This is a genomic window from Enterobacter cloacae complex sp. P14RS (genome assembly GCF_014895895.1).
GTDB classification, from domain to species: domain Bacteria; phylum Pseudomonadota; class Gammaproteobacteria; order Enterobacterales; family Enterobacteriaceae; genus Enterobacter; species Enterobacter bugandensis.
In genome coordinates, this window is sequence record NZ_JADBQM010000021.1 from 341,362 (window position 1) to 399,032 (window position 57,671).

Below are 57,671 nucleotides of genomic sequence, written 5' to 3' on the forward strand. Positions count from 1 at the left end.
AAGATCGTCATGCTCGACGGCAAGCACGTTATCGAAAGCGTAGTGGACCTGAAGGATAAAAAAATCCTGCGCTGGGAGCCGGTGAACGACGCGCACGGCATGGTGCTGCTGGATGATTTCACCGCGGTTCAGCAGATCATTAACGAGAGCTCGGAGTTTGCCGAGGTGCTTAAAAAACACGGCATCACCGACCCGAAAAAAGTGATCACCACGCCGCTTACCGTCGGCTACTTCGACGGTAAAGACGGCCTGAAGCAGGAAGACCGCCTGCTTAAGGTGGTGAGCTATCTGGACGTCGGCGACGGCAACTACTGGGCGCACCCGATCGAGAACCTCGTGGCCGTGGTCGATCTTGAGCAGAAAAAAATCCAGAAGATTGAAGAAGGTGCCGTTGTGCCGGTTCCGATGACTCCGCGCCCCTATGATGGCCGCGACCGTGTCGAGACGCCGAAAAAACCGCTCAACATCATTGAGCCGGAAGGCAAGAACTACACCATTACCGGCGACATGGTGCACTGGCAGAACTGGGATTTCCATCTGAGCCTGGATTCCCGCGTCGGCCCGATGATCTCGACCGTCACTTACAACGACAACGGGAAAAAGCGTCAGGTGATGTATCAGGGATCGCTCGGCGGCATGATTGTCCCGTACGGCGATCCGGACGTGGGCTGGTACTTCAAGGCCTATCTCGACTCCGGCGACTACGGCATGGGCACCCTGACCTCGCCGCTGGTGCGCGGTAAAGACGTGCCGTCCAACGCCGTGATGCTCAACGAAACCATCCCGGACTACACCGGCACGCCGATGGAGATCCCGCGCGCGATTGCGATTTTCGAACGCTACGCGGGGCCAGAATATAAACATCAGGAGATGGGCAAGCCGAACGTCAGCGCCGAACGCCGCGAGCTGGTGGTGCGCTGGGTGAGTACCGTGGGCAACTACGATTACATCTTCGACTGGGTGTTCCACGAAAACGGCACCATCGGCATTGACGCCGGTGCAACGGGTATCGAGGCGGTGAAAGGCGTGCAGGCGAAAACCATGCATGATGCCACCGCCAAAGACGACACAAAGTACGGCACGCTGATCGATCATAATATCGTGGGCACCACGCACCAGCACATCTATAACTTCCGTCTTGATATGGACGTGGACGGCATCAACAACAAGCTGGTGGCGATGGATCCGGAAGTGAAGCCGAATACCGCCGGCGGCCCGCGCACCAGCACCATGCAGGTGAACCAGTATGACATTGATACCGAACAGCAGGCGGCGCAGAAGTTTGACCCGGGCACCATCCGGCTGCTGAGCAACACCAGCAAGGAGAACCGCATGGGCAACCCGGTCTCGTACCAGATTATCCCTTACGCGGGCGGTACCCATCCGGTGGCGACAGGCGCGAAATTTGCCCCGGACGAGTGGATTTACCATCGTCTGAGCTTTATGGATAAACAGCTGTGGGTCACGCGTTACCACCCTGACGAGCTGTATCCGGAAGGGAAATTCCCGAACCGCTCCATCCACGACACGGGCCTTGGGCAGTACAGCAAGGATAACGAGTCGCTCAACGATCAGGATGACGTGGTGTGGATGACCACCGGCACCACCCACGTCGCACGCGCGGAAGAGTGGCCGATCATGCCGACGGAATGGGTGCATACCCTGCTTAAACCGTGGAACTTCTTCGACGAGACGCCAACGCTCGGGAAGAAAAAAGACGAAAAATAACCACCCGCCGGGCAATTGCCCGGTTTTTTTTACCCTGACGTTTGATGATCGCCCTCGCTTGCTTATAGTTACTGATATATCACCTGCATGATTTTTCCCCCGGACGGGAAAGGGCTTTATGGAAAAAAGAAAAAAACCGACGCTGGAACGAGCAACCTGGCCGACGCGCCACGCCATGGTTATGCACGGGCTGGCGATGAACCTGCCCTGGCTGGCTTTCGTCAACATCAGCTTCGCCGTGATGATTCTGCTGCGCCATGTTCTGCTTAACGCCAGCGATCCCCTTTATCCCCACTTGCCGCATATGATGAAAATGGTCGACGCTTCGATGCTCGGCATTATTATCCTCTCGGCTGCACTGATCCTTATGGGCTGGCGGCGCATCGCCGGTATCAGCGTAGTGCTGTGTATCTGTAGTGCTATCTGGTCGATATCGTGCTTCTGGTTCATCACCGATTTACTGCTGCCCCACGTCTGGCCGCTGTGCGTTATTTTATTACTCGCTGGGTTAACGGCCCTCTACTTTTACCCTGTAGGGTTGCTCGCCTTCGTGCTCCCGCTCTGGATAACCCTGCCGATTGCAAGCTGGGTACTGAATGATGGCCTTAATCTTCACTTCGTTATCATCTGGAGCGTCTTTTCGCTGATCTTGATCTGCGGGCGCTTCATCCTATTAAGCTGGTTTGACGAGGCCTGGCGACGTAACCAGCAAAACCAGCTGCTGATCTCACGACTGGATGCGCTGGCGCATCAGGATCCGTTAACCACAACCGCCAACCGCCGGAAGATGGAGGTGGTGCTGGAGAACGCGGTTGAGCAGAAGAAACCGTTCTCGCTGATTATGCTGGATATTGACTATTTCAAACGCTACAACGACACCTACGGTCACCAGGCGGGTGACGAATGTCTGACGCGGGTGGCGCGGGTGCTGAAGCAGTCGGTGCGCACACCTGAGGATGTGGTGTCACGCTACGGTGGCGAAGAGTTTCTGGTGATTCTGTTTAATTGCCCTGAAGCCATCGCGGAAAAGGTCGCCCTGCGTATTAAGGACGGCCTGCGCGCGGAGTCCATACCGCACGGCTCCTCAACCGTCAGTGACCACGTCACCGTGAGCATGGGCATTGCGAGCATGGCGGAGGGATTAGCCGGCACCGAGATCATTGCCCGCGCCGACGCGGCGCTGTACCGGGCGAAAGAGGCCGGGCGGGATCGGGTATGCCGCTGAGAACGACGGCTATTCCTTATGCCGCTCGGCGATCCACTTACGGTATTGCCCGGGCGACATTCCTGTCACGCCAGAGAATGCGCGTCTGAATGCCTTATCGTCAGCGTAACCGCAAGCCTCGGCAATCTGCCCTATCACGTTTCCCGGCTGCTCCAGGAGCCGCATCGCCTTTTCAATACGCATGCGCGTCAAAAAGTTTTTAGGGCTTTCATTCATCTCTTCCGCCATTTTTCGATGCAGGGTACGGGTGGTCATATTCAGCGCCCGCGCAAGCTGCTCCACGGTAATCGCCGGATTTTCATACCGGACGATGTGCTCCGCTTTCATAATCATCGGGTGTACTGAGTTTAAAAAACCAGCCGGCGCGTAAACCTGCTGAGACAACGGCTGGCTGTCAGCCACGGCCATATCGGCCGTCAGGCGCGCCAGCTTCTGCCCCGCGTGCAGACGAATGATGTGCAGCGCCACGTCAACCCACGAGAGCGGGCCTCCGGAAGTGATAATCCGCGCGTCCTGCACCAGCGCCTTCCCCCAAACCGGTTTGCTGAGTGGATAACGCTGGCGGAAAGTGTGGTAAAGCCACCAGGTCGTCGTGCATGTCCGGCCATTTAGCACCCCCGCTTCGGCGAGAACCAGCCCGCCGGCACAGGCTCCCGCCAGCAACGCCCCCTGACTATGCTGGCCCCGCAGCCATTCGCCAGCCTCGTGGACCGCCGCTGGCGAGACCGGGCGCTTTTGCTCGTCAAGCTTCATCCCGCTGACAATCACGAGATCGAAGGTTCCGCCGGTTGTAAAACTCCCGTCGGCGTCAATCAGCCGGCCCTGTGCGTCCGGAACCGGCGTCCCCTCCGCGGTGATGATGGCCGCTTCAAAAGCAGAAATGCCCTCGCCGTCCGGCTGCTGGGCAATCACCTCGTTGGCCAGCCAGAACATATCGCAGAGCCCAGCCACGGCGGATTTCATGCTGCCGGGTAACGCTAAAATGCCAATTTTCATGATTCAGGTCTGAGCAGAATGTCTGATTTCGTATGATAACCGTCATTTCGGACACTACAAGCGTCATTACACCTCTCGTTACACTGTGCCTCACCGTCCCTCAGGAAATTACGTCACGCCTATGAAACCGACACGCTTGCCCGTTCTTCTTACTTTGCTGTGCCTGGCCGCATCGCAGCCAGTGCAGGCGCGGATTAATAACATCATCCTCGTGCACGGAGCCTTTACCGATGGTTCCGTCTGGCAGGCGGTAATCGGCCGCTTGCAGTCCCGGGGCTACCACGTCACGGCAGTGCAGAACCCCCTGACTTCGCTGGCAGATGACGTCGCCGCCACGGAGCGCGTCATCGATCGCCAACAAGGGGATGTCGTCCTTGTCGGGCACTCCTGGGCCGGCGCGGCGATCGCCCGAGCGGGCAATAACCCGAAGGTGAAGAAGCTGGTTTTCCTTTCCGCCCTTGCCCCCGATAGCGGAGAATCGGTCGCCTCTCTTCTGACCCGTCTTAACGCGCCGATGGCGGACATGCGCCCGGATAAGCAGGGATTCATCTGGCTGGACGATCCCGTGGCTTATCAGCGCGTTATGGCCAATGACCTGCCTCTCAGACGCGTAAAAGTACTTACGGCGACCCAGCAGCCTATCGCGGCGAGCGCCTTTAGCGAGAAGATTGAGCACGCCGCCTGGCGTGAAAAACCCTCATGGTATTTGCTGACCGAAGACGATCGCGCCCTCTCTCCCGGCGTCCAGCAGCAGCTTGCCGGTGCCATGAACGCCACCGTCATGCGGATAAAGAGTAGCCATATGTCGATGATTTCCCACCCGGACGCCGTCAGCCAGCTTATCGAACAAGCAACCCAGCCCAACGTAAAGGAAACCAAAAAATGAAGATCCTGCATATAGATTCAAGCATTAACGGCGAGTTCTCACTTTCACGTCAGCTGACGGCAGAGGTGGTTCGCCAGCTCGCGTCAGACAAGGTGGTCTATCGCGACGTCGTCAAGGCGCCCGTTGCCCATCTCACCGGCGCCGTTGCCGCCGGCTTCCGGACGCTGCGGATAGCCACGGACGCGACGGCGCAAGACGTCCGCGAACGCCAGCTGTCCGGGGAGCTGGTGAACGAATTTCTCGACAGCGACATTATCGTAATAGGCGCGCCTATGTATAACTTCTCCGTTTCAACGCAGCTTAAAGCCTGGTTAGATCGGTTGGCCCAGCCGGGAAAAACATTCAGCTATACCCCAACGGGCCCGGTGGGACATGCGACCGGCAAGAGGATTATCGTCGTTTCTACTCGCGGCGGGATCTATCACGGTACGCCAATCGCAGACATGGATTTTCAGGAGCGATACCTGCAGAAGTTTTTTGGCTTTCTGGGCATCGACAGAGTGGAATTCGTGCGTGCTGAAGGGGCGACGCGCGGTGAGGAGATCCGCGCTAAAGGCGTTGCGCAGGCGTTTGACGCAATTCCGTCCGTCATCGCCGCCTCGCTGAAATAGTCATCGGGTGAAAGCATGCCGGGTAAGCGTGGCCGCCACCCGGCTTTTTTTAGTACCGCACGCAAACCGACTTGGTTTCGCACCAGCCGTCCAGCCAGTCCGGGCCAAAATCACGTCCTGTACCGGACTGCTTCATCCCGCCGAACGGCAGGTTGGCGTCAATCAGCGTATGGCTGTTCACCCACACGGTGCCCGCCTGCAGCCGATCGGTGTACTCCAGCGCCTTGCTGATATTCTGCGTCCAGACGCTGGCCGTCAGGCCATATTCGGTGTCGTTCGCCAGCTGGAGCGCCTCTTCTCCGTCGGATACTCGCACCAGGTTGACCACCGGACCAAACACCTCTTCTCGGGTTAACCGCAGCGCGGCATCCGGGTTCACCACCAGCGTAGGCGACACGTAATAGCCTTTGCCCTCCGGACCGCGGTTACCGACGATCAGCTCCGCATTGCGCGACGTCGCCTCGTCGAGGAAGGTCTGCACCTTATCGCAGTGGGCGCGCGACACCAGCGGGTTGATAAACGCCTCCGGCGACATGCCCGGCCCGACGCTCAGGGATTTCACCGCCTGTTCGAACCCGCTCACCAGCGTGTCAAAAAGCGGCGCTTCAATGTAGATGCGCGAGCTCGCCGCGCACACCTGCCCCTGGTTCAGGAAGCTGCCGGTCATCAGTCCTTCGATCACCCACGCCGGGTCCGCATCCTTGAGTACAATTGCCGGGTTTTTCCCGCCCAGCTCCAGGGTAACTCCGGTTAGCGTGTCCGCCGCCGCGCGGGCAATTTGCTTACCCGTTGCCGTCGAGCCGGTAAAGCTCACCTTTGCAATATGCGGGTGTGAGGTTAGCGCCGCGCCACACACTGCGCCGCTCCCTGTTACTACGTTGAACACCCCGTCCGGGATGCCCGCTTCGCTGGCCAGCTCCGCCACGCGCAGCAGGGTTAGCGGCGTGGTTTCAGACGGCTTAATGACGATAGAGCAGCCCGCGGCCAGCGCTGGCATCACTTTCCACATCCCGATCATCAGCGGGAAGTTCCAGGGCACAATCCCGGCCACCACACCAACCGGGTCCTTACGCGTCCACGCCTGGTAGCGCGCACCCTGCGGCAGCGGGATGGAAAGATCGAGGGTTTTGCCCGCAATTTTGGTGGTCAGCCCGGCGGTATAGCGCATCCAGTTGAGGGTGCAGCCCACTTCAAAAGCCCGGGAGATGTTAATTGATTTGCCCTGCTCCAGCGTTTCAAGCTGGGCCAGCTCCTCGCCGTGCTGTTCGACCAGATCGGCGAAATGGAGCAGGATCCGCTCGCGCTCCGCCGGTAATTTTCCGGCCCAGCTGCGGGCGACAAACGCGCGCCAGCCGGACATAACGGCCCGGTCAACGTCATCGACGCTGGCATCGGCGGTCGAGGCAATCACCTCGCCCGTGGCCGGGTTGTAGACGTTCAGCCGTTTTTCGCTGTCCGACTCGGCCTGACGCCCTTCAATCCACAGGCCGTGGTGTCGGTCTAAAAACTGCTGCACGGCAGGCTGAATAGCCACCGGTGATTCAGACATAGGATACTCCTTCGTTATTCTTCGCAGGGTGTTCATCCAGTCTATGTGGGGTTTTGCATTCTCGCTTTTGTCTCTGTGACATTCGCTTTGCCACCTGTGACAGGTGCCGCAAATCGCGATAATCGCCGCTTATATCGCTGTTACCGGTGAGTGTTCTTTCCTATAGTCAGCCTCATAGCTCTGACAGAATGCAACACAAATGCAACAATGCGAAAACGTTGACGGTGCAGCGAGAGAAACGATGGCGTGTGCAAGCGAGCAGGAACAGTATCAGCAGTGGCTGGCGCAGATTAACCAGGTTTGCGGGCGTTTTAACGCCCAGCCCACCGAAGGCAAATTCTTCGGCGAGCTGGAAACCAGCTATGCGCGCAGCCTGAAGCTCAGTACCGTCACCGCCGGCGGCGTCAACCTGTTCCGCTCCCGACGGGAGATCGCACAGAGTAATGATGCCTGGTTCTACACCGTCTTCCAGCTTGAAGGCAGTGCGGAAATTGAGCAGGACGAGCGTCGCGCGGTACTCAAAACCGGGGATATCACGCTGATTGACGCCTCTCGTCCCTGCTCGATCAACTGGCAGGAAAAGTCCCGCCAGATTTCGCTGCTGGTTCCCCGTCAGATTATCGAGCAGCAGTGCCGCTTTCAGGAGATAAGCTGCGCGCTCGCCCTTTCCCGCACCTTACCCACGGTACAGCTGAGCCATCGCCTGCTGATGGAAAGTATGAACAACCCCGACCTGAGTGACCGGGAGAGTGAAGCGGCGCTTGAGGCGATGGTCTGCCTGCTGCGCCCCGCGTTTCAGCAGCGCGACGTGATTCAGCCGCGCAAGGAGCGCCAGTTTCAGCACGTTGTGGCGCTGATTGACAACCATATTCAGTCTGAATCGCTGCGTCCGGAATGGATTGCCGCCGAGAGCGGAATGTCCGTACGCAGCCTCTACCGCATGTTTGCCGAGAAGGGGCTGGTGGTGGCGCAGTACATTAAAAACCGTCGTCTGGATCTCTGCGCGCAGGAATTGCAGTCAACCGGCGACGATGAAAAGCTGGCGGGCATTGGCTACAGCTGGGGATTCACCGACCATAGCCACTTTTCAACGGCCTTTAAGCAGCGTTTTGGCGTCTCGCCGGGTGAATACCGCAAGCGCTACCGCTAGCTATTTTTTCAGCCACTTACCGTTAATGCCCTTCACGTACTCGCCCGGCTGCGCGCGGGCCACCAGCTTTTGCCCCGCCATTTTCGCCACTTCATCAACCGGCAAATTATTGCTGTCGGCCAGCTTCTGATAGCTCTCCGTGCGCGCTGCGTTAATGCGATTCACCAGCTCCAGCGTTTCGGCATCCTGTTGGATCGGAGCAAGATAGCCGCTCAGGGTTTCCCCCACGCGCCCCTGCGCGCGGGCATCGTTTAAGGTCAGCGCAGCCGCCTGCACGTTTATACTCAGGGCCAGTAAAATCAACGCTAATCGTTTCATGGCATCCTCAGAACAGATCGCTGCGCGATTTCAGCAGGGCTTCAACGTCTTTATCGACCTTGATGTGGATCTCGTGTTCGATTTTGACATTCATATTGATGGTAATTGGCTCCTTTGGCGCAGCGACTTCAATGCGCGGCGTACAGCCGGTCAGTAGCGCGGCAACGGTGAGCGCACCAGCCATCTTTTTCATTGTTGTTCCTCACTTTCCTTGCCAGTCGAACTGCGGAGACCGGGAATCGCCGCGTGTTGCTCAAACCAGGTTTGCAGGTTGTCGCCAAAACGCAGGCTGCGCCACAGGGTAAAGACATTCTCGTCATGGGTGTAGTTCAGATTGACGGAGCTGCTTTTGCCGTCCACGCGGCTGGTCCCCTTGATGGTCGCCTGCATGGTTAATTCACCCAGGTTATCTAAATTGATTCTCGTCCACGACTGCGAAATTTCCATGTAGCGGAGCCAGTTAATCGCTGCGCCCGCGACCATATTATCCTTCACGATGGCGTCTGCCGTATCTTTGTCGATGCGCAGCGTCATTGGCCCCGGGTTGGTCAGCCAGCCATCTTTAATGATCCATTTTTCATTGTCCAGCCAGAACGGCAGCGCCCCGCTCACCGGGCCCGACAGGGTAAACTGCTTAGGGTTGACGGCGCTGATCAGCTCGCTTGAGGAGATATTGTCCACGCGCAGCAGGGCCGGATCGTGCTGCGGCATCCGCAGTTGCTGCATGGTGATCTTCCCGCCGAGCGTTTCCACCTTAACGTTGGTGAGCAGCAGCGGGTTGTCCTCCGTCCAGGGGTAATTCCCCTGCAGGTCCGCGGTAATGTTGCGCGCGGTCACCAGGTTTTCCACTTCGCCAATGCGCAACGTGACCGGGCCGCGCGTGCCCAGTGACCAGGTGCCCTCGCTGAAGCGGAACGGCAGCACAAAATCGACACCGTTGATCTGGTTGTCCGGCATCCAGGCGCTGCCGGATTTCAGCACGCCGTGTCCGCCCGCCTCAAAGCCCTGATCGGGGGCCGCCGAGAAGGCAACCTGTGCATAGAGTTCTCCGTCACGCAGCGTCATTTTCCAGTCCGGCGGAACCAGCGGCTGGAAGACGGTGAGCGACTGTTTCGGCCACCAGGCCTGCCCGCGAAGGCGCACGCCATCCCAGCGTCCGTTCACCTGTACCGGGCCGATGTTGTCCGCATGGAGGTCGCCCTTAAACTGAAAAACAGTCGGGTCGGTACCATCGACGCTGAAGGTCAGGACCGAGGGTGGCAATACGCTGCCGCCGGAGAACCGGGTTTGCCCGGCATTCAGCGACAGCGCGCCGCTGAATGCGGGTTTTTCGGCATCGCGCAGCCAGCGTACAGGCCGATCCAGCACCAGCCGCGGCTTGCTGACCTCCATGGTGCCGTACTGGAGCTTGTCAAAACCGGTGGAGAGCGCCGTCAGCTCAATAAGGTTGTCGCGCCACTCGCCTTTCCCGGCGACATCCCAGCGGGCATGCATCGGCGTAAAGCCGCCTTTTCCCCAGTAGCGCCACTGCCACAGGCCGTTATCAGGTAAAAAGTCGTTGGCCTGACCGTCCAGGTGGAGTTCAAAACCGCCCATCTCGTTTTCATGGGCACGCAGAATAGCCTGCAGACGCCCATCCACGCCCTTCTGGGTGAGCTTCACGCCCGCCAGCGGCCAGCGGATTTCATCAATATCCAGCGAGTCAATGATGCGCCCGCGCGAGCGGAGCAGCGCGCCCGGCTCAAAGGTGAGCTGCGGTTCATACAGGCTGCCGGTCAGCGTGGCGGGCAATTTGGCGTAAAGAATGAGATCGTTTTGCTTCGCCTCGCCGCTCAGATGCAGCGGCATGTTGCTGTTTTCCATGCTGAGCCTGCCGGGCCCAATGTTCAGTACCGCGTTACCTTTACCCGCATCGCCTTGCGTCAACACGTTCAGTCGTCCGGTCAGGGTGGCTTTCTCCAGCCCCTGCTGCCAGTTGTCGGCGCGAAGGGACACGCGCCCGCTCAGCGGCATACCCGAAAGATCCCAGTTCCAGCGCCCGTCGCTGATGTTCAGCTGTTCCGCCGTGATCTGCCACGGCAGGTCGAGAAGCGGATCGGGGTTATCCCGCGCCATCACCACCAGCTGTCCCTGATTGTCTTCCCAGTCGAGATCGGCATCGACCAGAGACGTTAACTGTGGCACGTTAAAGGTCGCGACCGCATGGCCTTTCACCGGCACGCCGTCCGGCACCAGCGGCAAAGTGAACTCGCCCACCAGCTTAATCGGCTGCGCCTGGTCAGGGAGCTGAACATCGAACTGGCTGACCGAGAGAGTCTGGCCGCGAAGCGTGCCTTTGATGCTGACCTGTTCGCCTCGGTAAGCGATCTCCTGGCTGGAGGGCGTCAGTGACGCATTGAGCTCGCCCTGCCACTGCTGCCAGGGCGAGAGCGTCAGACGGTGAATGGTGAGCCAGGTATTGGGCAACACAGCCTGCCACTGGGCCAGCGTTTTGGGGGCGACCGTTGAGGGTGCAGACTGGGGAATTTTGCTCAGGCAGACGGTGTTAAGATCCAGCGCGCCGATGTCCAGTTTCCAGCGGCTCGGATGTGACAGCGTCACGTTATCGATGCGGGCAATTTCGCAGTCTTCCACCAGATAGCGAAGATCGGGGATCACCAGCGCGTGGCGAGTCAGTTTTGGGCTTTCTTCGAAAGCAATGCGCGTCCCGACGGGGAGCCAGATCCCGGCGAGCGTCGGCACCCACTGGGCGAGCGTCATCAGCAGCGTCAGCGGCACCAAAATCAACAGCAGTAAAACCGCAATAGCGGCTTTGTATTTACCCTTCATGGGCAGTTAATATCCTGATTTTTCGAAAGAATTAAGCCGGCAATGCCGAATATTGTCGCATGTTTGGCGGTTGAGTTGAAGTTAACCCCAAGATAAAGGATAGATGCTGTAAAGAGTATGAGAAAACTTTTTGCTATGCGTAACCTACAGAACACATTTTAGATTCAGTGGGTTACGCATTATCTCAGACGTAAAAACGGGAAAACACTGCGTAACTAATACCTGTTCCTGGGCATTGCCAATAGGTAGAGCATGGCGAATATCAACGACCCCCAATACACTGAATCGTACCGCCATGGATCAAAATCGATATGTAAAAAACCGCGAACAAACTCATAGCCGTTGGCAAAAACATTAATCTGGATGGCTGCAATCGCTATCACAAACAGCGTATAGGCAATGAACAATGGATATTTACGGAGCCTATTGACCTTGAGTTTTCCAATCAACAGTAAGAAGAAAACCGCAATAGATGCTATAAAATAGTACAAAACAGGCAACATCGGCGCAGATAAGGATAACTCCACTTGTTGCGACATGCATCATTCTCCCTCTTTTCAGAAACTCACCCGGTTCCTAATATCGTCCCATCACATCCGGAAGGATTGCAGTTTTCATACCCTATTGCCATTCTTTCAAGTAATACCGATATGCGTTTTTCGCACCCGTTACCCACTCCGTTTTGCCCAACCTGATTTGAACCGAGTCGCGCCGAAGATTTCTCGTACTAAGAATATCATGGAGTTAGGGTGTATATATGCTCTAGAATAATTGATAGAACTTATTGAATTCAATAATATTTTAGAAATTGTAAGATAATTTTAATCATGCTAACGTGAATGCAAAATCACTGGAGAAAGTCTTATGAAACTCGCGGTATATAGCACAAAGCAGTACGACAAAAAGTATCTGCAACATGTTAACGAAGCTTACGGGTTTGAGCTTGAATTTTTCGACTTTCTGCTGTCCGAAAAAACCGCCAAAACGGCGCACGGCTGTGAAGGCGTCTGCATTTTTGTTAACGATGACGGCAGTCGTCCGGTGCTGGAAGAGTTGAAAAAGCAGGGAGTGAAGTATATCGCCCTGCGCTGCGCCGGCTTCAACAACGTGGATCTCGACGCGGCAAAAGAGCTGGGTCTGAAGGTGGTTCGCGTCCCGGCGTACTCCCCGGAAGCGGTAGCAGAACATGCGATTGGCATGATGATGTCGCTCAACCGTCGTATTCACCGCGCTTATCAGCGTACGCGTGACGCCAACTTCTCGCTGGAAGGGCTGACCGGCTTTACCATGTACGGCAAAACCGCGGGCGTGATCGGCACCGGTAAAATTGGCGTGGCTGCCCTGCGCATTCTGAAAGGCTTCGGCATGCGTCTGCTGGCATTCGATCCGTACCCGAGCGCCGCAGCGCTGGATCTGGGCGTGGAGTACGTCGACCTGCCGACGCTGTTCTCGCAGTCCGACGTGATCTCCCTGCACTGCCCGCTGACGCCGGAAAACTACCACCTGCTTAACCAGGCGGCGTTTGACCAGATGAAAGACGGCGTGATGATCATCAACACCAGTCGCGGCGGTCTGGTTGACTCTCAGGCTGCTATTGAAGCGCTGAAAACCCAGAAAATTGGCGCGCTGGGGATGGACGTGTATGAGAACGAGCGCGATCTGTTCTTTGAAGACAAGTCCAACGATGTGATCCAGGACGACGTGTTCCGCCGTCTGTCTGCCTGCCATAACGTCCTGTTTACCGGCCACCAGGCGTTTCTGACTGCCGAAGCGCTGATCAGCATTTCGGAAACCACGCTGGGGAATCTTCAGCAGTTAGAAAAGGGTGAACCGTGCCCTAACGAACTGGCTTAAATGCTACGCCGGGTGGGGCTAAGCTTCATCCGGCGCGTTTGTTTCCCAGCTTCGATGAGCAACGCGCCACCAGAGCACGACGGCGGCCAGCGCAATCGCGCTCAGGACACTGAATGCCGTCGCAAACGAGTAACGACCGGCGATCGTCCCGGTTAACGCCGGGCTCATGGCTGCCCCCACTCCCTGCATCAGCATCACCACACTCTGCCCGGCATTAACGTGCCCGCTTCCGCGCAGCAGCACCACAATAAACGACGGTACGACGACACCCAGGATCCCGGCGGCGAGACCGTCGAGAATTTGTACCGGGATCATCATTAACGGCGCGTCGGTCGATGCCGCCAGCGCCGCGCGCACCGGCATAACCAACAGCGCCAGCATAATCAAACGCCAGTAGCCGTAGAGTTCTATTCGGCCTGCAACCCAGATGGCAACGGGGATCATCACCGCCTGCGAGATGATGACGGTGCCTGCCGCGTACAGGCCAGGGTTGATCGAGGCGGGTGCCGCGGCCACCCTCATGCTCAGCATCGGCAGCAGTGCGGCATTCGCCAGGTGGAACAGCAGTAGCGTCAGCCCGGTCACAAACAGCGCCCGGTTTTTAATCAGCACCGCGAAGCCGGGGACAGGAACGCTACCTGAGGATGAAAGCCCTCGCGCCGCATCGTTATCAATGTCCCCGTTGCGGATGGCAAGCAGCGCGCAGAGCGTCAGCAGCGTCGTGCAGGTCATCAGCAGGAAAATCCCCCCGACGCCCCAGTACCAGGCAATACCACCTGCTATCACTGCGGTGACAAAATTGCCGCCGTGATTGAACGCCTCATTTTTGCCCATCTGCGCGCTGAACCCGCGCTGGCCGGTCAGGCCCAGCGTAATCCCGGCGATGAGCGGCCCGACAAACGCCGCGCAGATGCCGGTGACCATTTGTGAGACGGCAACAACGCTGGTCTGCTGGCTAAACCAGAGCAGCAGCGTGCTCAGGGTGATCAAAGTGCAGAGCAGCGCCAGTACGGCGCGTTTGTTCCGCGAAGTGTCAGTAATTACCCCCGCCGGGAGCGTAGCCAGCAATCCCGCCAGCCCACCGGCAGTCATCAGGATGCCGATATCATCGGGACTCCAGTGGCGTTCTGTCAGAAAGATACCGAGAAAAGGACCAAGGCCATCACGGACATCCGCAATGAAAAAACTTGTCAGGCATAACGCCCGCAGCGAACGAAGAGACATACTTCCTGCCTGTAAATTATCCGGCTCGCGTTTCGCGATGACCCGCGTCCAGACGATCGTACAATAAAATTAAAAATGTAGCGTAGCGCTGCTTATTGAAAATCAGATGACGGCCCAAAAGACCGGATTAACCAGGGAAGCTACGCGTCACACCAGCCTCCAACGAGCTGTAGCAAAATGTGAATAGCCGCCGGGAACATCAACAGGAAGAGTAAAACTGTCACCACAGCAATCGCCATCAGAAACTCCTTTTAAATTTTCGTATTACGAAATCGTAGTCAGTATTTTTAATTTGTCACTGACGCTCGGCTATTTTCTTCATTATTCACGGGGACGCCCCTTTTTATTAGCGCCCCCGTTGCTGGTTTGATTAAAATTCGCGTTTAAAACACCGGAGCTTTACCTTTTGATTATGCTTTTGCTGCTCAAATAGCAAAGTTTTCCGTCATCTGCTTCAGTGTCCTGGACTGCTCGGTCAGCGCCTGCGATGCCGCTGCGGACTGCTCAACGAGCGCCGCATTACCCTGCGTCACACCATCCATCTGGGTGACAGCAGCGCTGATTTGCATGATGCCCTGCATTTGCTCAACCGAGGCCATTGAAAGACTGTCCATAGTTTCTGCCAGCGTAGCCACGTTGCTCGCAGCCCGCAAAATCGTCTCTGCCGTTCTGGATGCCACCGACACACCGTTATCGACATCCTCAACGGCATGCTCAATCAGCGCCCCAATTTCTTTGGACGCCGTTGCGCTGCGCTGAGCGAGATTTCTGACTTCCGTCGCCACCACGGCGAAGCCACGACCATGCTCACCGGCACGTGCAGCCTCGACCGCCGCATTCAGCGCCAGAATATTAGTCTGGAAAGCAATCCCTTCTATAACGCTGGTGATTTCCTTTATCTTCAGAGCGTTAGCCGAGATATTCTGCATCGTTTCGCTCATTTCGCCCACGGCAGACTCACCTTCACGTGCCAGTGCTTCCGTCTTTCTTGCTGACGTTGCCGTATGCTCCGCGACCTCGGTATTGTTCCGAACGGTCATCGTCAGCTGTTCCATGCTGGCGGCAGTCTGCTGCAACGCCGCCGCCTGCTCCTCGGTACGAGACGATAACTCCATATTGCCCTGCTCGATCTCACCGGCAGCCAGATCCACCGACGTCGCGGCCTCTTTGATTTCAGTGACAAGGGTTTTCAACTGGGTCTGCATGTTGTCCAGAGCCGCAAGCAGCGTACCGGTTTCATCCATCCGGGTAATACGTATGGTTGAGGTGAGATCGCCGGCGGCAATAGTGTTCGCCGTATTCACGGCCTGCTTTAGCGGTCGGAGAATACTGCGCGACAGCAAAATGCCCGTCAGCAGCGCGGTGACAACCGCCGCAATCATTCCCAGGATTATCATCATGCGCGTACGGAAGCGTTCTTCAGCCAGTCGGGTTTGACGTTCAGCCATAATGCGGTACTCGTCGTTCAGCGCTTGCTGAATAACACCCCGCATGGCGTCCATTTGCTCTTTTCCGGTATTACGCTCCAGGCTACTGATGAACGCATCCATCTCTTCCCCCCCGCGGGATACGCTCTCTCTTCGCTGGATTAACGGCAGCGCAAATGACCTTTTCCATTCTTCTTCAAGCCTGGAGAGGGTGGTTAATTTTTGCTGCTGCGACGGGTTATCACGCGTAAGCCCTGCAATTTCGTCAACTTTGCTTTTAAACCTCTCATCCCCCTGCGTGAAGGGTTGAAGAACGTCCTGATTGCCGGTGAGCGCAAAACCGCGAATGCCGGTTTCCATGTTGATCAGGTTTTCGGTTACGGAGCGAAGGTTATCGACCACTTTATAGCTATGAACGTTGAGCTTGCTGACGGCCGTCACTCTGTCAAAGCTCAAATAGAGCAGCCCGCAGACGACGGACATTAAAACCACAATTGCGCCAAATGCTATGGTAAGCCGGGTGCCGATGTTGAGATTTTTAAACATGACTCTTCCTTAATAATTAGCATAGGTTCATCTTCTGGAGATGAATTTTAATAACGGCTTATTTTTTGTGGTTAATGGAAATGGGTTTCCACCACGACCACACCCATGCTAATCGGCAGAGCAAATTAATACTTTAGGCTGATATAAAAATATAATAATCATCTTTTTGCGATGATTCTTATATGCAATAAATGGCCATGTACCAGCCAGCATAAATAATTAAATAAACTTGCGAGCATTATAAAATTGAGATTGGTAAAAGCGCCCAAATTTAAGCACATTTAATATAAATATATTTCAAACTATTAATAAATGTAAATTTCAGTTCTTTTTTTGACCATTTTCGAGCTTTCAGACCTATAAAAAAACCGGGCGCGGGGCCCGGTTATCTTCTTAGCTAAAAGTGGCTTTATGCGCTCAACCCGCGATTCTCCAGCATCGGTTCAATCTTCGGATCGTGTCCGCGCCAGTTTCGATAAAGTTCGGCTAAGTCAGCGCTGTTGCCGCGAGACAAAATCGCCTCACGGAATTTCTGTCCGTTTTCACGCGTCAATCCACCCTGTTCCACGAACCACTGATAGCCATCGTCCGCCAGCATTTGCGTCCACAGGTAGGCGTAATATCCCGCAGCGTAGCCGCCGCCGAAGATATGGGCAAAGTAGCTGCTGCGATAGCGCGGCGGTACAGCGGGCAGATCCAGCCCCTCTTTTTTCAACGCCGCGGCTTCGAATTCTTCAACGCTCGACACGGCCTCGCTGATGCCGTGCCAGTTCATGTCCAGCAGCGCCGCACTCAGCAGCTCCGTCATGTCATAGCCCTTGTTGAAATGGGTCGCGTTGAGCATGCTTTCCCGCAGCGCGTCCGGCATGGGGTCACCGGTTTCGTAATGACGGGCATAGTGGCTAAACACCTGAGGATGGCTGGCCCAGTGCTCATTAATTTGCGACGGGAATTCAACGAAATCACGCGGCGTATTGGTACCGGACAGCGTGGCGAAGCGCTGGCTGGCAAACAGACCGTGCAGGGTATGGCCAAACTCGTGGAACAGGGTTATCACGTCATCCCAGGAGAGAAGCGCGACGCCGCCGTTACCCGGCTTTTGGTAGTTGCAGACGTTGTAGATCACCGGGCGGGCAGCAAGCTCGTAGGATTGCTCGATGAAATTGCCCATCCAGGCCCCGCCCTGCTTGGAATCGCGGGCAAAGAAGTCGCCGTAAAACAGCGCCATGCCCTCACCGGTATGGTCAAAAATTTCCCATACGCGGACGTCAGGGTGATAAACCGGAATGTCGAAACGCTCCACAAAACGAATGCCAAACAGCTGGCTGGCCGCCCAGAATACACCGTCCTGTAAAACGGTATTGAGCGCAAAATAGGGTCGAATTTGCGATTCATCGAGGGCATATTTCGCCTGACGCACGCGCTCGGAATAAAAGGCCCAGTCCCAGGCCTGCACGGTGAAGCCACCCTGCTCGTCATCAATGACCTTCTGAATATCGGCCTGCTCGCGTTCCGCGCGGGCACGCGCGGCGGGCACAATCCCGCGCATAAATTCCAGCGCGGCGGCCGGGGTTTTCGCCATCTGGTCGGCGATGCTCCAGCTGGCGTAATCCTCAAAGCCGAGCAGACGGGCCTGGCGCGCCCGCAGCGCCGTAAGGCGCAGGATCAGCGTGCGGGTGTCGTTTTCATCCCCTTTCTGGGTGCGCGTCCAGCCGGCGTTGAACAGGTTTTCGCGCGTCTGCCGATTGCGCAGCGCGGCTAGCGCAGGCTGCTGTGTCGTATTCAGGAGCGGGATCAGCCAGCGGTCGTTAAGCCCTTTTTCCGCGGCGGCCTGCGCCGCGGCGGCAATCTCTTCGGCGCTAAGGCCTTCAAGCTGGTGCGCGTAATCAACCACCAGCCCGCCCGCGTTGTTAGCGGCCAGCAGGCGCTGGTTAAACTGGCTGGTCAGGGACGCGGCCTCGGTATTCAGCGCCTTCAGCTCGGCTTTTTCCGCTTCATTCAGGCGCGCGCCGGCCAGAATAAAGCGCTGGTACGTCTCCTCGACCAGCCGACGGGATTCGGCATCCAGCGCGGCGCGGTCCTGCCAGACGCTCTCGACGCGGGCGAAAAGAGTGTCGTTCAGCCAGATGTCGTTCGCCAGCGCGGCAAGTTCGGTGGAGAGCTGCTCCTCCAGTTCCTGCAGGTACGCATTGGTGTGCGCGGAGGTCATGGCGAAGAAAATGCTGCTGACGCGCGCGAGCATGACGCCGCTTTTCTCCAGCGCCAGCACGGTGTTAGTGAAGTCTGGCGCAGCGGTGTGAGAGACTATCGCCTCTATGTCCGCCCGCTTCTGACGAAGCGCTTCATCGAAGGCCGGACGATAATGCTCGTCTTTGATGGTATCAAAATGGGGAGCCTGGTAAGGCAGCAGGCTAATGTCAAAAAAGGGGTTGGTGGCCGTCATCTTTCACTCCTCCGAACGAATATCTTCCCAGAGTAGGCCAGGCCGCCATCGCCTGCAACGCCGTCATACAAATGTTGCCTTAACGCACCCTCTGCGGGCGTGCTATGTTAGTACCACACAAAAAGCGTTGAGGAACAGTGAGATGATTATTTTAGTTACCGGGGCAACGGCAGGTTTTGGTGAAAGCATCACGCGTCGCTTCGTCGCCAACGGGCATAAGGTGATTGCAACGGGCCGTCGTCAGGAGCGCCTGCAGGAGCTGAAGGACGATTTAGGTGACAGCATCCTGACCGCGCAGCTGGACGTGCGTAACCGTGCGGCCATTGAAGAGATGATTGCCAGCCTGCCGGCAGAGTGGCGTGCCATCGACGTGCTGGTCAACAACGCCGGTCTGGCGCTGGGCATGGAGCCTGCCCACAAAGCCAGCGTTGAAGACTGGGAAAACATGATCGACACCAACAACAAAGGGCTGGTGTACATGACACGCGCGGTGCTGCCGGGCATGGTCGAGCGCAACCGCGGCCACATTATCAACATCGGTTCTACCGCCGGGAGCTGGCCTTACGCGGGCGGTAATGTCTATGGCGCGACCAAAGCGTTTGTGCGCCAGTTCAGCCTGAACCTGCGCACCGACCTGCACGGCACCGCCATTCGCGTCACCGATATCGAGCCGGGGCTGGTAGGCGGCACCGAATTCTCCAACGTGCGCTTCAAAGGTGATGACGCGAAAGCGGATAAAACCTACGAAAACGCCAACGCCCTGACGCCGGAAGACGTCACCGAAACGGTCTGGTGGGTCGCAACGCTGCCAAAACACGTCAACATCAATACCGTGGAAATGATGCCGGTCAGCCAGAGTTTTGCCGGACTTAGCGTCCATCGTGGCTAAATAAGCCCTTCCCGGCCCGCGGGCCGGGTCTGTTTCGGGTCATAAAAGAATGGTAGTATGTTCGGGCTAACTCTCTGAGAAATGACAACTCATGGCCGCTGAATCGCAACTCAATCCCACCCAGCCCGTAAACCAGCAAATCTATCGCATTCTGCGACGTGATATTGTCCATTGCCTGATCCCACCGGGAACGCCGCTTTCTGAAAAAGAGGTCTCCGTGCGTTTTGACGTGTCTCGTCAGCCGGTGCGTGAAGCATTTATTAAGCTTGCGGAGAACGGCCTGATTCAGATCCGCCCGCAGCGCGGCAGCTACGTGAACAAAATTTCACTCTCACAGGTGCGCAACGGCTGTTTCGTACGCCAGGCGATCGAATGTGCGGTGGTGCGCCGTGCCGCGACGCTCATTAATGACAACCAGTGTTACCTGCTGGAGCAAAACCTGCATCAGCAGCGCATTGCGATTGACCGTAAACAGCTCAACGATTTCTTCCAGCTTGATGATGAGTTTCACCAGAAGCTGGCGCAAATTGCAGACTGCCAGCTGGCCTGGGATACCATCGAGAACATCAAGGCCACCATTGACCGGGTGCGCTACATGAGCCTCGATCACGTCTCCCCGCCGGAAATGCTGCTCCGCCAGCATCACGATATTTTCAGCGCGCTGGAAAAACGCGACCCGGACGGCGTGGAAAAAGCGATGACCCTGCATCTGCAGGAGATAGGCGAATCCGTGCAGCTTATTCGTCAGGAAAATAGCGAGTGGTTTAGCGAAGAGTGATATTTGCCGCCCTTTTCGCGGGCGGCGCCGTAATTAGCGAACGACTAACACCGGAATTGTGGCGTAGCGCAGAATAGATTCAGCATTTGACCCCAACAGATGGGTGGTGATGCCCGGATTTCTTGACCCGATGACAATCACGTCATATTCCCCTTCTTTGCTCAGCTTGATAATTTCATCGCGGACGCTGCCAAAACGAACCAGAGTGTGGATATTCTCCGGGGAGATATCGAACAGTCGTTTTAACTCGTTCATTTTCTTCCCGGATTCTGCGCTCATATACTCTTCAAACTTTTTGATATCGGCGTTGAATCCGCGCAGCAGAGACCGGCTGCTGGCAGGCAGAATATTGACCAGGGTAATCGACGCGCCCTCGGCCTTCGCGAGGTTAGCCGCGTGGCGAACCGCTTTGTCGCTTAAATCCATTTCAAACACGTCAACAGGCATCAAAATCTTCTTATACATAAGCCTGACTCCTTATTCCGATGAAGGGTTATTTCCTGCAACCAGAATGGCATCGGGAATATAAACCAATCCTCAACGCTTCCCCGTAGAAACTATCAATAAGTGAAAATAACGGTCTGCTTTGTAAATTACCGTCGTGAAGCGTCAACGCCCCATGTAATAAAGAAAAAAGTGTGAGTTTGATCAAAAACAAAAACATGACTGGCAGACAGGCGTATTTATAGTGCCCCGTGAACGGCAAAACCTGAAATAGCGCCGTAACGGATAGTTTAGAGAGGAGAAAATACCATGATGACATACGACCGTAACCGCAATGCAATCACCACCGGCAGCCGCGTCATGATTAGCGGCACCGGCAAAACCGGCGTGATTAAGGCGATCCACAGCGACGGGCTGGATGCCGCGCAGGTGCGCCGTGGCAAAACGGTGGAAGTGGAAGGATGCGAAGGTAAGTTCGAACCAATTGAACTGATTCGTCTGGGCATGCACTAAATTGTGCGCCGACATGCCGCCGCGAACGGCGGCATGTGTTGAATTACAGGTGCGACACGTACTCCGCCACCGTGGTCTTAGCCCCCTTCTGCAGCAGCGTCTGATACGCGCTCATCACGGCATCTGTGAAGGCTTTTTCTCGCGGCAACTCTTTCCCAAAAATGGCCTCAATGCCGAGCAGCGCGTTAACCCGGCTTTCCCCTTCGGCACTTCCCTTCACCGCCGCCTGAATCACCGCCAGCTGCGGATCGCTCACGTCGATGGCGTTACCCTGCTCGTCCACGCCACCGACATAGCGCATCCACCCAGCCACGCCCAGCGCCAGCAGTGGGAAAGGCGTCTGGTGCACCAGGTGCCAGCGCGCGGGATCCAGCATCCGCTGCGGAAGCTTCTGGCTGCCGTCCATCGCAATTTGCCAGGTACGGTGGCGCAGGGCCGGGTTACTGTAACGAGAGATCAGCAGGTCAGCGTAGCGTTCTAAATCGACGCCCTTCACTTTCAGGGTCGGCGCCTGCTCGTTGAGCATCAGCGCGTGCGCGGCGACGCGATAGTGTTCGTCTTCCATACACTCATTGATGTGCTGATAACCGGCCAGATAGCCCAGGTAGGCCAGGAAAGAGTGGCTGCCGTTGAGCATGCGCAGCTTCATCTCTTCAAACGGGATCACGTCTGAAACCAGTTCGGCTCCGGCTTTTTCCCATTCCGGACGCCCGGCCACAAAGTTATCCTCGATAACCCACTGGCGGAACGGCTCGCAGGCCACCGCCGCCGGATCGCGTACGCCGGTCAGCTGCGCGATTTTATCCAGCGTATCGGGTGTGACCGCCGGTACGATGCGGTCCACCATGGTTGACGGGAAGGTAACGTTAGCCTCGATCCAGTCCGCCAGCTCGCCGTCTACCGCCCGGGCGTACGCGCAGGTTACGTTGCGCATCACGTGACCGTTCTCCGGCATGTTGTCGCAGGACATCACGCTAAACGCGGGCAGCCCTGCCGCTTTACGGCGCGCCAGCGCTTCCACCACCACGCCCGGCGCGGATTTCGGCTGATGCGGGTTTTGCAGATCGGCAACGATGAAAGGATGATCGAGCATCAGTTGCCCGGTTGCCGGAGAGTGGCAGTAGCCTTTTTCGGTGATGGTCAGCGAGACAATCGCCACCTGCGGTTCACACATTGCCGCCAGCACGCTTTCCAGCCCGTCGACCTGCGCGTGCAGGGCCTTTTTGACTACGCCAACCACGCGGGACGTCCAGGCATCGGCAGACATTTCCGCTACGGTGTAGAGGTTATCCTGCGCCTTCAGGTCGGCAATCTGCTGCTCGCCGCCAATCAGGTTAACCTCACAGTAGCCCCAGTCGCTGCCGTGTTCAGCCGCGAGGATGTCCGCATACACCGCCTGATGCGCGCGGTGAAATGCGCCGAAGCCTAAATGTACAATGCGTGCTTTAAGGCTGTCGCGATCGTACTGAGGCAGCGTCGCATTGGCCTGTAATAAGGTGTTTTCCATGATTAAGACTCGCTAATTAGAAAGCTGTGGATCGCTGCCGCCCCCAGTCCAGAGCGGCAGCGCCTGCTGACTACACCAACTAGAATGGCAGTTGGGGTAAAACAATACTGCCATCAACCATACTGATACTGCCGTTTGAGTTTTTGATTTATATTAACTTTTGCTCAGGTGGTGTGACATAAACAAAAAGTTGTGTGATAAATCACGAAAGATATAAACCACTAGCGTCGCGTGGAGACCGCGCCGTAACCCACGCGCTCTTTCGGCGCGGCCTCGGCGGCATCTTCAGCCGCGCTGAGGTCGCGGTCGCGGACTTCCGGCATCAGGAACGCCGAAACCAGCCCAATCACGGAATAGGCCACCAGCATGGCTACAATCGGCCACCAGGAACCCGTCATATTGCAGAAAATCCCCGCCAGTACCGGGCCAAAGCCCACCGCCACCAGACCGCCCGCCTCCTTGGAGATAGCCATACGGGTAAAGCGATTTCGCGAGCCAAACATCTCCGCCATGGTGATATTTTCCAGCGCAAACAGCCCCAGCACGGCGAAGTTATGGATAACGATGATCGAGAGCATGATTGTCCCCGGCGCATAGCTCTTATCGACGATAATCGACAGCATCGGGTACGCCAGAATAATGGCGGAGATATTGAGGATAATGTACGGCAGCCTGCGCCCCACTTTGTCGGAAAGCCAGCCCAGCAGCGGGATGGAGATAAACCCGAGAATGGAACTTATCATCAGCGCGTCGGTGGGAATCGCTTTATCGAACAGCAGCGTCTGGACCAGATAACCCGCGAGGAAGGTCTGGATCAGCCCCGAGTTGCCCGCCTGACCGAAGCGCAGGCCGGTCGCCAGCCAGAAGGATTTACTTTTCACCATGGAACCCAGCGAGGTGTCCGGCTGCACGGTTTCTGCATCGTTTACTTTCTCAAAGACCGGGCTCTCCTTGAGGTTCATTCGCAGCCAGATGGCAAAGATCATCACCACGACGCTGGCAAGGAACGGCACGCGCCAGCCCCAGGCGAGCAGCTGTTCACGATCGAGGGCGAAGAACATAATGGCCCAGATCGCCGTGGCGCTCAGCGTCCCGCAGTTAGTCCCCATCGCCACCAGCGAGGAGATGATGCCGCGTTTCCCTTTCGGGGCGTACTCCGCCAGCATGGTCCCCGCCCCGGAGATCTCCGCCCCGGCGCCCAGCCCCTGAATGATACGCAGCGTCACCAGCAGTACGGGCGCAAAAATGCCGATCTGCGCGTAGGTCGGCAGCACGCCAATCAGCGTGGTGCAGATCCCCATCATGGTGATGGTGATAAACAGCACCTTTTTACGACCAATGCTGTCGCCCATTCTGCCGAAGATAAAGGCCCCGACGATACGCGCGATGTAGCCCGCGCCGTAGGTTCCCATCGCCAGAATCAGCGCCATCGCGGCCGACTGTTCCGGGAAGAAGATTTCATGAAATACCAGCGCCGCCCCCAGCGAGTAGAGCTGGAAATCCATAAACTCCAGCGCGGTGCCCAGCCAGCCGGAGACGGCGGCTTTCACCAGATCTGAGGTGGTTCTTTGAGGTTGTGCTTGCGTCATAATGGCTATCTCTAAAGGTAAGATGCGTACCACTGAGAGCCCGTCTTCGCGGGCTCTTAACCGCGTGTAGGGTTATTGCCCGAACGTCAGTAAAACCTTGCAGCACTGCCGCTGGTCTTTTTCAAACAGTTCGATGGCGTCTGTTACATGGTGATAGTCAAAGGTATGGGTGATCAGTTTTTCCGGATCGATCAGCCCTTTTTCAAGCCAGTCGATGACGACCGGGAATTTGTTGGCATTGAGGCGCGAGGAGAAGATCGCCAGCTCTTTACCGGTAATCCCCTGCTGGACTATCTGACTCGGCTCGCTGGAGAAGCCCATCAGCACGATGCGCGCCGCCGGGGAAGCCAGGGTGACCGCCTCCTGCAAAATCGACGGATGACAGGCGGCATCAATAATCAGCGTCGGCTTGATGCCTTTTTCGTCCAGCGCGGCCTGCAGCGACGTTTCGCCGTTATTAAAGACCCAGTCCGCGCCGCTGCGCTGGGCCATGGCCAGACGCTCATTGATTCTGTCGACGACGATAACCTGCTTCACGTTGTAGACGCCCTTTAGCGCCTGTACGGTGACCAGTCCCATCGGCCCTGCGCCGTAGATCAGCGCAACGTCCTGTTCGGTAGGGCTAGCCTGCCCCGTCACGTTGGCGGCAATGGTGAAAGGTTCAACCATCACGGCGTGTTTATCCGGGATCGCATCCGGGATGCGCCAGGCATTTTTAGCGGGCACGGCGGCATATTCGCTGAATCCGCCGTCGCGGTGGACGCCCAGCACCACCAGCGAGGTGCAGACGTTAGGCTTGCCGACGGAGCACGGGTAGCAGTGCCCGCAGCTGATCACCGGATCCACCGAAACGCGCTCCCCTAACCGGGACGGTTCTACGCCCTCGCCCACGGCGTCGATCGTGCCAAAAAACTCGTGGCCAATCACGCGCGGATATTTTGCAAACGGATTATGCCCGCGGTAGATGTGGCTGTCTGACCCGCAGATCCCGGCCAGCTTGATTTTGACGCGGACTTCCCCTGCGCCTGGCTCCGGGCGCGGACGCTCTTCAATCACCAGCTGGTTCGGCTGTTGAATCACTACGCTTTTCATCGTTCGCTCCTCGGTTACCAGTTCCACAGCGTGCCGTCTTCGAGACGGGCCACCGGCAGATAGGCCGGATCGTACGGGTATTTCGCCGCCAGCTTTTCATCAAACTCAATGCCCAGCCCCGGCTTCTCGCCCGGATGCATATAGCCGTTATCAAAGCGCCAGCTGTGCGGGAAGACTTCCAGCATCTGTTCGGAGTATCCCATATATTCCTGCACGCCGAAGTTCGGCACCCACAGGTCGAAATGCAGCGCGGCCGCGTGGCAGATCGGCGACAGATCGGACGGGCCGTGCGAGCCGGTACGCACCTGATAGAGCGACGCGAAGTCCGCGATGCGGCGCATCCCGGTGATCCCCCCCGCATGGGTGATAGTGGTGCGGATATAGTCGATAAGCTGCTCTTCGATAAGCTGCTTGCAGTCCCAGATGCTGTTGAACACCTCGCCCACCGCAATTGGCGTGACGGTATGCTGGCGGATCAGGCGGAAGCACTCCTGGTTTTCCGCAGGCGTTGGGTCTTCCATCCAGAACATGCGGAACGCTTCGATACTCTTGCCGAAGCGCGCCGCTTCGATGGGCGTCAGGCGGTGGTGCATGTCGTGCAGGAGATGCTCATTGAAGCCAAATTTACTGCGCACCGCGTCAAACAGTTTTGGCGTGAAATCGAGGTATTTCTCAGTGGACCAGAGCTGCTCTTCCGGCCAGTCGCCTTTGGTGGCGGGCTCGTAGGCCAATCCCTTCCCTTTAGCCATGCCGTAGGTGGTTTTCATGCCCGGCACGCCGCACTGGACGCGGATCGCCTTAAAGCCCATCTCCTTATGGCGGGCGTAATCTTCCAGCACGTCGTCAATGGTGTGCCCGGTGGTGTGGCAGTAGACCATTACGCCCTCACGGGATGCGCCGCCCAGCAGCTGGTAGAGCGGCATATTTGCCGCTTTGGCTTTGATGTCCCAGAGCGCCATATCCACAGCGGAGATAGCCGACATGGTGACCGGCCCGCGGCGCCAGTAGGCGCCCTTATAGAAGAATTGCCAGATATCTTCGATACGGTGCGCGTCGCGGCCAATCAGCTGCGGGCAGAGGTGATCTTTCAGGTAGGAAGCAACGGAGAGCTCACGCCCGTTCAGCGTGGCGTCACCGAGGCCAACGATCCCTTCATCGGTAGTGATTTTAAGGGTGACAAAGTTCCGCCCCGGGCAGGTAACAAACACGTCAGCCGCGACAATCTTCATAATTCCTTTCCTTACATCGTTCGTTGTGATGCTGGAAATTTACCCATCAACCCTACTACCATACAAGTATAATGATCATAAAATCAGCTAACGATCACAAAACCCGGGGGGCTCAAGCACGGCCCCATCCCGCCACAATAATCAGCATACCGCACAGGGCAATCAGCGCCCCGGCCCAGTCATATGCGCTGAGTTTGACGCCGTCCACCACGCGCAGCCACAGCAGCGCCGTGCAGACATAGACGCCGCCGTAAGCCGCGTAAACGCGCCCACTGGCCGCCGGATGCAGCGTTAACAGCCAGACAAACAGAGCCAGCGCGACGCCCGCCGGGACCAGCAGCAGTGCGCTTCCCCCCTTCTTCAGCCAGAGCCAGGGCAGGAAGCAACCGATGATTTCGCATAGCGCAGTGGCAAAAAAAAGCAGCGTCGTTTTGAGCATATTTCACGTCAGGTGAGGATTTATTTAACCATCATACCTGATGATGCCCTTTACTTTTCCATACTTGCTCCGCGGGTATGCCGTTATTGCTCTTTGGTGTAGAATCTGAACGGGGAAACTTGCTCATCTGCACCCATTTAAAAGGAAACGCTATGACTACATTAAGCAAACGCCTTTGTCTGACAGCCCTGCTGGCGCTGACATCGTTCGCCTTTGCCGCCTCTGCGACAGCGGAAACCAGCAAGCTCATTATTGAGTCTGGTGACAGCGCGCAAAGCCGCCAGAACGCCGCGATGGACAAAGAACAATGGAATGACACCCGCAGCCTTCGTCAGAAGGTCAACAAACGTGCTGAAAAAGAATGGGACAAAGAAGATGTCGCCTTTGACGCACGCGATAAGTGTCAGCAAAGTGCGAACGTCAATGCCTACTGGGAGCCGAACACCCTGCGCTGCCTGGATCGCCGCACTGGTCGTACGGTAGCCCCATAATGTCGGCGCCCTGTGACGTAAAACTCCGGCCGCTGGAGCGTGAAGACCTGCGCTTTGTCCACCAGCTCGACAATAACGCCAGCGTGATGCGCTACTGGTTCGAAGAGCCGTACGAAGCCTTTGTCGAGCTGTCGGATCTTTACGACAAGCACATTCACGATCAGAGCGAGCGTCGTTTTGTGGTGGAGTGTGAAGGCGACAAAGCTGGGCTGGTGGAGCTGGTTGAGATCAACCACGTTCACCGCCGGGCGGAGTTCCAGATCATTATTTCGCCGGAGCACCAGGGGAAAGGCCTGGCCTCCCGGGCGGCGAAGCTGGCGATGGATTACGGATTCAACGTACTGAATCTCTACAAGCTTTATCTGATCGTGGATAAAGAGAACGAAAAAGCGATCCATATCTACCGCAAGCTGGGCTTTATGGTAGAAGGCGAGCTGATTCATGAGTTCTTTATCAATGGTGAATACCGCAATACCATCCGCATGTGCATTTTCCAGCATCAGCATCTGGCCGGTCACAAGCCGTCAGGTGCCAGCCTGCTGAAACCAACCGCGCAGTAGCCTGCGCGGTTTCATTCTCAGTAATACTCAATCGTGTTTTTGATGGTGTACTTGCGCTCAACGGCGGGTTTGACGCTGTCGTCCGTGATCGTCAGATCGCAGCTCACCGGGTTATTGTGGCGATCGTAGTCGCAGCTCTGCGTCACGTTGCCCAGCGGCTTATCGTTTAACAGGCTCACGGCCGAGTAATCCATTCTTTTGCGCAGATCCTTAGACGGCGTCGACTGTACCGATAAATGCTGATCCCCGGAGACGGTGGTTTTGCCCAGCGGGTAGCCATCCGCATCGTAGCGGTACTTCACCTCCATCTCTTTACCATGTGCGGCCACCACGAAGCCGTTGTCGTCGGTATCCCACGTCACCCCGGCTGACGGCAGTTCGGCCAGCTGGCATTTGCCCTGCAGCTTCACCTTACGCTGCTGGGTTTCTGCATCGATGTAGTAGTTGGCATCCAGCACCAGCGCTACGCCCGTGTTAGCCTCCAGATCGTGCAGCTCCAGCGTATCGAAACACCCTTCCGCCGACACAGTGCCGGTGACCCGTTTGGACACTTCACCCTTCTCGTTGAACAGCGTCTGGGTAAAATCCTTGACCGGGCCGCGAAGAGGGTCGAAATCGAATTCGTTCGAAAAACTCGCCATCTCGGGCGTAAACGACAGCGGCGCGGAGTTGTTATCACACCCTGCGAGAGTAGCTGCCAGGAGCGTTATCGCTGCATATTTCTTCACATTCTTTACCAATACAGAGAGATTATTCCCAATCATATTAGCAAATACAGTTGTTTACACGAAGCCTGCTAAAATTAATCTCTACACAGAGAAAAGGAGCTACAGATGAAACGGTTACCCTGGATTACCGCCCTGCTGTTAATGAGTGCCTCAACGGCCGCGCTGGCGGCACCGGACTCCTGCGAGCGCGTGAAAAGCGACATTCAGCAGAAGATCATCAACAACGGCGTGCCGGAGTCAGGTTTTACGCTGAACATTGTGCCGAACGATCAGGCTGACCAGCCGGACGCTCAGGTGGTGGGCCACTGTGCCAACGACACCTTTAAAATTTTGTACACCCGTACGGGCAGCGGGGCGGCGGCCGGCAATCAGGATAATGCGCCGGCTGAACCTCAGTAAATCACCGTCAATCCCCTTTGATTTGACAAGGATTAATATTTAATACCTCCAAATAAGTAACACTCACCCCATCATTAGCCCGGTTATCATTTCGGGAAAAATAATATGTAATCACAATGGTGGGGTGAGCCATGTCCGATATCGAACATCACGGCGGGATTAGCCGTCGAACACTCGTGAAATCTACGGCGATAGGTTCTCTGGCGCTTGCCGCTGGCGGAATTTCGTTGCCTTTTGGACTGAAAAGCGCCGCAGCCGCGGTACAAAATGCAATGAAACCGGCAGAAGATAAAGTGGTCTGGGGCGCCTGTTCGGTCAACTGCGGCAGCCGCTGTGCACTGCGTCTGCACGTCCGCGATGACGAAGTGTACTGGGTCGAAACGGATAACACCGGTGAGGATATCTACGGCAATCACCAGGTCCGGGCCTGCCTGCGCGGGCGCTCCATTCGCCGCCGCATCAACCACCCTGACCGTCTGAACTACCCGATGAAACGCGTGGGTAAGCGGGGTGAAGGCAAGTTCGAGCGCATCAGCTGGGACGAAGCGCTGAACGTCATCACCACCAGCCTGAAAGACGTGGTCAGCAAGTACGGCAACGAAGCGGTGTATATTAATTACTCCTCCGGGATTGTCGGCGGCAATATCACCCGCTCCTCCCCTTACGCTTCGCTGGTGGCGCGCCTGATGAACTGCTACGGCGGTTTCCTGAGCCACTACGGCACCTACAGCACGGCGCAAATCGCCTGCGCGATGCCTTATACCTACGGCAGCAACGACGGCAACAGCACCTCGGATATCGAAAATACCAAACTGGTGGTGATGTTCGGCAATAACCCGGCGGAAACGCGCATGAGCGGCGGCGGGATTACTTACTATCTGGAGCAGGCCCGCGAGCGTTCTAACGCACGCATGATTGTCATCGACCCGCGCTACACCGATACGGCAGCCGGACGCGAAGACGAGTGGATCCCAATCCGTCCGGGTACCGATGCCGCCCTGGTGGCGGGGATTGCCTGGGTATTGATCGACGAAAACCTGGTTGACCAGCCGTTCCTGGACAAATACTGCGTTGGCTACGACGAAAAAACGCTGCCGGAAGGTGCCCCCGCTAACGGTCACTACAAAGCGTACATTCTCGGCCAGGGTGAGGACAACACGGCGAAAACGCCGGAGTGGGCCTCGCGCATCACCGGCATTCCTGCAGACCGCATCATTAAACTGGCCCGCGAGATTGGATCCGCGAAGCCGGCCTATATCTGCCAGGGCTGGGGACCACAGCGTCAGGCGAACGGTGAACTGACCTCCCGCGCCATCGCGATGCTGCCGATTCTGACCGGCAACGTGGGGATCAACGGCGGCAACAGCGGCGCCCGTGAATCGACCTACACCATCACTATCGAACGTATGCCGCTGCCGGAAAACCCGGTCAAAACGCAAATTTCCTGCTTCAGCTGGACGGACGCCATCGCCCGTGGCCCGGAAATGACCGCTCTGCGCGACGGGGTACGCGGTAAAGATAAGCTGGACGTGCCAATTAAGTTCATCTGGAACTATGCGGGCAACACCATTATTAACCAGCACTCCGATATCAATAAAACCCACGATATTCTGCAGGACGAAAGCAAGTGCGAAACCATCGTGGTGATCGACAACTTTATGACCTCATCGGCGAAATACGCCGATATCCTGCTGCCAGATTTAATGACCGTCGAGCAGGAAGACATTATCCCTAACGATTACGCCGGGAACATGGGTTACCTGATTTTTCTCCAGCCCGTGACCGCGCCGAAGTTTGAGCGCAAGCCTATCTACTGGATCATGAGCGAAGTGGCGAAACGCCTCGGACCGGATATCTATCAGAAATTTACCGAAGGGCGAACGCAGGAAGAGTGGCTGCAGTATCTGTATGCCAAAATGCTCGCAAAAGATCCCACGCTGCCGTCCTATGACGAGCTGAAAAAAATGGGCATCTATAAGCGCAAAGATCCGAACGGACACTTTGTGGCCTATAAAAAATTCCGCGAGAACCCGGAAGCCAACCCGCTTAAAACGCCCTCAGGCAAGATTGAAATTTATTCCAGCAAGCTGGCGGATATTGCGGCGACCTGGGAGCTGGCAAAAGATGAGACCATCAGCCCGCTGCCCGTCTATGCATCCACCTTTGACGGCTGGGATGCGCCCGAGCGCGCGCAGTTCCCGCTGCAGCTGTTTGGCTTCCATTTTAAAGCCCGCACCCACTCGAGCTACGGTAACGTCGACGTGCTGCAAGCGGCCTGCCGCCAGGAGGTCTGGCTGAATCCCGTTGATGCCGCGAAACGTGGCATTAAAAACGGCGATACGGTGCGCGTCTTTAACGATCGCGGTGAGGTGAGAATAGAAGCCAAAGTCACGCCGCGCATCATGCCAGGCGTAAGCGCCATGGGCCAGGGAGCCTGGCACGATGCCAATATGAATGGCGATCGTATCGACCACGGCTCGTGTATCAACACCCTGACCACGCACCGCCCGTCACCGCTGGCAAAAGGCAACCCGCAGCACACCAATCTGGTGCAGATTGAGAAGGTGTAAGGGGTGAATTCTATGACCCTGGTTTATGCTTTGGTCTGTATTAATGGTTAATCACGTCGCGCGGACATAACCGCGCGAGCAAGGAAGGTTTAATGAAAGACGTCTCACACCGTGACTCGTTCGCGTTCAGCGCCCGCGTACTGGGCGCGCTGTTTTACTTCGCCCCTGACAGCGAGCAGACAGCCCCGCTGGTGCAGGCACTTACCGCTGGCGAATGGATAGAGGACTGGCCCCTGCCGCCGGAAACGCTGCTGCCCGTTGCCGAAACCTTTGCCTCATCTGCCGATGAACCGCTGACGGATGCCTGGCAACGGCTGTTCATTGGTCCTTATGCCCTGCCCGCTCCGCCGTGGGGTTCCGTCTGGCTGGACCGTGAATCCGTGCTGTTTGGCGATTCAACCCTCGCGCTGCGCCAGTGGATGCGGGAAAACAATATCGCGTTTCAGATGCAGCAAAATGAACCGGAAGATCATTTCGGCACCCTGCTGCTGCTGGCGGCATGGCTGGCCGAGAATGGCCGCGAGTCGGAGTGCGATCGGCTTCTGGCGTGGCATCTGCTGCCGTGGAGCACCCGCTTTCTGTCGGTGTTTGTCGACAATGCCGGGCATCCGTTCTATATCGCGCTCGGCAGGCTTGCGCAACTGACGCTGGCGGACTGGCGATCGGCGTTGGTTGTTCCGGTTGCGGAAAAGACGTTGTACCGCTAAGGGATATGGCTTGCTCGCGGGTGGCCTGCAAGCCTTTAACCAGGGTTTGGTTGTGCATCACCACCTGATTCACTCACACTCTCTTTGCTTTGAATGAACCGGAGTGCCAAATAGAGGTCTGGCGCCAGAATCATGTCATCATCATTCATCGTTGGCCGACTTTCTTTAAACCAACGTGTTAATTCCGTTTTCCTGCCCGCAAGGATTAACATAATCTGTCGGGCTTTCAGGTCACGCTTTAACTCATTAATGGTTGCGAGGACACTGATATCTGAATAGGTGAAGCAAGCCACGGCATCAATAACCACCCATTTAGGTTGTAATGCTGCACCATCAACCAGGTTCAATACCCGACGTTTAAAATAAGCCACATTAAAATAGGTCAACGGTGAGTTAAATCGATACATCAGCACGCCCGGGACCATTTTAATATCGGTTGTATTCCCTAATGAGTGGATCATTCCATTTTCGTCAGTCCCCAGTAAGTGCTCAGAGGGACGAAATACCGTACGCAGGAACTGTAACAGGCCAAGCAACACCGCAAGGCCGATCCCCTGAATTACACCGATGATTAAAACACAGCCAAACGTGAAAAAGGCCAGGCGAAATGCCTGTTTATTTCTTCGCCTCAGGTTCCATAACCCACGTAAATCAATTAATGACCACGATGCATACATTAGAACAATACCTAATGCAGATACCGGAATAAATTGTAATGGCTGCGTGAAAAATACCACCACTAAACCTATCAGTAAGGCTGCGACTATGGAAACCAGCTGACTTTTCCCCCCAACGGAATCATTAACCGCGGTCCGGGAATCGGCTCCACTGATGGCAAATCCCTGAGATAGCCCAGACATAATGTTCGCAATACCCAGTGCCCGGAACTCTGCATCAGCATTAATTTCATAGCCATTTTTTGCGGCGAAACTGCGAGCGGTCAGCATCAGACTGACAAAACTCACTAAAGCCAGGTTCAGCGCCGGGATCACTAATTCTCGCATCGGACCGGGCTGGAACGCACCCCAGTTAACGACGGGTAAACCAGGCTGGAAGCCATCCCCCCCAATCGTGGCAATACCATACTGTTGCGCAGATGTTCCCCATACCAGTATCGTTGTTATCACAATGGCAATCAGAGGTGCTGGCCAGTTGCTGCGATACGTTTTGATAACCATTAAAATAATTAACGTTAAAAGTGATATCCCTATTGTTAATACATGGCTATCTAAAAGTCGGCCTGGCAAGGCCAGTATTTTCTCAATAACCTGCGCTTCATCGAGCTTGATCCCCAAAACCTTGCCTAATTGCCCGACAATAATCGTCACGGCTACGCCATTAAGCAACCCTGTAAGAATGGGATGAGAAAGGAGATCGGCAAGTGCACCCAGATGAAATTTACTGGCAAGCAGGCACCACCCGCCCATCATCAATGTCATGACGATCGTCAGTTGCCAGTGCAGTTCAGGATTGCCTGCAGAAAGAGGAAACACGACGGCTGCAATCACGGCGCAGGTCGTTGCATCAGGGCCAACAATAAGCTGACGTGAAGAACCAAACAGTGCATAAGCTATCATCGGTAAAACGCAGGAATAGAGCCCCACAATTGCCCCAACACCCGCCAATTCAGCATAAGCAATAGCAACGGGTAGCGCTACAGCCGCAACGGATAATCCAGCTTTAACATCATGTTTTAGCCAGCTTTTATCGTAGGCTAACAAATTTTGTAACCCTGGCATGTACTTTAACAATAATTTTCCGAGCACTTTATTCTCCGGACAGGGATGATAGCCACGTCATATTGGCACACTTCTCAGTGAGGTTCTGGTTTCCAAATGCTCCGGAGTCAGGTCGATGCCTCTCAGTTCTTAATAAAACGTCAGTCAACTCATTATTCTGACTGCTGTTAAACATCATTTAAAAACTACCGCCCCATCATCTTTCCGGGGCGGCTCAAATTCGTCGCTATTGCGCGCTCATATCTATAAGCAACCCGCAATCAGAAACTGTACGTCACCTTCAGGCTTCCCGTTGGCGACGTTTTACGTTGCACGATCGGGCTATCACCCGCATCCCCCGTCAGCTGCGTTACGCCCGCGGAGGTGAGAACGCTCCAGCGCGAGGTGAGCCTGTAGGTCCAGTCAAGGTTCATCGACCAGGCGTAAATTCCCGCTCCGGCGTCATGTCGGGCAAATCCTGATGCGGCGGACTGGGCAGCATTAACCCCATAGTACGTTTGCATGTACTTGCCGGAACCCCAGCTGCCCGTCAGCCCCAGCGTCACCGCATTTTTCGACGATGTGTAGAGCGGGCTGGAAATGCCGAAATGCACCGCCTCACCGTTGTCTCTCTCAGAAACCGGGATCTCAGCCTGCAGCTGCAGATTGAGCCAGTCGGTCACCTTATACCCCAGCCCCGGCACCACGATAGCGGAACCTTTGATATCGCCCATCCCCCGCAGATAGTCGCTGCCGGAGCTGATCGAATCACTGCTCACGTCTTTATCTTTACGGCCTGTTCGGTAGCTCACTGCGGCGTTGTAATCCAGGTTGCCAATGTTGTTTCCGTAACCGATACCCCGCGTGGTGCTGATAAAGAAACCATTTGCCATGGAATAATCTACTACCTGAGCTGCCGAGACCCGGCTTTTATCCGAACCCGAGTAGCGTGGCGCGACGTCCACGCCTCCCCCCAGGGTTAAGACATTGCCCTGTTTCTGCTCTGCCGCCAGTACCGGGGTTGCCAGTAACGCCAGAATAACGCCCGGCACGATGTTTTTCAGTCTGCGGCTCGGAAGTAAATAGGGGAAAGTATGACGCAGTTCGATGTTACTCATTGAAGAAGTCCTTTGGATTCAAATGATTGCAATGCCAGCGGTTTACACGCCAGAGCACTCATTCTGAATACTCACCCTGAGGTTCTTATGAGCCGAAAATGAAGAAACGCTGAAGCGCGTGCGGGCGCTGTCAACCGGACGGATTTCCTGCTACCGTTTTTTTCTTAAGTTGTTCTTCATTCACTGTTGATACAGTTACCAATGTGAAAATCTTACTAATCGAAGACGACCTGGATCTCGGCAATGGCGTACGTATCGCCCTCTCAGATCAAGGATTTGATGTCATATGGGTTCGCCGTAAAGAGGATGCGCTGCATCAGCTTGAGGTCGGCGTGCCGGAACTTATTCTGCTCGACCTGGGGCTGCCCGACGGCGACGGCATGAGCCTGATGACGCGTTTGCGCCAGCAGCTTAAGGGGATCCCCGTCATTATCCTGACGGCGCGAGGCACCCTGCAGGATCGCCTGTGCGGGCTGGATGCTGGCGCAGACGACTATCTTGTCAAACCCTTCGTTCTCGCCGAACTGCTGGCGCGAGTCAGAGCCCTTGCGCGACGCAGCTACGGTTTTGAAAATGAAGCGATAGAAATCAGGAGCTTATCGCTTCATATCCCGACGCGTCGCGTAACGGTGAATGCGCGTCACGTTGAATTAACGGCCAGCGAATATGCGCTGCTTGAAACGTTGATGCTGCGCGCTGACCGGGTGATCACGCGGCGGTTCCTGGAAGAGAGGATATTTGGCGCGAAGGAAAATCTCAGCAATGCGCTCGACGTGCATATGGGGAATTTGCGGCGAAAAATTGGTGACGGCTATGTACGAACGGTGCGGGGCGTCGGGTATGTCATTGATACCGTCGCTATCCAGAAGGTGACAGATTAATGCTAAATGTCTGGCACCAACTGAGGCGCCCAACGCTGGTACGGCGAATTATCATCGCCCAGATGCTGCTGCTTACCCTGCTGTGGTGTCTTTTTTTAACCTTTATTTTATTGGAAGACCTGCGTAGCCCTCCGATACTCACGGGAAGTAAGACTTACGAAACCATTTTTACTCTGGTTGATCTCAGTGACGAGCGCCCGCAGGATCGTAATGATGTCCTGGAAGCATTCAGCAAAGCGTTGCGGGAAGGCTATGGCGGCGGTGAAGATCCGGAGCTGTCGATTAACCTGATCGTTCGCAAAAACAACGCGGTTATTTTTTCTTCTGATGGTGCACCTACGGGGGTAAAAAACACCAGACTGGGCGAAATGCAGCGCGTTCAGAGTGAAGGTCACGCCTGGACGAGCCGCACGCTTAAATCCCCCCACTCCGACGTGGAGGTTACCCTTTTCACCCCTGCCGGAAGCTGGAACTTCTTTATCTACCTGAACTCGCGGGGCTACTACATTATGCCGCTACTGGTGTGCATTCCTTTTCTTCTTTTTCCTGCGTGGCTGTCAATCCGCATTGCGATGCGCCCCTGGAGCAAGGTGGTTAATGAGATCTCATTACGTTCGCCTGACGATCTCTCCCCTTTAAAGGCCGTTCCCGGGCATAAGGAACTCCGCCAGATGGTGGACGCGATAAATGATTTTCTTGCCAGAGTGCGGGAAAGCGCGGAACGCGAACGGGTATTCATTGCGGACGCCGCGCACGAGCTGCGTACGCCGCTGGCCGCGATGCGCATCAACGTGGAGGCGCTGCAGTCCTGGGTGAGCAGCGAGAGCCAGCGGCAGCTGCTTGCAGGAATTGTGCGCAGCAATAGCCGGGCGGCCCGTCTTGTCAACCAGCTGCTGCTGATGATGCACAGTGAAGCGCGCATTGACACCGCGATGGAGCCCGTGCCGCTAACCTCGCTCATACAAGAGCGGATGGCTGCGCTGGAGCCGCTAGCGTCCGGGCGCAAGATTGAGCTGGAATTCTTCGCTGAGGATGAAATCTGGATCGCTGGCGTCAGGGAGCGTTTGATGTCGCTTATAGACAATCTCATTGAAAACGCCGTGAAGTACAGTCCTGAGGGCGGGCGGATTCAGGTAGAGGTACGCTCAGCAGATAAATCAGCCCAGCTACGCGTCTCCGATCGGGGGCCGGGTATCCCGGTTGAATTGCGCGAGCGCGTATTCGACCGGTTTTTCCGCGATCCCAATCAGCTGCAAAGCGGGAGCGGACTGGGGCTTGCCATTGTCAAAGCCGTTGCACAGCAGCACGGCAGCAGCGTAAACCTGAGTACTTCCGCAGAAGGTGGCCTGCTGGTGACGGTTGACTTCCCGAACCGCACGTATAGCTAAACCGGAACAGGGTGTTTGATCGCAAATGCCGCAGATTGCTTCAAAAAAATTACCGTATTTGTTATATTGTTGTTTATTGCTTATTCACCTCTGCGGTGCCAAAAAGAACAAGATTCACCGCAACCCAGGAAAGAGAAATGTTAGATTACCGCTTCCCGACAGCTTTGCAGATGGTTCTCAGCGTAGCGATGGCGGAGCAACTAGGTGAACGTTCGACGAGTGCGATTCTGGCCTACGGCCTGGAAGCCAACCCGAGCTTTATCCGCAAATTGATGGTTCCACTCACGCGTGACGGCATTATCGTCTCAACGCTTGGCCGCAACGGCTCAATTCATCTTGGACGTCCGCCGGAAGAGATTACCCTGCGCGATATCTACCTTTCAGTCACCGAAGACAAAAAACTCTGGGCGTCGCGCCCGGACGTGCCGGCCCGCTGCGTGGTCAGCGCGAACGCCTGCTGGTACTTCAAATCTATTTCCGAAGAAGCAGAGCAGGCCTCGCTCGCGGTATTAGCGCGCCACACCGTGGCAAGCGCGCTGGACGAGGTCAAAAAAGCCGATACCAGCGGGTGCGATCCTTTACCTGAACTGATTGCCCAGTACAAAAAAGCCCAGTAATTTACGCAAAAAAAACCGCCCTCATAGTGAGTGCGGTTTTTTGTTATCTGCGATATCCCTACGCAGGCAGAACCTCTCTTTCCTCTTTGCCGCGCGTCACGAACTTACGCAGCGTCACGTAAAAGACCGGCGTCAGGAACAGACCAAACAGCGTCACGCCCAGCATCCCGGAGAAAACCGTAATCCCGGTGACGCCGCGCACTTCTGCGCCCGCGCCGTGACCGAGGATCAGCGGAATGGTCCCGGCGATAAAGGCGATGGATGTCATCACAATCGGACGTAAACGCAGGCGGCACGCTTCCAGCGCTGCTTCCATGATGCCTTTCCCCTGAATTTCCAGCTCGCGGGCAAACTCCACGATAAGAATCGCGTTTTTACAGGCCAGCCCCATCAGCACCACCAGCCCCACCTGCACGAAGACGTTGTTATCGCCCCCGGTCAGCCAGACGCCAAACAGCGCGGAAAGCATGGTCATCGGAACGATGAGGATCACCGCCAGCGGCAGCGTCCAGCTTTCATACAGCGCCGCCAGCACCAGGAACGCCAGCAGTACCGCGACCGGGAAGACGATCAGCGCCGTATTGCCCTGCGTGGCCTGCTGGAAGCTTAGATCCGTCCATTCAATGTTCATTCCGTTCGGCAGGATCTGCTTAGACATCGCGTCCAGCTGCGTCATCGCCTGCGCGGACGAGAGCACGCGCGGGTCGGCATCGCCAATCAGATCCGCCGCCGGGTAGCCATTGTAGCGGATAACCGGATCCGGTCCGTAGGTGGTCGTGATTTTCACCATACTGCCAATCGGCACCATTTCGCCCTGGCTATTCCGTGTGCGTAAATTCGCAATATCTTCCACGCTGTCGCGGAACTGCCCGTCTGCCTGCGCCATCACGCGCCAGGTGCGCCCGAACTGGTTGAAGTCGTTCACGTACGACGAGCCCAGATAGGTTTGCAGCGTACCGAATAGATCGGTCAGCGACACGCCCTGCGCTTTCGCCTTATCGCGGTCAACCTGCACGTCCAGCTGCGGAACGTTAGCCTGATAGGTTGAGATCGGGAAGTGCATTCCCGGCGTCTGCATAATCGCACCGGACATGGTGTTCACCGCGTTTTGCAGCGCGCCATAGCCCAGACCCGCGCGATCCTGAATATACAGCGAGTAGCCAGACCCCTGACCCAGCCCCAGAATCGGCGGCGGCAGAATGGAGAAACCAAAGCCCTGCTGGATTTGCGCGATTTTCGCGTTGATCTCCGCGTTAATTTCCGCCGCAGAGTGCTTGCGCTGGTCAAACGGCTTCAGGCCAAAAAACACCGTCCCGGTATTCGGCGTGTTGGTAAACTGCAGCGCGTTCAGCCCCGGGAAAGCCACCGCGTAGTCCACGCCTTCGGTATTCATGCCGATTTCGCTCATTTTGCGGATCACCGCGTCGGTGCGCGCCAGCGACGAACCTTCCGGCATCTTCACGCCGCCAATCAGGTAGAGCTTATCCTGTGTCGGAATAAACCCGCCGGGTACCGCTTTAAACATGACGCCCGCGGCACACAGCAGCAGCAGATACACCACAAACACCGCGCCGCGTCGGCCAAGCGTTTTGCCCACCAGCCCCTGATAGCCGTTAGAGCTACGATGGAAAAAGCGGTTAAACGGACGGAAAATCCAGCCGAACAGGCGATCGATAAGCCGGGTCGGGAAGTCTTTCGGCGCGCCGTGCGGTTTTAACAGTAGCGCGGCCAGCGCCGGAGAGAGCGTTAGTGAGTTGATGGCGGAGATCACCGTGGAAATCGCTATCGTCACCGCAAACTGCTTGTAGAACTGACCGGTTACGCCGGAGAGGAACGCCATCGGCACGAACACCGCGCACAGCACCAGCGCAATTGCAATAATGGGCCCGGAAACTTCACGCATCGCCTGATGCGCCGCCGCAAGCGGCGCAAGCCCCTCTTCAATGTTTCGCTCGACGTTTTCCACCACCACGATGGCATCGTCCACCACGATACCAATCGCCAGCACCAGCCCGAATAAACTCAGGGTGTTAAGCGAAAAGCCCAGCAGATAGAGAATGCTGAACGTCCCCACCACCGACACCGGCACCGCGATCAGCGGAATGATCGACGCGCGCCAGGTTTGCAGGAACAGGATCACCACCAGTACAACCAGCACCACCGCTTCCAGCAGGGTTTGCACCACCGCACGGATGGAGTCGCGCACGAAAACCGTCGGATCGTAAGGTGCCGCCCACTTCATATCTTCCGGGAAACGGGTGGAAAGCTCGTCCATTTTGGCGCGCACCGCGTTAGACAAATCAATGGCGTTCGCCCCCGGTGACTGGAAGATACCAATCCCGACCGCGTCTTTATTGTTAAGCTGGGAACGCAGCGCATAGCTGCCGGAACCCATTTCGATACGCGCCACGTCGCGCAGGCGGACGACCGAACCGTCCTCCGACGTTTTCAGGACAATGTTGCCAAACTCTTCTTCGGTATGCAGACGACCCTGGGCGTTAATGGAGATCAGGAAATCGCTCTCTTTCGGCAGCGGCTCGGCGCCAAGCTGGCCCGCGGAGACCTGCACGTTCTGCTCCTGCATTGCCGTGACCACGTCCGAGGCGGTCAGCCCGCGGGCCGCGACCTTGTTCGGATCCAGCCAGATGCGCATCGCGTATTCACCGGAGCCGAAAATCTGAATCTGGCCGACGCCGGGCAGACGCGCCAGCTCGTCCTTCACCTTCAGCGTGGCGTAGTTGCGCATATACAGTGAATCGTACTTACCGTTGGGCGAGAACAGATGCACCACCAGCGTCAGCGTTGGCGACTGCTTCTGCGTCGTGATGCCCAGGCGCCGCACGTCTTCCGGCAGACGCGCCTCGGCCTGCGCTACGCGGTTTTGCACCTGCACCTGCGCCTGATCCGGATCGGTACCCGGACGGAACGTGACGGTAGTAACCAGCACGCCGTCCGAGCCGGCAACGGATTTCATGTACATCATGTTCTCGACGCCGTTGATCGCCTCTTCCAGCGGCGTCGCCACGGTCTCGGCAATCACTTTCGGGTTGGCGCCCGGATACTCCGCGCGCACCTGTACGCTTGGCGGTACGACGTCAGGATATTCACTCACCGGCAGAAGCGGGATGGCGATTAATCCTGTGATAAAAATCAGAATCGACAGTACGGCAGCGAAAATCGGCCTGTCGATGAAAAAGCGGGAAAAGTCCATGGGAAGGATTCTCAGGTCAAGTGATCAGTTGAGGGCGGTGCTGGTGGTCATGGCGACGGTTTTCGCGTTCACCGGCATACCCGGCATGAACACTTTCTGTAGACCGTCAACGATGACCTTATCGCCAGGTTTCAGCCCCTGCTGCACGATGCGTAAACCGTCGGCCAGACGCCCCGGCGTAATATCGCGACGCTGCGCTTTACCCTCTTTATCCACGATATAGACATACTTGCGATCCTGGTCAGTCAGTACCGCTTTGTCGTCAATAAGCATGGCCTGGAATTCCGCGCTGCCCGGCAGGCGCACGCGGGCAAAGAGTCCCGGCGTGAACTGACGCTGCGCGTTATCCAGCAGCGCGCGCATGCGGATCGTACCGGTACTCGGCGTGAGCTGATTATCAAGGAAATCCACTTTACCCTGATGGGGGTAACCCTCCTCGCCGGCAAGGCCGATCTCAACCGGTAGCGCCGTATGGTGGCTGGACGCCCCCTGCCCGTTGCGGGCGAGATTTTGATAGTGAAGATAGGTTGACTCATCCACGTCAAAGTAGACGTAAACCGTCTTCTGCGAGACCAGGGTGGTGAGCACGCTGGCGCTGTCGCCCGCGGAGACCAGATTGCCGCTGGTGATTAACGCCCGGCTGGCGCGGCCATCAATAGGAGCCGTCACTTTGGTGAAGTCGAGATTCAGCTGCGCGGCGTCTACCGCAGCCTGGGCCGCGCGAATATCGGCCTGTGCCTGAATGGCGGCCGAACGACGCTGCTCCCACTCTTCACGGGATACCAGGTTGGTATTGATGAGTTTATCGGTACGGTTAGCCTCGCTTCGCGCCAGGCTGGCCTGCGTTTTGGCTCTCTCCAGCGTCGCCTGCGCCTGCTCCAGCGCGGCGCGATAGGTTCGGTCATCAATCGTGAACAGCACCTCACCCTTTTTCACCTCCTGGCCGTCGGTGAAATTCACTTTGTCAATGTAGCCAGAGACACGGGGACGAAGCTGCACGCTTTCCACGGCTTCAATCCGGCCGTTAAAGCTATCCCACTGGCTAATGGATTTCACAACCACGTCTGCAGCATTAACGGCGGGCGCGGGCGGCGCGGCGTTTTGCGCGACGCTGTCATCACATCCGACGAGCAGCACGGAGAGCATCATCGCTCCCAGCGCATTCAGATGATAGTTTCCCCAGGTTTTTTGCAGGCTCATTATTTTTATTCCGGTAATTGTAGCCGCCGGGCAAGACGCAGCGGGAGGTGCCGCGCCACTTCCTTTGTCCGGGCTGGCTTAAGGCCATTTGTGTCGTTCATCGCCACAAAACTGTAACAGTTTCGAATACACTATCGCGGCGATTGTAGGAATGCGCCTAACTAAGTGCAAGAATAATTGTTGCACTTTATGTGCTATTTGAGGCGGCGATAAAAGACCCGTTTCGGGCAAGGATTTAAATGCAACAATAAAACTTGCAATTATCGCGAAACCAGGCCACCTTAAAATGCAACAGACAAAGATACCTTTCTATCGCTGCGTGGGGGAAACCTGATGAACACTGGCGCATTTATGCATGATTTACTCGACTGGATTGATAACAACCTCGACAGTCGCCTGGACATTGAGACCGTCTCCAGGCGCTCCGGCTACTCGAAATGGCACCTCCAGCGCCTGTTTAAAGAGCACACGGGCTATCCCCTCGCCGGCTATATTCGCGCGCAAAAGCTGCAAAAATCGGTTGAGCGCTTAGCCCACAGCGATGAGCCCATCCTGAACGTGGCAATCGCGCTCGGGTTTGACTCTCAGCAGTCGTTCAACCGCAGCTTTAAGCGCCAATTCGGTCAGGCACCTGGCGCATGGCGACGCAGTATCGGCGGCCGTGAAACGCAGCCGATGCACCAGTAGCTCACTTTTTACTGCAACATCATCCCGAAGCTGTTATACTGTATATAAATACAGTGTGAGAGGTGCGTGATGGCTGTTGAAATAAAATATGTTGTCGTAAGAAAAGGTGAAGAGAAAATGACATTTGCCAGTAAGAAAGAGGCTGACGCTCACGACAAGCTGCTCGATATGGCAGACGCGTTCACCGACTGGCTGTTGCAAAGCGGAATGCAGATGGATGAAACGCAGGCTGAAAATCTTGGTCTGTATCTCGCCGAGCAGAAAGAGACCGTGCAGCATATTCTGCGCACCAGCAAGCTCCCTGCTCTCGATGCCCCTGCGGCTGACAGTAAAAAAATCAGAGCGGTAAAAGCTGCCTGATTGCCACATCGTCACCGAGCCTGACGCCGCAAGCAGCATGCTGCTTGCGGCTTTTTATTAACGTCACGCGCCGGATTGCGGCAAGGCATCAATCATCTCTTGTAATTCATTGTACAGTCTTGCCACATGGAAACCATCGCACACGGAATGATGAACCTGAACGGCAAGGGGCAATAATACTTTGCCATCTTGTTCATAGTATTTTCCAAGCGTAAACATAGGGGCAAAAAAGTTCTTCATGTGCGCAACGTTGACGTTAAAGCTGGTAAAGCTCACCCAGGGAATACCCGATATGAAAAAGATATTTTCCCTGGATTCGTCCTTAGGCCAATAAGCAAGATTATTACCGTAGCGCGCAATGTCTTCAGTATAGGTGTTCTGGAAGTGCTGAATATTGCCATCATAATGGCTCCATAATGATGAAAAGGTCTCTGTTTCTTTATGGAAAATGGTATAATTTGGATGAACTTCGTTCCATATAATAAGCTCATTGTCTTTCATGGCCATACGGAACTCCGGATGACTGTTGACGATTTTCGAAATGAGAAAAATAATAGTCGGGTAAAATTTCCAGCCGACCGCTTTGATATGTTTTAACAGCGCAGTAATATCGATTAAAACCGTCTGGTTAAACGTCGACTGAGCGAACCCCTGAAAAATCTCAAAATGTTCCTTCCTTGCCCAACGAGATAAGTCAACGGACGTATATTCAGGGGTTATTTTTTCCATTTCTAAACCTTTAATGAGCAAGCATATCTCTGATGTTAGCCTAAATTTTTTCCATGCATTAAGCAAGCAGGCGCCTCTGGAGAAAACGGCGCGGAATAACCGCCATTACGCCCCCTGAAGACGTAACGTTTCCGCTTAAAACGCGCTGACCTGCCCGTACAAAGCACTCCTCACTCAATATTATCCCTCCCTCTTCGCGCAAAGGGTGTATTGTTTTTAAATGATTAATCCCCCTGAAGAGAAACGGCGTCATGATTAACATCCTCGGTAAAACCACCTCCATCAACGTTCGTAAAGTGCTCTGGACCTGTGAAGAAGCGGGCATCCCTTACCTGCAGGAAGACTACGGCAGCGGTTTTGCCTCAACAGAAACGGATGACTTCCGCGCGCTGAACCCCAACGCCATGGTGCCGGTGCTGATGGATGACGATTTCGTGCTGTGGGAGTCCAACGCCATCTGCCGCTATCTGGTGCGCAAGGCCGGACGTCACGATCTGCTGCCTGCAGAGCCGCAGGCCTGCGCCAACGTTGAGCGCTGGATGGACTGGCAGGCAACTGAATTCAATAACGCCTGGCGCTATGTCTTCCCGGCGCTGGGACGAAAAAAACCGGACTTTAACGACCCTGCGCGCATTGCGGCGGGAATAAAAGAGTGGAATCACTGCATCACCATTCTGGAAAACCAGCTGCAGCGCACCGGGGCCTTTGCGGCGGGCGAGACGTTTACCCTTGCGGACGTGGTGCTTGGGCTGTCGGTGAATCGCTGGAAGATGACGCCGTTTGACAAGCCCGACGTGCCGGCGATTGAGGCCTGGTATGAGCGCCTTAACCAGCGCCCGGCGTTTTTGCGTCACGGTAATAACGGCATGATATAAATTATTTACGCCCACACCTTGAGTAAGGATATTTTATTTAATTACTAAACCCTGATTGCCGTCAGAGGGAATAATAATTAAGCCATATCCTGGACAGCCCGTTGCACCGCTTTGCTAGCCTGACTATTCAGGCAAAGCTCACCCCGGAGGTATTCTTGCTGATTAAACTCAAGAAAGAACGAACGCATAAGGAGGATCGTCGGCTTGCCCTCTGGCTGGCGACCTCGGCAGGTTTGCTTAACGCCATCGCCCTTGGGGCATTTGGCTTTTTCCCCTCTCACATGACCGGCAATACCTCACAATTATCCAGCGAAGTCTCCTCCACCGATCTGAGCGATATGATTTTCTTTGGCTCGATTATTCTCTCTTTTGTCACCGGCGCCATCCTTGCTCGTCTTATTGTACTCTGGGGCATTATCCACAATATCAGGCTGGTTTTTTGCCAAATCCTTTTTGTCGAGGGGGTACTATTGACCGGCATCTCTCTCTACGAGATGTATTTCCACGCCCTCACGAGCAACCGCGAGATTATTATTTTTCTGTGCGGCCTGATGGGCATTCATAATTCAACCTCCACGCAGCTCTCCGGAGGGCGGGTGAGATCGACGCACATTACCGGCACGCTAACGGATGCAGGCATATCAATGGCCTCCGTGCTGGTGGCGATGCTTCGCAGGGATTACTCGAAGGATACCGCGGCACAAAAAAGTCAGCTGAAAACTCACTTAACCACTATTTTCTCGTTTATGAGCGGAGGGATTGCTGGGCTGCTGCTGTTCAGATGGGTTGGGTTTAACGCCATGCTGGCGCTTGGGCTGATGCTCGCGATTGTTGCTATTTTTTCTATCATTAGCATCTCGGTTCGCGTTCGCCGGGTTCGTGCCTCTATCTAAATAACGAACGACTCTCGGCGTAAGGGCGCCTTCTGATATGTGACACTGTCACTATTTAAAATTCGCTTTAGGACTATTCTGCCCGGCACGCAACCAGCCCTTACGCCATAAGGCTTTAATTAAGGTTGTCACTAATTTCATAGGGTTACTGATTTCCCCCCTTCGCTGGAACCCTTCCCAAACGCTTGCTATAGGTCAATTACCCCTGCCGAAACATGGCATAACAACAGGCAACCGGTGGTTGCTATAACGCATGCGCACAGGGAGACACACCGCAATGCACCCATTACTCAAACGCTCGCTGCTGTTTGTCGGCGCCATTCTCGTGGTCCTCGCCCTCCTCGTCTGGGGAATCGGGCTTGAGACAATCAAGGCGCGCCAGGTTGACCTGGTCTACCTCGGGCAACAGCACATGATTCTGGTTTTCTCGTCGATGTTTTTTGCCCTGCTGGTGGGCATTCCGGCCGGTATTCTGCTGAGCCGTCCGGCCGCGCGGGGCGTCGCCGAATACGTGATGCAAATCTTTAATGTCGGCAACACCCTGCCGCCGCTGGCCGTGCTGGCGCTGGCGATGGTGGTGATTGGTATCGGCGATACGCCCGCCATCATCGCCCTGTTCCTCGCCTCGCTGCTGCCGATTGTGCGCAATACCTACGCCGGGCTGTGCTCCGTCCCGTCGTCGCTGCTGGAAGCGGCAAACGGGATTGGGATGACCAAATGGCAGCGCCTGCGCCAGGTTGAGCTGCCCAACGCCTGGCCGGTTATGCTCTCGGGGATCCGCATCGCCACCGCCATTAACGTCGGTACCGCGCCGCTGGCGTTCCTGATTGGCGCCAGCAGCTACGGCGAGCTGATTTTCCCGGGCATTTACCTGAACGATTTCCCGACCCTGATCCTCGGCGCGGCGGCCACCGCCCTGTTCGCCCTGATCCTCGACACCCTGCTGGCGGTGCTGGGCCGCGTGATGAGTCCCCATCTCGCTCGATAACAATAACAAGGAGCTTTTATGAGACTGATATCCAGCCTGGCGGCGCTGTGTGCCGCGGCGCTGTTCACCGGCCAGGCGATGGCAGCCCCGCTGATTCTGGCGACCAAGAGCTTTACCGAGCAGCACATTCTCTCGGCGATGACCGTACAGTACCTGCAAAAGAAAGGTTTTCAGGTTCAGCCAAAAACCAATATCGCCACGGTGATCTCCCGCAACGCGATGATCAACAAGCAGATTGATATGACCTGGGAGTACACCGGCACGTCGCTGATCATCTTCAACCACATCAACAAGCGCATGTCGCCGCAGGAGTCCTGGGAGACGGTGAAGCGCCTGGATGCGAAGCACGGTCTGGTGTGGCTCAAACCCGCCGACATGAACAACACCTACGCTTTCGCCATGCAGCGCAAGCGCGCCGAGGCGGAGCATATCAACACCATGTCGGAGATGGTGGCGAAAATTGAACAGGTTCGCAAAACCAACCCGGACAAAAACTGGCTGCTGGGCTTAGACCTTGAATTTGCCGGGCGCAGCGACGGCATGAAGCCGCTGCAGGAGGCCTATAAGATGGATCTGGACCGTCCGCAAATCCGCCAGATGGACCCGGGTCTGGTCTATAACGCCGTGCGCGACGGCTTCGTCGACGCCGGGCTGGTTTATACCACCGACGGGCGCGTGAAGGGCTTTGATCTCAAAGTGCTGGAAGATGATAAAGGCTTCTTCCCGAGCTACGCGGTCACCCCGGTGGTGCGCAAGGACACCCTGGAGGCCAATCCCGGTCTGGAAGAGGCGCTTAATACCCTCTCGGCCCAGCTCAACAACGACGTTATCACCGAGCTGAACAAGAAGGTGGATATTGACCATCAGTCACCGCAGCAGGTCGCCCGCGATTTCCTGCGTAGCAAACAGCTGCTGTAGGAGGCGCTATGGATACCGTTCACTACATTCTGGACAACTGGGACTATCTGTTAACCCTGACGCTGCAGCATCTGTGGCTGGTGGCGCTGGCCGTGGGCTTAGCGATTATCATCGGCGTCCCGCTGGGCATTCTGATTGTCCGTCACAAGTGGCTGGCGACGCCGGTGCTGGGGATTGCCACCATCGTGTTGACCATCCCGTCCATTGCCCTGTTTGGCCTGATGATCCCGCTGTTTTCGCTGATCGGTCAGGGGATTGGCGCCCTGCCCGCAATCACGGCGGTGTTTCTCTACTCGCTGCTGCCGATCGTGCGTAACACCCACACGGCGCTCGACAGCCTGCCGCCGGGCCTGCGCGAAGCCGGACGCGGCATCGGCATGACGTTCTGGCAGCGTCTGCGCTGGGTGGAAATTCCGATGGCGCTGCCGGTGATTTTCGGCGGGATCCGCACCGCCGTGGTGATGAACATCGGCGTGATGGCGATTGCCGCCGTGATTGGCGCGGGCGGACTTGGCCTGCTGCTGCTTAACGGCATCGGCGGAAGCGATATTCGTATGTTGATTGCGGGCGCGCTGATGATCTGTCTTTTAGCGATTGTGCTCGACTGGCTGCTGCACCGTCTGCAGGTGGTTCTGACTCCAAAGGGGATTCGATAATGATAAAACTGGAAAACCTCACCAAACAATTTTCACAGAAGCACGGCCAGACCTTTAAGGCCGTCGATAACGTCAATCTGAACGTGCCCGAAGGGGAAATGTGCGTCCTGCTCGGCCCGTCTGGCTGCGGAAAGACCACCACCCTGAAGATGATTAACCGCCTCATCACCCCAAGCAGCGGAAACATCCTGATAAACGGCGAGGACACTAACGGGATGGACACCGTCACCCTGCGCCGCAACATCGGCTATGTGATCCAGCAGATTGGCCTGTTTCCGAACATGACCATTGAAGAGAACATCACCGTCGTGCCGCGCATGCTGGGCTGGGATAAAGCGCGCTGCAAAGCCCGCGCCGAAGAGCTGATGGATATGGTGGCAATGGATCCGCACAAGTTCCTCCACCGTTATCCGCGCGAGATGTCCGGCGGCCAGCAGCAGCGTATTGGCGTTATTCGCGCCCTGGCGGCGGATCCTCCGGTACTGCTGATGGATGAACCCTTCGGTGCGGTGGACCCGATCAACCGTGAGGTGATCCAGAACCAGTTCCTGGAGATGCAGCGCAAGCTGAAAAAAACCGTCATGCTGGTGAGCCACGATATCGACGAAGCCCTTAAGCTCGGGGACCGCATCGCGGTCTTCCGTCAGGGGAAAATCGTCCAGTGCGCCAGCCCGGACGAGCTGCTGGCGAAACCGGCGAACGAATTTGTCGGCTCGTTTGTTGGTCAGGACCGCACGCTGAAGCGCCTGCTGCTGGTCTCCGCCGGCGACGTCACCGACCAGCAGCCTACTATTACGGTGCGAGGCTCTACCCCGCTTACTGACGCGTTTGCCACCATGGACGATAATGATATTCGCGCGATTACCGTGGTTGACGAGCACGGCAAGCCACTGGGCTTTGTGAAGCGTCGCGAAGCGCGTAACGCCAACGGGACCTGCGCCGACATCCTGCATCCGTTCCGCATGACCGGCAAAGCCGAAGACAACCTGCGCGTGGTGCTGTCACGCCTGTATGAGAGCAACACCAGCTGGATGCCGATCGTGGATGAGGACGGGCGCTACAACGGCGAGATTTCGCAGGATTATATTGCCGAATACCTGAGCTCAGGGCGTACGCGCCGGGCGCTGAATATTCATAGTGAGAGCTGAGAATTATATTTACTTAGTTTTTGGATACAGCGTAGAAAAGCCCCTTCACGGGGCTTGTGTTTGGCTTATGTTGGGTTTACCAGCGAATTTCAGAAGTGAGAATAAATGCTACTGCTTTCACCATTTCGTCAAGATCGTAATTAATCTGCATTGTGATTGGCGTATGAAAATCTTCAACGGTGTATTTTTCAACCCACCCGAAAGAACGATTCATTATCATTCTTGGGGTAACCAAGCCTTCGGGCTCACCAAATGACTGATGAATCCATGCGCGAGACATGTTCTGCTGCAACGGTGTAGGGAGTTCATTCGGGAAGACCCATCCCTTTACGTCATCACGCTGAATAGACAACGTAATTTCTTTCAGTATTCTCCCTTCTCGAATAAAGGCTAAAAAAACGCCTTCGTTCACCATTGGTAAAAGTAACACAGGATCGCCTGCAGCCCCTTTAGGATCACTTTTGTAGGTGATTAACCCATTATCAACTAACTCTTTATAGCTTTTGCCCAGATTATGGATAAGTGCTACTACATTTACTGTCATTTGTATAATCCTTGCTGGCCGTTCAGCGCGTGCATTTTGGTTCTGGCAGTTTCTATTTGTTCTTCAGTGGCACCCTGCTTTTTTAACGATGGCTTAATGGTATCCAGATTACGATCAGCTGCTGCCCGTAAGTTCTGTGAGTCTAGATCAATCTGTGTCAGGGTATTACGTCCGCCATAAGTTTCACTGATTTTCTGATGCACATCTTTAGGGACAACGATAGCCGCCACCTGCAATGAAAATTCCTGAATTTCCGTTTCTTTTAAATATGGATACTCCCTACGGAGATAGGCCTTAACAGCCGCAGCCGACGGCATGTGATCCGCCTCGTAAACCCCCTGCCGAGAACGGCGTTTGAAGTCACTGTATAGCTCAACCTCCAGAAACTCCACCGGTGGTTTGCTCAGGTAGATATAAATCGGCGGCAGGTCAGGGAACGGCAGGATCAGAATGTAATCCGCGAAATGCTTTTCCTCCGGTGCCGGGCTGGTGGTCGCCGTTATGCCGGTGTTATCCGGCAGCGGGTCAACTATCACCGGTTTCGGCAACACCGGACGCGCCTGGTTGCCGGTATTCCACGGCTTTTCCTCGACCGTTCGGTCAGGCGTCCAGATAATGGTGATGTGCGGATCTTCTTCCGTGGTGAAGGTGTACGCCTGCGCGCTGGTGTCGTACTCCATTTTTCTGACACGCACACTGTCCCGGCCAGGTGGTGTGTGCCAGCCATGCGGAACCGGGTTCCCTCTGCTGTCCTTCTCCCACGTATAGCGCACCCGGCTCGGGGCTTCATGCATCTGCTCCAGGCGCATACGGTCGATAAAATCCTGTTCGCCGTCGTTCAGCCTGCCGGGCATCATCCCCACCAGCAGTCCGGCCACGGGTGCACCGGGTCCGGCAACAGCACCACGCACCGCCCAAGTGCCGTAAGTCAGTGCCCTGCCGCTTATCAGCTCCAGCAGGCTTGCGCCTGCCGTGGCCGTCTGCGCCCGTGCAGCAGCAGACGCGGCAGCCACCGCAGCCTGATAATCCATCTCCTCATGGTTACCGTTCCACCAACGATACAAGGCGCTGCGCTTCTTCGGTTTGGGGATATCTTCTGGCTTTTTCTTTCTGGCGGTCTGTGCGTGCTGCGGGGTGTCTGAATCGGTCACGGGGTCGCTGGCGGGCATGGCCTGAAAAAATGCCATATCAGCAAAATTGGTGTGAGGTTCACGCTGGTCGCCTGCATCATTGCAGCCCTCGCCACGGAGGCAGGATTTTGCAAATACCCGGTTTCGCTCCCTTTCCTCCTCCCTGTGTTTCTCTTCCCTCTCCTGCTCTGCCCTGCGTTCGGCCAGCATCACAGCGTGCCTTTCCCTGACGATTTGTTCTGGTGATGGACCACTACCCAGCCAGTCGCCAATGGGAGCGATGATAAAATTTGTTCCCGGCGGGCATCCACACCTGACGTTAGAGCGATCGACAGCAGCGGCAACACCATGGAAGCTTACGCGGGGTTCACCATCAAGAATGGTACCGGGCTTTCCGCAGTTTTTACACGGCGTGGTTTTATCACCAACCCTGACGACCCCTCGCCCGTGTTCGGTGCAGTTCGGCAGGGATCCAATACAGGTTGCCCCGGTAGAGGTTTTATCTCCTGTCAGCGCCTGCCCCCGGCCATAATTATCGGTACGGTAACCCATGCATTACGCTCCGGTAATTAGTGAGTTCGTTACTCATAAAGAATTTCCTTTTCCTTCCTGTAAATAAAAAAGCAATTTTACTATGAAGACGAGTTCACCAGATTTATTCAGCACTTTTGGTTAATATTTAATAATCAAATAAATGACAAAGAAAAATAAATAATATATATAGAACACCCTATAAAAGCTCATTTGCATACTGATTGAGTTCCAACCACAATAGGACATCGTCCCCGTTTACTCGCGACCCATGCAACGTCTTCATACGTACCCCGACATCCGCGCGATGTTTCGCCGACTGCTGATTGCCACCGTCACCGGCGTGCTGGCCGCGCTGGCCGTTGCGGTGTTCCGCCACAGCATGTACCTGCTGGAGTGGCTGCTTCTGAGCAACGATAGCGGCAGCCTGGTGAATGCCGCCGCGTCGCTCTCGCCCTGGCGGCGCGCGCTGACGCCCGCGCTGGGCGGGCTGGCTGCCGGGCTGTTGCTATGGGGATGGCAACGGTTGACCGCCCAGCGGCCTCATGCCCCTACCGATTATATGGAAGCGCTGGAGACCGGCGACGGTCAGTTTGATTACGGCGCCAGCCTGGTGAAGTCCCTTGCCTCACTGCTGGTCGTGGCCAGCGGAAGCGCCATCGGGCGCGAAGGGGCGATGATCCTGCTTGCCGCCCTCGCCGCCTCCTTTTTTGCCCGGCGCTTTACGCCCAAATCGGAATGGAAGCTTTGGATCGCCTGTGGCGCCGCCGCCGGGATGGCCAGCGCCTACCATGCTCCGTTAGCGGGAAGCCTGTTCATTGCAGAGATTCTGTTTGGCACGCTGATGCTGGCCTCGCTCGGCCCCGTGGTGATTGCGGCGGTGGTGGCGCTTCTTACGACGCAACTCATGGCACCGAGTGCCGGTACGCTCTACGAGGTCCATCTGAGCGGCATTCTCACCGCGGCCGATTATGCCCTGCTGGTCGCGATGGGGCTGCTGGCAGGTCTCTGCGGACCGCTGCTGATGTGGCTAATGGCGTTCAGCCACGGGCTTTTCCTGCGCCTCAGGCTTTCGCCGCCGTTGCAGCTGGCGCTCGGCGGCTTGATTGTCGGGCTGCTGTCTCTTTTGACGCCGAAGGTTTGGGGGAACGGCTACAGCGTGGTTCAGGCTTTTCTGCTCGCCCCACCGCTGCTGTCGGTGATTGCCGGCGTGTTCATCTGTAAATTGCTGGCGGTGCTGGCAAGCAGCGGTTCGGGTGCGCCGGGCGGGGTATTTACGCCTACGCTGTTTGTCGGTATGGCTACGGGGATGCTGTTCGCGCAGCTTTTCGCGCTGTGGCTGCCGGGTTCTGAGACGGCCATGTTGCTGGGGCTGGCCGGGATGGCAACGCTGCTCGCTGCGACCACGCATGCACCCATTATGTCGGCGCTGATGGTCTGCGAAATGACCGGGCAGTATTTTTTACTGCCCGGTTTACTGGTCGCCTGCGTGATAGCGTCCGTACTGTCGCGGACGTTACGCCACGACTCGATCTACGGTCAACACGCCACCGAGGGCAGTGAGATCGATGTACTGCGCTAGCTCGCGCTGCTCGGCGCGAGGCAGATAAGGCAGCTCGCCCACCAGCGGGCCAGGCAGTTTGGTGCTCAGTACGTCGATGATCTCCGCGTAGTGCGCAAGGCCTGGATTAATACGGTTTGCCACCCAGCCAGCCAGCGGCAGGCCGTCATTGGCAATCGCCTGCGCCGTCAGCAGCGCGTGGTTGATACACCCTTCCTGGATCCCCACTACCATCACTACCGGCAGTTGCTCCTGCACGACCCATTCAGACAGCGGGCGCAAATCATTCATCAGGCTGCGCCAGCCGCCCGTTCCTTCGACGACTACGTGATCGACCTGCTCACTCAGGTTCGCCAGCCCGTCGGATAACAGGGAATAATTGATCGGGCCGCTGTGCGCCACGCTGCTTTCATCTTCGCTTAACGCAATAGGATTGACCGCGTGGTAAGGCAGTTCCAGCGACGAGACGCTTTGCAGCACCAGGGCGTCTTTATTTCGCAATCCCTCTGGCGTCTCTTTACTCCCTTTTGCGACCGGTTTGTACCCAGCGACGCGTTTACCGCTTGCTGTCAGAGCCTGCAGCAATGCGCGGGATACAACGGTCTTGCCGACAGAGGTATCTGTACCAGTAACAAAGAAACGCTTAAGCATGACTCACTCCACCTCTTGGGTATGCTTCGAAAATATCAACCAGGTAAATAATTCAGTGGAGGAAGTCTACGGGATGCGTGCGCTACCCGGCTTGAGATAGCGCAATTTTTCTTACATCTGCGGAAAAGAGTTAACCCTGTAACAGGCGGATAAGAAGCGAGCCGTTGTACATGGCATCTTTGACCAGCGCCGCGCCGGCCATTGTGCCCTGGTTGGAAAACTGGGTACTTTCTACCGCAATATTTCTGCTGTAGGCGGGAAGCGACTGCTGCTGAATACAGGCCGTAATCGCCGGAAAAAGGATCTCCGCCGCCTGGCTGAGCGGTGAGCCGATCAGGATTTTTTGCGGATTGAAGAGGTTCACCATAATCGCCAGAATGCGGCCAACGTTATTACCCACCCCGGTAATAATGTCCTTCGCCAGCAGATCCCCCTGACGCGCGGCGGCGCAGAGGGAATCCACCGTTAAGGGTTGGCCGTGAAGCGAGGAGCTCATGGACTGACTGAGCCTCACCTGCGCCAGTTCGAGCACGCTTTCCACGCTGGCGATCGTTTCCAGACAGCCATGGTTCCCGCAGTAGCAGCGTTTACCGTACGGGTCGACCTGGGTATGACCAATTTCCACCAGGCTGCTGCTCCCGGCGTGGAGAAGCCGTCCGTCGGTGATCACCCCCGCCCCGACGTTATGATCGATAACCACCTGAATCACATCCCGCGCGCCGCGCGACGCGCCAAACAGCGCTTCCGCCATCGTCCAGGCGCTAATGTCGTGCTGAATATAGACCGGCACGCCGGTATGGTTTTCCAGCACTTCGCCCAGCGGCATCTCTTTAACATCGTCGTAAAACGGCATGCGGTGAACAATACCATTTTCGGTATCAATAATGCCGGGCATGGTGATGGCAATCGCCGTTAAGCGTTCAAGCCGCTGCTGATGGCGAATAAAGAAGCGATCGATATGGGAGACAATCGCATCGAGAAGCGGTTCCTCGGCGTTGAGCGGCAGCTCAAGCCGGTCTTCCACCACCAGCTTGCTGCTGAGATCGCGCAGTGCAAGGAAGATCTCTCCGCGGCTGATGCGCAGCGAGAGGTAGTGCCAGGCTTCCGTCTCGACCACCAGGCCGACCGCCGGACGACCACGGCTGCCCGGCTCCTGAATTTCCGTCTCCTGGACCAGGTGCGCTTCCAGCATTTCGCGGACAATTTTGGTGATACTGGCAGGTGCCAGCTGTGCCAGGCGCGACAGATCGATACGCGAAACCGGACCAAGCTGATCAATCAGGCGATACACCGCGCCAGCGTTGGTCTGCTTAATCTGATCAATATGCCCTGGCTGACTATCAGCAACCACCTCGTACTCCCTTATTTTCGAGCTTCGAAATAAACTGTTGGCTATGGTGAAGCACTTCCATGGGTGTCGTCAAATATTTACTTAGCCTTGTGATTTACCGCACATTTTTACCCGTTTTCCAGGGAAATATCAGACCGCGGAAGCCTGGATTAACCGCTGTTTGAAGCGCTGGGCAGCATGACTCTGTTCGCGATGTTTTGACCACACCAGCCACATCTCCGAAACGGCATCCTCCTCGGCGATAGCAACCCAGCGCATCTCGCGTAGCTGTACCCGCTTAAAGGAGGCCGGGAGTATCGACACGCCCAGCCCGGCGGCGACCAGGCCGATAATGGTCATCGCCTCTCCCACTTCCTGGGTAATGACCGGCGCCAGATCGTAGCGGCGCATCAGCCCCAGAATATCGTCATACAGGCCCGTCCCGACCTGCGGGTCAAAAAAGACAAACGGCTCTTTTGCCAGCTCCGCCAGCGAAACCGCCGGACGCGACGCCAGCGGGTGATCGTTCGGGATCATGGCCATCAGCGGTTCGCGCAGGATAACCTCCCATGCCAGCGTGTCCGGCAGCTGGGTATTACGCATCAGCCCCAGATCGAGCGCACCTTCGTTAAGCGGCGCAATCTGCTCGCGGGTATTAATTTCGCGCGTCTGAATATGCACGTCCGGAAAATGACGGCGGAATGACGAAAGCGTCTGCGAGACGGCGCTGATAAACGGCGCGGACGAGGTAAACCCGATCCGCAGCTCCCCGGCTTCCCCAAGATAGAGCCGTTCCGCCCGGGCAGCGGCGTCGTCGACCATGCTCAGAATTTGTCGGCTGTCGATAAGAAACTGCTTACCCGCTGCCGTCAGGCTCACGCTGCGGTTGGTGCGGGCCAGAAGACGCGCCCCGACCTGCTGTTCGAGGATTTGAATCTGCTGGCTTAAGGGCGGCTGAGAAATGTTCAGTCGTGCCGCCGCGCGGCCGAAATGCAGTTCCTCAGCGACGGCGACAAAGTAGCGAAGATGACGCAGCTCGATATTCATACTTTTAAAGTATCATTTGAGATTATTAATATATTAGACAGAATATTTACATTTTTCTACCCTAAACGCGTGGTCATACCCGTCACCAGAAATCACGGGGATGTTTAAGCAAGGAAATTGTGTGAGTCGTACATCTACCATTGATATCGAGCCGGCCAGAGATATTAATGATTTGCCTGTAGCATCGCAGCCGGTTCAGTTCATCAAACGTGGTACCCCCCAGTTTATGCGCGTCACGCTGGCGCTCTTTTCCGCCGGTCTGGCAACGTTTGCCCTGCTCTATTGCGTTCAGCCGATCCTGCCCGTTCTCTCCCATGAGTTTGGCGTATCGCCTGCCAGCAGCAGCGTTTCGCTTTCCATTTCAACCGGGATGCTGGCAATTGGCCTGCTTTTTACCGGCCCGCTCTCCGACGCCGTTGGCCGTAAACAGGTGATGGTAACCGCCCTGATGCTGGCCTCGGTCTGTACGTTACTCTCGACGATGATGACCAGCTGGCACGGCATTTTGATGATGCGCGCGCTGATCGGGCTCTCGCTCAGCGGCGTGGCGGCAGTCGGAATGACCTATCTCAGCGAGGAGATCCACCCGAGCTTTGTTGCCTTTTCGATGGGGCTGTACATCAGCGGGAACTCGATTGGCGGCATGAGCGGGCGTCTGCTGAGCGGGGTATTCACGGACTTCTTTAGCTGGCGCATTGCGCTGGCGGTGATCGGGTGTTTTGCGCTGGCATCGGCCCTGATGTTCTGGAAAATCCTGCCGGAATCGCGC

Annotated in this window: 53 protein-coding genes (2 of these 53 only partly in view); 27 read left to right on the top strand and 26 right to left on the bottom strand. The window is 56.1% G+C overall.

The annotated features are described in order from the left end of the window. Together tynA and IM295_RS17700 are read left to right on the top strand one after the other, a co-directional pair. Window positions 1-1,728, top strand: partial view of a primary-amine oxidase gene (tynA, locus tag IM295_RS17695; RefSeq protein WP_193067088.1) — the 3' portion only. It extends 546 nt beyond the left edge of the window; the window shows 1,728 of its 2,274 coding nt (coding positions 547-2,274); its start codon lies off the left edge, out of view; it ends in the stop codon at window positions 1,726-1,728. Between the two features lie 118 nt (window positions 1,729-1,846). Next, window positions 1,847-2,953 (top strand): GGDEF domain-containing protein, encoded by a 1,107-nt coding sequence (locus IM295_RS17700; RefSeq protein ID WP_069732330.1) that lies wholly within the window; start codon window positions 1,847-1,849, stop codon window positions 2,951-2,953. A 9-nt stretch (window positions 2,954-2,962) separates the two neighbouring features. On the opposite strand, the gene IM295_RS17705 is transcribed toward IM295_RS17700, so the two are convergent. Next, window positions 2,963-3,949 (bottom strand): GlxA family transcriptional regulator, encoded by a 987-nt coding sequence (locus IM295_RS17705; protein ID WP_193067089.1) that lies wholly within the window; start codon window positions 3,947-3,949, stop codon window positions 2,963-2,965. A gap of 121 nt (window positions 3,950-4,070) precedes the next feature. Here IM295_RS17705 and IM295_RS17710 point away from each other — a divergent pair, with 121 nt between their 5' ends. Continuing rightward, window positions 4,071-4,835, top strand: a complete 765-nt coding sequence (locus IM295_RS17710) for an alpha/beta fold hydrolase (RefSeq protein ID WP_193067090.1) — start codon at window positions 4,071-4,073, stop codon at window positions 4,833-4,835. Continuing rightward, window positions 4,832-5,446: an FMN-dependent NADH-azoreductase gene (locus IM295_RS17715; RefSeq protein WP_069732333.1), complete on the top strand. Its 615-nt coding sequence runs from the start codon at window positions 4,832-4,834 to the stop codon at window positions 5,444-5,446. Before IM295_RS17710 ends, IM295_RS17715 begins: the two co-directional genes overlap by 4 nt. A gap of 49 nt (window positions 5,447-5,495) precedes the next feature. Here IM295_RS17715 and IM295_RS17720 read toward each other — a convergent pair whose 3' ends face one another. Next, window positions 5,496-6,995, bottom strand: coding sequence for an aldehyde dehydrogenase family protein (locus tag IM295_RS17720; protein ID WP_193067091.1), 1,500 nt, complete (start codon window positions 6,993-6,995; stop codon window positions 5,496-5,498). 241 nt (window positions 6,996-7,236) lie between these two features. On the opposite strand from IM295_RS17720, the gene feaR reads away from it, so the two are divergent. Then, on the top strand, window positions 7,237-8,145 hold the full coding sequence (gene feaR, locus IM295_RS17725) for a transcriptional regulator FeaR (RefSeq protein WP_193067119.1): 909 nt from the start codon (window positions 7,237-7,239) through the stop codon (window positions 8,143-8,145). Here feaR and IM295_RS17730 read toward each other — a convergent pair whose 3' ends face one another. From IM295_RS17730 to IM295_RS17745, 4 genes are all read right to left on the bottom strand, one after another. Then, a complete protein-coding gene (locus IM295_RS17730; protein ID WP_028013020.1) occupies window positions 8,146-8,463 on the bottom strand; it encodes a YdbL family protein in 318 nt (105 codons plus the stop codon). Window positions 8,464-8,470: 7 nt separating this feature from the next. Next, window positions 8,471-8,656 (bottom strand): YnbE family lipoprotein, encoded by a 186-nt coding sequence (locus IM295_RS17735; protein WP_028013019.1) that lies wholly within the window; start codon window positions 8,654-8,656, stop codon window positions 8,471-8,473. Continuing rightward, a complete protein-coding gene (locus tag IM295_RS17740; RefSeq protein ID WP_193067092.1) occupies window positions 8,653-11,292 on the bottom strand; it encodes a YdbH family protein in 2,640 nt (879 codons plus the stop codon). Before IM295_RS17740 ends, IM295_RS17735 begins: the two co-directional genes overlap by 4 nt. A 215-nt stretch (window positions 11,293-11,507) precedes the next feature. Further along, a complete protein-coding gene (locus tag IM295_RS17745) occupies window positions 11,508-11,831 on the bottom strand; it encodes a hypothetical protein (RefSeq protein ID WP_047365301.1) in 324 nt (107 codons plus the stop codon). Window positions 11,832-12,156: 325 nt separating this feature from the next. Between IM295_RS17745 and IM295_RS17750 the strand changes: the two genes are divergently transcribed. Next, window positions 12,157-13,146, top strand: coding sequence for a 2-hydroxyacid dehydrogenase (locus tag IM295_RS17750; protein WP_028013015.1), 990 nt, complete (start codon window positions 12,157-12,159; stop codon window positions 13,144-13,146). Between the two features lie 18 nt (window positions 13,147-13,164). On the opposite strand, the gene IM295_RS17755 is transcribed toward IM295_RS17750, so the two are convergent. The 3 genes from IM295_RS17755 to dcp form a co-directional block, all read right to left on the bottom strand. Continuing rightward, window positions 13,165-14,370 carry an MFS transporter gene (locus IM295_RS17755; RefSeq protein ID WP_193067093.1) on the bottom strand — a complete coding sequence of 402 codons (1,206 nt, stop codon included), beginning with the start codon at window positions 14,368-14,370 and terminating at the stop codon, window positions 13,165-13,167. A gap of 425 nt (window positions 14,371-14,795) precedes the next feature. Next, window positions 14,796-16,343, bottom strand: coding sequence for a methyl-accepting chemotaxis protein (locus IM295_RS17760; RefSeq protein WP_193067094.1), 1,548 nt, complete (start codon window positions 16,341-16,343; stop codon window positions 14,796-14,798). Between the two features lie 409 nt (window positions 16,344-16,752). After that, window positions 16,753-18,786, bottom strand: coding sequence for a peptidyl-dipeptidase Dcp (gene dcp / locus IM295_RS17765; protein WP_193067095.1), 2,034 nt, complete (start codon window positions 18,784-18,786; stop codon window positions 16,753-16,755). A gap of 142 nt (window positions 18,787-18,928) precedes the next feature. Here dcp and ydfG point away from each other — a divergent pair, with 142 nt between their 5' ends. Both ydfG and IM295_RS17775 read left to right on the top strand, forming a co-directional pair. Beyond that, entirely contained in the window at window positions 18,929-19,675 is a 747-nt protein-coding gene (gene ydfG / locus IM295_RS17770) for a bifunctional NADP-dependent 3-hydroxy acid dehydrogenase/3-hydroxypropionate dehydrogenase YdfG (protein ID WP_028013011.1), read from the top strand. Between the two features lie 91 nt (window positions 19,676-19,766). Beyond that, complete coding sequence (locus tag IM295_RS17775) at window positions 19,767-20,453, top strand: GntR family transcriptional regulator (protein ID WP_028013010.1); 687 nt, start codon at window positions 19,767-19,769, stop codon at window positions 20,451-20,453. A gap of 33 nt (window positions 20,454-20,486) precedes the next feature. Here the strand turns inward: IM295_RS17775 and IM295_RS17780 are convergent, their stop codons facing one another. Next, the gene (locus IM295_RS17780; RefSeq protein WP_028013009.1) at window positions 20,487-20,918 is read right to left on the bottom strand and encodes a universal stress protein; all 432 of its coding nucleotides are present in this window, start codon (window positions 20,916-20,918) and stop codon (window positions 20,487-20,489) included. 288 nt (window positions 20,919-21,206) lie between these two features. Between IM295_RS17780 and ydfZ the strand changes: the two genes are divergently transcribed. Continuing rightward, a complete protein-coding gene (gene ydfZ / locus IM295_RS17785) occupies window positions 21,207-21,410 on the top strand; it encodes a putative selenium delivery protein YdfZ (RefSeq protein ID WP_028013008.1) in 204 nt (67 codons plus the stop codon). A 43-nt stretch (window positions 21,411-21,453) separates the two neighbouring features. Here the strand turns inward: ydfZ and IM295_RS17790 are convergent, their stop codons facing one another. The 5 genes from IM295_RS17790 to IM295_RS17810 form a co-directional block, all read right to left on the bottom strand. Further along, on the bottom strand, window positions 21,454-22,917 hold the full coding sequence (locus IM295_RS17790) for a mannitol dehydrogenase family protein (protein WP_193067096.1): 1,464 nt from the start codon (window positions 22,915-22,917) through the stop codon (window positions 21,454-21,456). A 221-nt stretch (window positions 22,918-23,138) separates the two neighbouring features. Next, the gene (locus IM295_RS17795; protein ID WP_028013006.1) at window positions 23,139-24,506 is read right to left on the bottom strand and encodes an MFS transporter; all 1,368 of its coding nucleotides are present in this window, start codon (window positions 24,504-24,506) and stop codon (window positions 23,139-23,141) included. Between the two features lie 72 nt (window positions 24,507-24,578). Further along, complete coding sequence (locus IM295_RS17800) at window positions 24,579-25,598, bottom strand: Zn-dependent oxidoreductase (RefSeq protein WP_028013005.1); 1,020 nt, start codon at window positions 25,596-25,598, stop codon at window positions 24,579-24,581. Between the two features lie 14 nt (window positions 25,599-25,612). Continuing rightward, window positions 25,613-26,827, bottom strand: coding sequence for a D-mannonate dehydratase ManD (gene manD / locus IM295_RS17805; RefSeq protein WP_028013004.1), 1,215 nt, complete (start codon window positions 26,825-26,827; stop codon window positions 25,613-25,615). A 112-nt stretch (window positions 26,828-26,939) separates the two neighbouring features. After that, a complete protein-coding gene (locus IM295_RS17810; protein ID WP_193067097.1) occupies window positions 26,940-27,266 on the bottom strand; it encodes a YnfA family protein in 327 nt (108 codons plus the stop codon). A 152-nt stretch (window positions 27,267-27,418) separates the two neighbouring features. Between IM295_RS17810 and IM295_RS17815 the strand changes: the two genes are divergently transcribed. Both IM295_RS17815 and speG read left to right on the top strand, forming a co-directional pair. Then, window positions 27,419-27,757, top strand: a complete 339-nt coding sequence (locus tag IM295_RS17815; RefSeq protein ID WP_193067098.1) for a DUF1283 family protein — start codon at window positions 27,419-27,421, stop codon at window positions 27,755-27,757. Then, the gene (gene speG, locus IM295_RS17820) at window positions 27,757-28,317 is read left to right on the top strand and encodes a spermidine N1-acetyltransferase (RefSeq protein ID WP_041910220.1); all 561 of its coding nucleotides are present in this window, start codon (window positions 27,757-27,759) and stop codon (window positions 28,315-28,317) included. The genes IM295_RS17815 and speG overlap by 1 nt, the downstream gene beginning before the upstream one ends. Window positions 28,318-28,334: 17 nt before the next feature. Here the strand turns inward: speG and IM295_RS17825 are convergent, their stop codons facing one another. After that, on the bottom strand, window positions 28,335-29,081 hold the full coding sequence (locus tag IM295_RS17825) for a YnfC family lipoprotein (protein WP_032644870.1): 747 nt from the start codon (window positions 29,079-29,081) through the stop codon (window positions 28,335-28,337). A gap of 69 nt (window positions 29,082-29,150) precedes the next feature. Between IM295_RS17825 and IM295_RS17830 the strand changes: the two genes are divergently transcribed. From IM295_RS17830 to dmsD, 3 genes are all read left to right on the top strand, one after another. Beyond that, the gene (locus IM295_RS17830) at window positions 29,151-29,444 is read left to right on the top strand and encodes a DUF1161 domain-containing protein (RefSeq protein ID WP_047368462.1); all 294 of its coding nucleotides are present in this window, start codon (window positions 29,151-29,153) and stop codon (window positions 29,442-29,444) included. A gap of 131 nt (window positions 29,445-29,575) precedes the next feature. Continuing rightward, entirely contained in the window at window positions 29,576-32,014 is a 2,439-nt protein-coding gene (gene ynfE / locus IM295_RS17835; RefSeq protein ID WP_063942546.1) for a selenate/tellurate reductase subunit YnfE, read from the top strand. Between the two features lie 92 nt (window positions 32,015-32,106). Continuing rightward, the gene (gene dmsD, locus IM295_RS17840) at window positions 32,107-32,721 is read left to right on the top strand and encodes a Tat proofreading chaperone DmsD (protein ID WP_193067099.1); all 615 of its coding nucleotides are present in this window, start codon (window positions 32,107-32,109) and stop codon (window positions 32,719-32,721) included. Window positions 32,722-32,756: 35 nt separating this feature from the next. Here the strand turns inward: dmsD and IM295_RS17845 are convergent, their stop codons facing one another. Further along, the gene (locus IM295_RS17845) at window positions 32,757-34,487 is read right to left on the bottom strand and encodes a SulP family inorganic anion transporter (RefSeq protein ID WP_048956352.1); all 1,731 of its coding nucleotides are present in this window, start codon (window positions 34,485-34,487) and stop codon (window positions 32,757-32,759) included. Window positions 34,488-34,720: 233 nt separating this feature from the next. Beyond that, entirely contained in the window at window positions 34,721-35,557 is an 837-nt protein-coding gene (locus IM295_RS17850; protein ID WP_048999441.1) for a MipA/OmpV family protein, read from the bottom strand. Window positions 35,558-35,760: 203 nt separating this feature from the next. Between IM295_RS17850 and IM295_RS17855 the strand changes: the two genes are divergently transcribed. From IM295_RS17855 to IM295_RS17865, 3 genes are all read left to right on the top strand, one after another. After that, entirely contained in the window at window positions 35,761-36,438 is a 678-nt protein-coding gene (locus IM295_RS17855) for a response regulator (RefSeq protein WP_028012995.1), read from the top strand. Then, window positions 36,438-37,826 (top strand): HAMP domain-containing sensor histidine kinase, encoded by a 1,389-nt coding sequence (locus IM295_RS17860; RefSeq protein ID WP_193067100.1) that lies wholly within the window; start codon window positions 36,438-36,440, stop codon window positions 37,824-37,826. Before IM295_RS17855 ends, IM295_RS17860 begins: the two co-directional genes overlap by 1 nt. A gap of 137 nt (window positions 37,827-37,963) precedes the next feature. After that, complete coding sequence (locus IM295_RS17865; RefSeq protein ID WP_028012993.1) at window positions 37,964-38,443, top strand: Rrf2 family transcriptional regulator; 480 nt, start codon at window positions 37,964-37,966, stop codon at window positions 38,441-38,443. A 58-nt stretch (window positions 38,444-38,501) separates the two neighbouring features. Here IM295_RS17865 and oqxB read toward each other — a convergent pair whose 3' ends face one another. Together oqxB and IM295_RS17875 are read right to left on the bottom strand one after the other, a co-directional pair. Continuing rightward, window positions 38,502-41,654, bottom strand: coding sequence for a multidrug efflux RND transporter permease subunit OqxB (gene oqxB, locus IM295_RS17870; protein WP_045261448.1), 3,153 nt, complete (start codon window positions 41,652-41,654; stop codon window positions 38,502-38,504). Between the two features lie 24 nt (window positions 41,655-41,678). Beyond that, the gene (locus IM295_RS17875; protein ID WP_193067101.1) at window positions 41,679-42,854 is read right to left on the bottom strand and encodes an efflux RND transporter periplasmic adaptor subunit; all 1,176 of its coding nucleotides are present in this window, start codon (window positions 42,852-42,854) and stop codon (window positions 41,679-41,681) included. A 333-nt stretch (window positions 42,855-43,187) separates the two neighbouring features. On the opposite strand from IM295_RS17875, the gene IM295_RS17880 reads away from it, so the two are divergent. After that, the gene (locus IM295_RS17880) at window positions 43,188-43,541 is read left to right on the top strand and encodes a helix-turn-helix domain-containing protein (RefSeq protein WP_028012990.1); all 354 of its coding nucleotides are present in this window, start codon (window positions 43,188-43,190) and stop codon (window positions 43,539-43,541) included. A 69-nt stretch (window positions 43,542-43,610) separates the two neighbouring features. Next, window positions 43,611-43,901 carry a YebG family protein gene (locus tag IM295_RS17885; protein ID WP_028012989.1) on the top strand — a complete coding sequence of 97 codons (291 nt, stop codon included), beginning with the start codon at window positions 43,611-43,613 and terminating at the stop codon, window positions 43,899-43,901. 63 nt (window positions 43,902-43,964) lie between these two features. Here IM295_RS17885 and catA read toward each other — a convergent pair whose 3' ends face one another. Beyond that, window positions 43,965-44,630 (bottom strand): type A chloramphenicol O-acetyltransferase, encoded by a 666-nt coding sequence (gene catA / locus IM295_RS17890; protein ID WP_193067102.1) that lies wholly within the window; start codon window positions 44,628-44,630, stop codon window positions 43,965-43,967. Window positions 44,631-44,881: 251 nt separating this feature from the next. On the opposite strand from catA, the gene IM295_RS17895 reads away from it, so the two are divergent. From IM295_RS17895 to osmV, 6 genes are all read left to right on the top strand, one after another. After that, window positions 44,882-45,505, top strand: a complete 624-nt coding sequence (locus IM295_RS17895) for a glutathione S-transferase family protein (RefSeq protein ID WP_193067103.1) — start codon at window positions 44,882-44,884, stop codon at window positions 45,503-45,505. A 155-nt stretch (window positions 45,506-45,660) separates the two neighbouring features. Further along, window positions 45,661-46,398, top strand: coding sequence for a YoaK family protein (locus IM295_RS17900; RefSeq protein ID WP_193067104.1), 738 nt, complete (start codon window positions 45,661-45,663; stop codon window positions 46,396-46,398). Between the two features lie 277 nt (window positions 46,399-46,675). Then, window positions 46,676-47,386: an osmoprotectant ABC transporter permease OsmY gene (osmY, locus tag IM295_RS17905; RefSeq protein WP_193067105.1), complete on the top strand. Its 711-nt coding sequence runs from the start codon at window positions 46,676-46,678 to the stop codon at window positions 47,384-47,386. An 18-nt stretch (window positions 47,387-47,404) separates the two neighbouring features. Continuing rightward, window positions 47,405-48,304, top strand: a complete 900-nt coding sequence (gene osmX, locus IM295_RS17910) for an osmoprotectant ABC transporter substrate-binding protein OsmX (RefSeq protein WP_041910236.1) — start codon at window positions 47,405-47,407, stop codon at window positions 48,302-48,304. 8 nt (window positions 48,305-48,312) lie between these two features. Next, window positions 48,313-48,960, top strand: a complete 648-nt coding sequence (osmW, locus tag IM295_RS17915) for an osmoprotectant ABC transporter permease OsmW (RefSeq protein ID WP_028012983.1) — start codon at window positions 48,313-48,315, stop codon at window positions 48,958-48,960. After that, entirely contained in the window at window positions 48,960-50,108 is a 1,149-nt protein-coding gene (gene osmV, locus IM295_RS17920; RefSeq protein ID WP_193067106.1) for an osmoprotectant ABC transporter ATP-binding protein OsmV, read from the top strand. The genes osmW and osmV overlap by 1 nt, the downstream gene beginning before the upstream one ends. Window positions 50,109-50,184: 76 nt before the next feature. Here osmV and IM295_RS17925 read toward each other — a convergent pair whose 3' ends face one another. Together IM295_RS17925 and IM295_RS17930 are read right to left on the bottom strand one after the other, a co-directional pair. After that, complete coding sequence (locus IM295_RS17925; protein ID WP_136343204.1) at window positions 50,185-50,652, bottom strand: DUF6392 family protein; 468 nt, start codon at window positions 50,650-50,652, stop codon at window positions 50,185-50,187. Further along, a complete protein-coding gene (locus IM295_RS17930) occupies window positions 50,649-52,334 on the bottom strand; it encodes an S-type pyocin domain-containing protein (protein WP_193067107.1) in 1,686 nt (561 codons plus the stop codon). Before IM295_RS17930 ends, IM295_RS17925 begins: the two co-directional genes overlap by 4 nt. A 250-nt stretch (window positions 52,335-52,584) precedes the next feature. On the opposite strand from IM295_RS17930, the gene clcB reads away from it, so the two are divergent. After that, complete coding sequence (clcB, locus tag IM295_RS17935; RefSeq protein WP_193067108.1) at window positions 52,585-53,895, top strand: voltage-gated ClC-type chloride channel ClcB; 1,311 nt, start codon at window positions 52,585-52,587, stop codon at window positions 53,893-53,895. Here clcB and bioD read toward each other — a convergent pair. The 3 genes from bioD to IM295_RS17950 all read right to left on the bottom strand — a co-directional run bounded on the left by bioD (window position 53,830) and on the right by IM295_RS17950 (window position 56,902). Further along, window positions 53,830-54,525 (bottom strand): dethiobiotin synthase, encoded by a 696-nt coding sequence (gene bioD / locus IM295_RS17940; RefSeq protein WP_193067109.1) that lies wholly within the window; start codon window positions 54,523-54,525, stop codon window positions 53,830-53,832. The two genes, clcB and bioD, sit on opposite strands and share 66 nt — an antisense overlap. A 130-nt stretch (window positions 54,526-54,655) precedes the next feature. Continuing rightward, on the bottom strand, window positions 54,656-55,876 hold the full coding sequence (mlc, locus tag IM295_RS17945; protein ID WP_041910244.1) for a sugar metabolism global transcriptional regulator Mlc: 1,221 nt from the start codon (window positions 55,874-55,876) through the stop codon (window positions 54,656-54,658). A 129-nt stretch (window positions 55,877-56,005) separates the two neighbouring features. After that, the gene (locus IM295_RS17950; RefSeq protein ID WP_028012978.1) at window positions 56,006-56,902 is read right to left on the bottom strand and encodes a LysR family transcriptional regulator; all 897 of its coding nucleotides are present in this window, start codon (window positions 56,900-56,902) and stop codon (window positions 56,006-56,008) included. A 121-nt stretch (window positions 56,903-57,023) separates the two neighbouring features. Between IM295_RS17950 and IM295_RS17955 the strand changes: the two genes are divergently transcribed. Beyond that, window positions 57,024-57,671 carry the 5' portion of an MFS transporter gene (locus IM295_RS17955; protein ID WP_193067110.1) on the top strand. The gene runs 606 nt beyond the window's last position, so only the first 648 of its 1,254 coding nucleotides appear in the window; its start codon is at window positions 57,024-57,026; its stop codon lies off the right edge, out of view.

Bases quoted from the DNA above. Each gene is read 5' to 3' on its own strand.
- IM295_RS17700 (WP_069732330.1), top strand. From the start codon at position 1,847: ATGGAAAAAAGAAAAAAACCGACGCTGGAACGAGCAACCTGGCCGACG.
- IM295_RS17705 (WP_193067089.1), bottom strand. From the start codon at position 3,949: ATGAAAATTGGCATTTTAGCGTTACCCGGCAGCATGAAATCCGCCGTG.
- IM295_RS17710 (WP_193067090.1), top strand. From the start codon at position 4,071: ATGAAACCGACACGCTTGCCCGTTCTTCTTACTTTGCTGTGCCTGGCC.
- IM295_RS17715 (WP_069732333.1), top strand. From the start codon at position 4,832: ATGAAGATCCTGCATATAGATTCAAGCATTAACGGCGAGTTCTCACTT.
- IM295_RS17720 (WP_193067091.1), bottom strand. From the start codon at position 6,995: ATGTCTGAATCACCGGTGGCTATTCAGCCTGCCGTGCAGCAGTTTTTA.
- feaR (WP_193067119.1), top strand. From the start codon at position 7,237: ATGGCGTGTGCAAGCGAGCAGGAACAGTATCAGCAGTGGCTGGCGCAG.
- IM295_RS17730 (WP_028013020.1), bottom strand. From the start codon at position 8,463: ATGAAACGATTAGCGTTGATTTTACTGGCCCTGAGTATAAACGTGCAG.
- IM295_RS17735 (WP_028013019.1), bottom strand. From the start codon at position 8,656: ATGAAAAAGATGGCTGGTGCGCTCACCGTTGCCGCGCTACTGACCGGC.
- IM295_RS17740 (WP_193067092.1), bottom strand. From the start codon at position 11,292: ATGAAGGGTAAATACAAAGCCGCTATTGCGGTTTTACTGCTGTTGATT.
- IM295_RS17745 (WP_047365301.1), bottom strand. From the start codon at position 11,831: ATGTCGCAACAAGTGGAGTTATCCTTATCTGCGCCGATGTTGCCTGTT.
- IM295_RS17750 (WP_028013015.1), top strand. From the start codon at position 12,157: ATGAAACTCGCGGTATATAGCACAAAGCAGTACGACAAAAAGTATCTG.
- IM295_RS17755 (WP_193067093.1), bottom strand. From the start codon at position 14,370: ATGTCTCTTCGTTCGCTGCGGGCGTTATGCCTGACAAGTTTTTTCATT.
- IM295_RS17760 (WP_193067094.1), bottom strand. From the start codon at position 16,343: ATGTTTAAAAATCTCAACATCGGCACCCGGCTTACCATAGCATTTGGC.
- dcp (WP_193067095.1), bottom strand. From the start codon at position 18,786: ATGACGGCCACCAACCCCTTTTTTGACATTAGCCTGCTGCCTTACCAG.
- ydfG (WP_028013011.1), top strand. From the start codon at position 18,929: ATGATTATTTTAGTTACCGGGGCAACGGCAGGTTTTGGTGAAAGCATC.
- IM295_RS17775 (WP_028013010.1), top strand. From the start codon at position 19,767: ATGGCCGCTGAATCGCAACTCAATCCCACCCAGCCCGTAAACCAGCAA.
- IM295_RS17780 (WP_028013009.1), bottom strand. From the start codon at position 20,918: ATGTATAAGAAGATTTTGATGCCTGTTGACGTGTTTGAAATGGATTTA.
- ydfZ (WP_028013008.1), top strand. From the start codon at position 21,207: ATGATGACATACGACCGTAACCGCAATGCAATCACCACCGGCAGCCGC.
- IM295_RS17790 (WP_193067096.1), bottom strand. From the start codon at position 22,917: ATGGAAAACACCTTATTACAGGCCAATGCGACGCTGCCTCAGTACGAT.
- IM295_RS17795 (WP_028013006.1), bottom strand. From the start codon at position 24,506: ATGACGCAAGCACAACCTCAAAGAACCACCTCAGATCTGGTGAAAGCC.
- IM295_RS17800 (WP_028013005.1), bottom strand. From the start codon at position 25,598: ATGAAAAGCGTAGTGATTCAACAGCCGAACCAGCTGGTGATTGAAGAG.
- manD (WP_028013004.1), bottom strand. From the start codon at position 26,827: ATGAAGATTGTCGCGGCTGACGTGTTTGTTACCTGCCCGGGGCGGAAC.
- IM295_RS17810 (WP_193067097.1), bottom strand. From the start codon at position 27,266: ATGCTCAAAACGACGCTGCTTTTTTTTGCCACTGCGCTATGCGAAATC.
- IM295_RS17815 (WP_193067098.1), top strand. From the start codon at position 27,419: ATGACTACATTAAGCAAACGCCTTTGTCTGACAGCCCTGCTGGCGCTG.
- speG (WP_041910220.1), top strand. From the start codon at position 27,757: ATGTCGGCGCCCTGTGACGTAAAACTCCGGCCGCTGGAGCGTGAAGAC.
- IM295_RS17825 (WP_032644870.1), bottom strand. From the start codon at position 29,081: ATGATTGGGAATAATCTCTCTGTATTGGTAAAGAATGTGAAGAAATAT.
- IM295_RS17830 (WP_047368462.1), top strand. From the start codon at position 29,151: ATGAAACGGTTACCCTGGATTACCGCCCTGCTGTTAATGAGTGCCTCA.
- ynfE (WP_063942546.1), top strand. From the start codon at position 29,576: ATGTCCGATATCGAACATCACGGCGGGATTAGCCGTCGAACACTCGTG.
- dmsD (WP_193067099.1), top strand. From the start codon at position 32,107: ATGAAAGACGTCTCACACCGTGACTCGTTCGCGTTCAGCGCCCGCGTA.
- IM295_RS17850 (WP_048999441.1), bottom strand. From the start codon at position 35,557: ATGAGTAACATCGAACTGCGTCATACTTTCCCCTATTTACTTCCGAGC.
- IM295_RS17860 (WP_193067100.1), top strand. From the start codon at position 36,438: ATGCTAAATGTCTGGCACCAACTGAGGCGCCCAACGCTGGTACGGCGA.
- IM295_RS17865 (WP_028012993.1), top strand. From the start codon at position 37,964: ATGTTAGATTACCGCTTCCCGACAGCTTTGCAGATGGTTCTCAGCGTA.
- oqxB (WP_045261448.1), bottom strand. From the start codon at position 41,654: ATGGACTTTTCCCGCTTTTTCATCGACAGGCCGATTTTCGCTGCCGTA.
- IM295_RS17875 (WP_193067101.1), bottom strand. From the start codon at position 42,854: ATGAGCCTGCAAAAAACCTGGGGAAACTATCATCTGAATGCGCTGGGA.
- IM295_RS17880 (WP_028012990.1), top strand. From the start codon at position 43,188: ATGAACACTGGCGCATTTATGCATGATTTACTCGACTGGATTGATAAC.
- IM295_RS17885 (WP_028012989.1), top strand. From the start codon at position 43,611: ATGGCTGTTGAAATAAAATATGTTGTCGTAAGAAAAGGTGAAGAGAAA.
- catA (WP_193067102.1), bottom strand. From the start codon at position 44,630: ATGGAAAAAATAACCCCTGAATATACGTCCGTTGACTTATCTCGTTGG.
- IM295_RS17895 (WP_193067103.1), top strand. From the start codon at position 44,882: ATGATTAACATCCTCGGTAAAACCACCTCCATCAACGTTCGTAAAGTG.
- osmY (WP_193067105.1), top strand. From the start codon at position 46,676: ATGCACCCATTACTCAAACGCTCGCTGCTGTTTGTCGGCGCCATTCTC.
- osmX (WP_041910236.1), top strand. From the start codon at position 47,405: ATGAGACTGATATCCAGCCTGGCGGCGCTGTGTGCCGCGGCGCTGTTC.
- osmW (WP_028012983.1), top strand. From the start codon at position 48,313: ATGGATACCGTTCACTACATTCTGGACAACTGGGACTATCTGTTAACC.
- osmV (WP_193067106.1), top strand. From the start codon at position 48,960: ATGATAAAACTGGAAAACCTCACCAAACAATTTTCACAGAAGCACGGC.
- IM295_RS17925 (WP_136343204.1), bottom strand. From the start codon at position 50,652: ATGACAGTAAATGTAGTAGCACTTATCCATAATCTGGGCAAAAGCTAT.
- IM295_RS17930 (WP_193067107.1), bottom strand. From the start codon at position 52,334: ATGGGTTACCGTACCGATAATTATGGCCGGGGGCAGGCGCTGACAGGA.
- clcB (WP_193067108.1), top strand. From the start codon at position 52,585: ATGCAACGTCTTCATACGTACCCCGACATCCGCGCGATGTTTCGCCGA.
- bioD (WP_193067109.1), bottom strand. From the start codon at position 54,525: ATGCTTAAGCGTTTCTTTGTTACTGGTACAGATACCTCTGTCGGCAAG.
- IM295_RS17950 (WP_028012978.1), bottom strand. From the start codon at position 56,902: ATGAATATCGAGCTGCGTCATCTTCGCTACTTTGTCGCCGTCGCTGAG.